This window comes from Roseateles sp. P1_C6 (assembly GCF_056406315.1).
In genome coordinates this window covers 1-54,393 of the sequence record NZ_JBFUAK010000010.1, presented here as the reverse complement: position 1 = coordinate 54,393, position 54,393 = coordinate 1, and the positions used below count along the sequence as shown (strand labels likewise).

The 54,393-nt window shown below is 69.4% G+C and carries 58 protein-coding genes and 1 tRNA gene (1 of these 59 only partly in view); 35 read left to right on the top strand and 24 right to left on the bottom strand.

Features of this window, described 5'->3' with window-relative positions; all coding sequences use genetic code 11:
- The 6 genes in view from rimI to AC1D29_RS21470 are tightly spaced (at most 14 nt apart) and all read left to right on the top strand, a layout consistent with a single transcriptional unit that may run on beyond the window.
- Positions 1-412, top strand: the 3' portion of a protein-coding gene (rimI, locus tag AC1D29_RS21495) for a ribosomal protein S18-alanine N-acetyltransferase (RefSeq protein WP_477901221.1). Its footprint begins 74 nt before the window's first position; the window shows 412 of its 486 coding nt (coding positions 75-486); the start codon falls outside the window, past its left edge; its stop codon occupies positions 410-412.
- Complete coding sequence (locus AC1D29_RS21490; protein WP_477901219.1) at positions 409-1,188, top strand: uracil-DNA glycosylase; 780 nt, start codon at positions 409-411, stop codon at positions 1,186-1,188. Before rimI ends, AC1D29_RS21490 begins: the two co-directional genes overlap by 4 nt.
- On the top strand, positions 1,185-3,260 hold the full coding sequence (locus AC1D29_RS21485; protein WP_477901217.1) for a putative bifunctional diguanylate cyclase/phosphodiesterase: 2,076 nt from the start codon (positions 1,185-1,187) through the stop codon (positions 3,258-3,260). The genes AC1D29_RS21490 and AC1D29_RS21485 overlap by 4 nt, the downstream gene beginning before the upstream one ends.
- On the top strand, positions 3,257-4,336 hold the full coding sequence (locus AC1D29_RS21480) for a class I SAM-dependent methyltransferase (RefSeq protein WP_477901215.1): 1,080 nt from the start codon (positions 3,257-3,259) through the stop codon (positions 4,334-4,336). The genes AC1D29_RS21485 and AC1D29_RS21480 overlap by 4 nt, the downstream gene beginning before the upstream one ends.
- Before the next feature lie 14 nt (positions 4,337-4,350).
- Entirely contained in the window at positions 4,351-4,641 is a 291-nt protein-coding gene (locus AC1D29_RS21475) for a c-type cytochrome (protein ID WP_477901213.1), read from the top strand.
- On the top strand, positions 4,638-5,885 hold the full coding sequence (locus tag AC1D29_RS21470) for an FCSD flavin-binding domain-containing protein (RefSeq protein WP_477901211.1): 1,248 nt from the start codon (positions 4,638-4,640) through the stop codon (positions 5,883-5,885). Before AC1D29_RS21475 ends, AC1D29_RS21470 begins: the two co-directional genes overlap by 4 nt.
- 1 nt (position 5,886) lies before the next feature.
- Here AC1D29_RS21470 and AC1D29_RS21465 read toward each other — a convergent pair whose 3' ends face one another.
- The 3 genes from AC1D29_RS21465 to AC1D29_RS21455 form a co-directional block, all read right to left on the bottom strand.
- Entirely contained in the window at positions 5,887-6,321 is a 435-nt protein-coding gene (locus AC1D29_RS21465) for a VOC family protein (RefSeq protein WP_477901209.1), read from the bottom strand.
- 132 nt (positions 6,322-6,453) lie between these two features.
- Positions 6,454-6,864, bottom strand: coding sequence for an SRPBCC family protein (locus AC1D29_RS21460; RefSeq protein ID WP_477901207.1), 411 nt, complete (start codon positions 6,862-6,864; stop codon positions 6,454-6,456).
- 91 nt (positions 6,865-6,955) lie between these two features.
- Positions 6,956-9,190, bottom strand: a complete 2,235-nt coding sequence (locus tag AC1D29_RS21455; protein WP_477901205.1) for a C1 family peptidase — start codon at positions 9,188-9,190, stop codon at positions 6,956-6,958.
- A gap of 87 nt (positions 9,191-9,277) precedes the next feature.
- On the opposite strand from AC1D29_RS21455, the gene AC1D29_RS21450 reads away from it, so the two are divergent.
- Positions 9,278-10,264: a 2-dehydropantoate 2-reductase gene (locus AC1D29_RS21450; protein ID WP_477901203.1), complete on the top strand. Its 987-nt coding sequence runs from the start codon at positions 9,278-9,280 to the stop codon at positions 10,262-10,264.
- Here the strand turns inward: AC1D29_RS21450 and AC1D29_RS21445 are convergent.
- From AC1D29_RS21445 to AC1D29_RS21430, 4 genes are read right to left on the bottom strand one after another with little or no spacing between them, the layout of a single operon-like run.
- Complete coding sequence (locus AC1D29_RS21445) at positions 10,258-11,055, bottom strand: substrate-binding periplasmic protein (protein ID WP_477901201.1); 798 nt, start codon at positions 11,053-11,055, stop codon at positions 10,258-10,260. The genes AC1D29_RS21450 and AC1D29_RS21445 overlap by 7 nt on opposite strands.
- 32 nt (positions 11,056-11,087) lie before the next feature.
- The gene (locus tag AC1D29_RS21440; RefSeq protein WP_477901199.1) at positions 11,088-11,570 is read right to left on the bottom strand and encodes a GNAT family N-acetyltransferase; all 483 of its coding nucleotides are present in this window, start codon (positions 11,568-11,570) and stop codon (positions 11,088-11,090) included.
- Positions 11,567-12,139: an NnrU family protein gene (locus AC1D29_RS21435; protein WP_477901197.1), complete on the bottom strand. Its 573-nt coding sequence runs from the start codon at positions 12,137-12,139 to the stop codon at positions 11,567-11,569. Before AC1D29_RS21435 ends, AC1D29_RS21440 begins: the two co-directional genes overlap by 4 nt.
- A 13-nt stretch (positions 12,140-12,152) precedes the next feature.
- On the bottom strand, positions 12,153-12,617 hold the full coding sequence (locus tag AC1D29_RS21430; protein WP_477901195.1) for an Lrp/AsnC family transcriptional regulator: 465 nt from the start codon (positions 12,615-12,617) through the stop codon (positions 12,153-12,155).
- Positions 12,618-12,739: 122 nt separating this feature from the next.
- On the opposite strand from AC1D29_RS21430, the gene AC1D29_RS21425 reads away from it, so the two are divergent.
- The 3 genes from AC1D29_RS21425 (at position 12,740) to AC1D29_RS21415 (ending at position 15,499) form a co-directional block, all read left to right on the top strand.
- Positions 12,740-13,834: a saccharopine dehydrogenase family protein gene (locus tag AC1D29_RS21425; RefSeq protein WP_477901193.1), complete on the top strand. Its 1,095-nt coding sequence runs from the start codon at positions 12,740-12,742 to the stop codon at positions 13,832-13,834.
- 14 nt (positions 13,835-13,848) lie between these two features.
- Complete coding sequence (gene amaB, locus AC1D29_RS21420) at positions 13,849-15,360, top strand: L-piperidine-6-carboxylate dehydrogenase (RefSeq protein ID WP_477901191.1); 1,512 nt, start codon at positions 13,849-13,851, stop codon at positions 15,358-15,360.
- A gap of 54 nt (positions 15,361-15,414) precedes the next feature.
- Positions 15,415-15,499: transfer RNA gene (locus AC1D29_RS21415), tRNA-Leu, on the top strand.
- A 162-nt stretch (positions 15,500-15,661) separates the two neighbouring features.
- On the opposite strand, the gene AC1D29_RS21410 is transcribed toward AC1D29_RS21415, so the two are convergent.
- Positions 15,662-17,692, bottom strand: a complete 2,031-nt coding sequence (locus AC1D29_RS21410; RefSeq protein ID WP_477901189.1) for a putative bifunctional diguanylate cyclase/phosphodiesterase — start codon at positions 17,690-17,692, stop codon at positions 15,662-15,664.
- Between the two features lie 17 nt (positions 17,693-17,709).
- Here AC1D29_RS21410 and AC1D29_RS21405 point away from each other — a divergent pair, with 17 nt between their 5' ends.
- The 8 genes from AC1D29_RS21405 (at position 17,710) to AC1D29_RS21370 (ending at position 26,692) form a co-directional block, all read left to right on the top strand.
- Positions 17,710-18,150, top strand: a complete 441-nt coding sequence (locus AC1D29_RS21405; RefSeq protein ID WP_477901187.1) for an HU family DNA-binding protein — start codon at positions 17,710-17,712, stop codon at positions 18,148-18,150.
- Positions 18,151-18,162: 12 nt separating this feature from the next.
- The gene (locus tag AC1D29_RS21400; RefSeq protein ID WP_477901185.1) at positions 18,163-19,197 is read left to right on the top strand and encodes a LacI family DNA-binding transcriptional regulator; all 1,035 of its coding nucleotides are present in this window, start codon (positions 18,163-18,165) and stop codon (positions 19,195-19,197) included.
- 328 nt (positions 19,198-19,525) lie between these two features.
- On the top strand, positions 19,526-20,884 hold the full coding sequence (locus AC1D29_RS21395; RefSeq protein WP_477901183.1) for a GH1 family beta-glucosidase: 1,359 nt from the start codon (positions 19,526-19,528) through the stop codon (positions 20,882-20,884).
- A 298-nt stretch (positions 20,885-21,182) separates the two neighbouring features.
- The gene (locus AC1D29_RS21390; protein WP_477901181.1) at positions 21,183-22,478 is read left to right on the top strand and encodes an HD-GYP domain-containing protein; all 1,296 of its coding nucleotides are present in this window, start codon (positions 21,183-21,185) and stop codon (positions 22,476-22,478) included.
- 65 nt (positions 22,479-22,543) lie between these two features.
- Positions 22,544-24,613, top strand: a complete 2,070-nt coding sequence (locus tag AC1D29_RS21385; protein WP_477901179.1) for a putative bifunctional diguanylate cyclase/phosphodiesterase — start codon at positions 22,544-22,546, stop codon at positions 24,611-24,613.
- A gap of 33 nt (positions 24,614-24,646) precedes the next feature.
- Complete coding sequence (locus AC1D29_RS21380) at positions 24,647-24,970, top strand: DUF1840 domain-containing protein (RefSeq protein WP_477901178.1); 324 nt, start codon at positions 24,647-24,649, stop codon at positions 24,968-24,970.
- A 2-nt stretch (positions 24,971-24,972) separates the two neighbouring features.
- Positions 24,973-25,614: a histidine phosphatase family protein gene (locus tag AC1D29_RS21375; RefSeq protein ID WP_477901700.1), complete on the top strand. Its 642-nt coding sequence runs from the start codon at positions 24,973-24,975 to the stop codon at positions 25,612-25,614.
- A 148-nt stretch (positions 25,615-25,762) separates the two neighbouring features.
- Positions 25,763-26,692 (top strand): porin, encoded by a 930-nt coding sequence (locus AC1D29_RS21370; protein ID WP_477901176.1) that lies wholly within the window; start codon positions 25,763-25,765, stop codon positions 26,690-26,692.
- A 103-nt stretch (positions 26,693-26,795) separates the two neighbouring features.
- Here AC1D29_RS21370 and ruvB read toward each other — a convergent pair whose 3' ends face one another.
- Genes ruvB through AC1D29_RS21350 form a run of 4 tightly spaced genes read right to left on the bottom strand, consistent with a single transcriptional unit; the run spans position 26,796 to position 30,528 of the window.
- Positions 26,796-27,854 (bottom strand): Holliday junction branch migration DNA helicase RuvB, encoded by a 1,059-nt coding sequence (gene ruvB / locus AC1D29_RS21365; protein ID WP_477901174.1) that lies wholly within the window; start codon positions 27,852-27,854, stop codon positions 26,796-26,798.
- Positions 27,851-28,420 (bottom strand): Holliday junction branch migration protein RuvA, encoded by a 570-nt coding sequence (gene ruvA, locus AC1D29_RS21360; protein WP_477901172.1) that lies wholly within the window; start codon positions 28,418-28,420, stop codon positions 27,851-27,853. Before ruvA ends, ruvB begins: the two co-directional genes overlap by 4 nt.
- 27 nt (positions 28,421-28,447) lie before the next feature.
- On the bottom strand, positions 28,448-29,101 hold the full coding sequence (locus tag AC1D29_RS21355) for a response regulator (RefSeq protein ID WP_056876024.1): 654 nt from the start codon (positions 29,099-29,101) through the stop codon (positions 28,448-28,450).
- A 14-nt stretch (positions 29,102-29,115) separates the two neighbouring features.
- Positions 29,116-30,528 (bottom strand): sensor histidine kinase, encoded by a 1,413-nt coding sequence (locus AC1D29_RS21350; RefSeq protein WP_477901169.1) that lies wholly within the window; start codon positions 30,526-30,528, stop codon positions 29,116-29,118.
- A 91-nt stretch (positions 30,529-30,619) separates the two neighbouring features.
- Between AC1D29_RS21350 and AC1D29_RS21345 the strand changes: the two genes are divergently transcribed.
- Together AC1D29_RS21345 and ybeY are read left to right on the top strand one after the other, a co-directional pair.
- Positions 30,620-31,585: a PhoH family protein gene (locus AC1D29_RS21345; protein WP_477901167.1), complete on the top strand. Its 966-nt coding sequence runs from the start codon at positions 30,620-30,622 to the stop codon at positions 31,583-31,585.
- Positions 31,582-32,028 carry an rRNA maturation RNase YbeY gene (gene ybeY / locus AC1D29_RS21340; RefSeq protein WP_477901165.1) on the top strand — a complete coding sequence of 149 codons (447 nt, stop codon included), beginning with the start codon at positions 31,582-31,584 and terminating at the stop codon, positions 32,026-32,028. Before AC1D29_RS21345 ends, ybeY begins: the two co-directional genes overlap by 4 nt.
- On the opposite strand, the gene AC1D29_RS21335 is transcribed toward ybeY, so the two are convergent.
- Both AC1D29_RS21335 and hemB read right to left on the bottom strand, forming a co-directional pair.
- Positions 32,029-33,135, bottom strand: coding sequence for a magnesium transporter CorA family protein (locus AC1D29_RS21335; RefSeq protein WP_477901163.1), 1,107 nt, complete (start codon positions 33,133-33,135; stop codon positions 32,029-32,031).
- Between the two features lie 5 nt (positions 33,136-33,140).
- Positions 33,141-34,157, bottom strand: coding sequence for a porphobilinogen synthase (hemB, locus tag AC1D29_RS21330; RefSeq protein ID WP_477901161.1), 1,017 nt, complete (start codon positions 34,155-34,157; stop codon positions 33,141-33,143).
- Between the two features lie 384 nt (positions 34,158-34,541).
- On the opposite strand from hemB, the gene AC1D29_RS21325 reads away from it, so the two are divergent.
- The 7 genes from AC1D29_RS21325 to AC1D29_RS21295 all read left to right on the top strand — a co-directional run bounded on the left by AC1D29_RS21325 (position 34,542) and on the right by AC1D29_RS21295 (position 39,803).
- Positions 34,542-34,970: a CopD family protein gene (locus AC1D29_RS21325; protein WP_477901159.1), complete on the top strand. Its 429-nt coding sequence runs from the start codon at positions 34,542-34,544 to the stop codon at positions 34,968-34,970.
- Between the two features lie 2 nt (positions 34,971-34,972).
- Complete coding sequence (locus AC1D29_RS21320) at positions 34,973-36,073, top strand: VanZ family protein (RefSeq protein ID WP_477901157.1); 1,101 nt, start codon at positions 34,973-34,975, stop codon at positions 36,071-36,073.
- A 14-nt stretch (positions 36,074-36,087) separates the two neighbouring features.
- Positions 36,088-36,414, top strand: coding sequence for a (2Fe-2S) ferredoxin domain-containing protein (locus tag AC1D29_RS21315; protein ID WP_477901155.1), 327 nt, complete (start codon positions 36,088-36,090; stop codon positions 36,412-36,414).
- On the top strand, positions 36,411-37,034 hold the full coding sequence (locus AC1D29_RS21310; RefSeq protein ID WP_477901153.1) for an alpha/beta hydrolase: 624 nt from the start codon (positions 36,411-36,413) through the stop codon (positions 37,032-37,034). The genes AC1D29_RS21315 and AC1D29_RS21310 overlap by 4 nt, the downstream gene beginning before the upstream one ends.
- Positions 37,035-37,056: 22 nt before the next feature.
- Positions 37,057-38,202: a D-alanyl-D-alanine carboxypeptidase family protein gene (locus AC1D29_RS21305; protein ID WP_477901151.1), complete on the top strand. Its 1,146-nt coding sequence runs from the start codon at positions 37,057-37,059 to the stop codon at positions 38,200-38,202.
- A gap of 17 nt (positions 38,203-38,219) precedes the next feature.
- Positions 38,220-38,504 (top strand): DUF493 family protein, encoded by a 285-nt coding sequence (locus tag AC1D29_RS21300; RefSeq protein ID WP_477901149.1) that lies wholly within the window; start codon positions 38,220-38,222, stop codon positions 38,502-38,504.
- A gap of 171 nt (positions 38,505-38,675) precedes the next feature.
- A complete protein-coding gene (locus AC1D29_RS21295) occupies positions 38,676-39,803 on the top strand; it encodes a GGDEF domain-containing protein (protein WP_477901147.1) in 1,128 nt (375 codons plus the stop codon).
- Here AC1D29_RS21295 and AC1D29_RS21290 read toward each other — a convergent pair.
- Entirely contained in the window at positions 39,783-40,424 is a 642-nt protein-coding gene (locus tag AC1D29_RS21290) for a tetratricopeptide repeat protein (RefSeq protein ID WP_477901145.1), read from the bottom strand. The two genes, AC1D29_RS21295 and AC1D29_RS21290, sit on opposite strands and share 21 nt — an antisense overlap.
- A 55-nt stretch (positions 40,425-40,479) precedes the next feature.
- On the opposite strand from AC1D29_RS21290, the gene lipB reads away from it, so the two are divergent.
- Together lipB and lipA are read left to right on the top strand one after the other, a co-directional pair.
- Positions 40,480-41,157, top strand: a complete 678-nt coding sequence (gene lipB, locus AC1D29_RS21285; RefSeq protein ID WP_477901143.1) for a lipoyl(octanoyl) transferase LipB — start codon at positions 40,480-40,482, stop codon at positions 41,155-41,157.
- A 2-nt stretch (positions 41,158-41,159) separates the two neighbouring features.
- On the top strand, positions 41,160-42,119 hold the full coding sequence (lipA, locus tag AC1D29_RS21280; protein ID WP_477901141.1) for a lipoyl synthase: 960 nt from the start codon (positions 41,160-41,162) through the stop codon (positions 42,117-42,119).
- Here the strand turns inward: lipA and AC1D29_RS21275 are convergent.
- Complete coding sequence (locus AC1D29_RS21275) at positions 42,116-42,532, bottom strand: hypothetical protein (protein WP_477901140.1); 417 nt, start codon at positions 42,530-42,532, stop codon at positions 42,116-42,118. The genes lipA and AC1D29_RS21275 overlap by 4 nt on opposite strands.
- 8 nt (positions 42,533-42,540) lie before the next feature.
- On the bottom strand, positions 42,541-43,086 hold the full coding sequence (locus tag AC1D29_RS21270) for a carboxymuconolactone decarboxylase family protein (protein ID WP_477901138.1): 546 nt from the start codon (positions 43,084-43,086) through the stop codon (positions 42,541-42,543).
- A 94-nt stretch (positions 43,087-43,180) separates the two neighbouring features.
- Here AC1D29_RS21270 and AC1D29_RS21265 point away from each other — a divergent pair, with 94 nt between their 5' ends.
- Positions 43,181-44,080: a LysR family transcriptional regulator gene (locus AC1D29_RS21265; protein WP_477901136.1), complete on the top strand. Its 900-nt coding sequence runs from the start codon at positions 43,181-43,183 to the stop codon at positions 44,078-44,080.
- On the opposite strand, the gene AC1D29_RS21260 is transcribed toward AC1D29_RS21265, so the two are convergent.
- Together AC1D29_RS21260 and AC1D29_RS21255 are read right to left on the bottom strand one after the other, a co-directional pair.
- Positions 44,065-45,072 carry an N-acetylmuramoyl-L-alanine amidase-like domain-containing protein gene (locus AC1D29_RS21260; protein ID WP_477901134.1) on the bottom strand — a complete coding sequence of 336 codons (1,008 nt, stop codon included), beginning with the start codon at positions 45,070-45,072 and terminating at the stop codon, positions 44,065-44,067. The two genes, AC1D29_RS21265 and AC1D29_RS21260, sit on opposite strands and share 16 nt — an antisense overlap.
- Before the next feature lie 72 nt (positions 45,073-45,144).
- Positions 45,145-46,044 (bottom strand): LysR family transcriptional regulator, encoded by a 900-nt coding sequence (locus tag AC1D29_RS21255; RefSeq protein ID WP_477901698.1) that lies wholly within the window; start codon positions 46,042-46,044, stop codon positions 45,145-45,147.
- A 100-nt stretch (positions 46,045-46,144) separates the two neighbouring features.
- Between AC1D29_RS21255 and AC1D29_RS21250 the strand changes: the two genes are divergently transcribed.
- A complete protein-coding gene (locus tag AC1D29_RS21250; RefSeq protein WP_477901132.1) occupies positions 46,145-47,011 on the top strand; it encodes an alpha/beta fold hydrolase in 867 nt (288 codons plus the stop codon).
- On the opposite strand, the gene AC1D29_RS21245 is transcribed toward AC1D29_RS21250, so the two are convergent.
- The 3 genes from AC1D29_RS21245 to AC1D29_RS21235 form a co-directional block, all read right to left on the bottom strand.
- Positions 46,998-47,486, bottom strand: coding sequence for a TlpA family protein disulfide reductase (locus tag AC1D29_RS21245; RefSeq protein ID WP_477901130.1), 489 nt, complete (start codon positions 47,484-47,486; stop codon positions 46,998-47,000). The two genes, AC1D29_RS21250 and AC1D29_RS21245, sit on opposite strands and share 14 nt — an antisense overlap.
- Before the next feature lie 40 nt (positions 47,487-47,526).
- Positions 47,527-48,627 carry a hypothetical protein gene (locus tag AC1D29_RS21240; RefSeq protein ID WP_477901128.1) on the bottom strand — a complete coding sequence of 367 codons (1,101 nt, stop codon included), beginning with the start codon at positions 48,625-48,627 and terminating at the stop codon, positions 47,527-47,529.
- Between the two features lie 188 nt (positions 48,628-48,815).
- Entirely contained in the window at positions 48,816-50,054 is a 1,239-nt protein-coding gene (locus AC1D29_RS21235; RefSeq protein WP_477901126.1) for a CaiB/BaiF CoA transferase family protein, read from the bottom strand.
- Between the two features lie 80 nt (positions 50,055-50,134).
- On the opposite strand from AC1D29_RS21235, the gene AC1D29_RS21230 reads away from it, so the two are divergent.
- The 3 genes from AC1D29_RS21230 to AC1D29_RS21220 are packed head-to-tail and all read left to right on the top strand — an operon-like array spanning position 50,135 to position 51,305.
- A complete protein-coding gene (locus AC1D29_RS21230; RefSeq protein ID WP_477901124.1) occupies positions 50,135-50,629 on the top strand; it encodes a hypothetical protein in 495 nt (164 codons plus the stop codon).
- Between the two features lie 11 nt (positions 50,630-50,640).
- A complete protein-coding gene (locus tag AC1D29_RS21225; protein ID WP_477901122.1) occupies positions 50,641-51,039 on the top strand; it encodes a PTS sugar transporter subunit IIA in 399 nt (132 codons plus the stop codon).
- A complete protein-coding gene (locus AC1D29_RS21220; RefSeq protein ID WP_477901120.1) occupies positions 51,036-51,305 on the top strand; it encodes an HPr family phosphocarrier protein in 270 nt (89 codons plus the stop codon). Before AC1D29_RS21225 ends, AC1D29_RS21220 begins: the two co-directional genes overlap by 4 nt.
- 12 nt (positions 51,306-51,317) lie before the next feature.
- Here the strand turns inward: AC1D29_RS21220 and AC1D29_RS21215 are convergent, their stop codons facing one another.
- The gene (locus AC1D29_RS21215; protein ID WP_477901119.1) at positions 51,318-52,124 is read right to left on the bottom strand and encodes a GNAT family N-acetyltransferase; all 807 of its coding nucleotides are present in this window, start codon (positions 52,122-52,124) and stop codon (positions 51,318-51,320) included.
- A 115-nt stretch (positions 52,125-52,239) separates the two neighbouring features.
- Between AC1D29_RS21215 and ptsP the strand changes: the two genes are divergently transcribed.
- On the top strand, positions 52,240-54,018 hold the full coding sequence (ptsP, locus tag AC1D29_RS21210) for a phosphoenolpyruvate--protein phosphotransferase (RefSeq protein ID WP_477901117.1): 1,779 nt from the start codon (positions 52,240-52,242) through the stop codon (positions 54,016-54,018).
- Between the two features lie 60 nt (positions 54,019-54,078).
- On the opposite strand, the gene AC1D29_RS21205 is transcribed toward ptsP, so the two are convergent.
- The coding region (locus AC1D29_RS21205; protein ID WP_477901115.1) for a hypothetical protein at positions 54,079-54,393 on the bottom strand (315 nt) is incomplete at its 5' end.

Sequence of the window (54,393 nt, the reverse complement as noted above, 5' to 3'; positions counted from 1 at the left end):
CATGGCCGTCGAGCGCCTGGCCTATGCGGTGCCGTGGACGCATGGCAATTTCGTCGACTCGCTGGCCGCGGGCTATCCGGCCGAGGTGCTGCGTGGGCCGCGTGCCGAGCTGCTGGGCTACTGGGCGGCGATGCCCGGCGTGGACGAGCTGCATCTGCTCAACATCACCGTCGTGCCGCACTGGCAGGGGCACGGCCTGGCCGTCGCGATGCTGGAACGCGTCGTCGCCGAATGCCGGCGCCGCGGCCTCACGCAGCTGTGGCTGGAGGTGCGCGTCAGCAACGAGCGCGCCCGCGCGGTCTACGCCCGCTACGGTTTTGCCGAGGTGGGGCGGCGGCGGGCCTACTACCCGGTCAAGCAGGGGCCGCGCGAGGACGCCATCCTGATGAGCTTGATGGTGGACGCGCAATGACCTGGGATGAGCGTCAACGGGCCATGCTGGCGGAGATGGGATATCGGCTGCCTGCAGCGCCTGGTGCCGCCCAGGTGGCCGACGCCGAACCCGAGCCGGAACCCATCGTCGTCGCCGCACCGCCACCCGTCGTCGTGCGCGTGGCTGCGCCGGCAATCGCGCTGGCAGCGGTGCCGCCAGCCGTGCCGGTCGCGCCCTCCAGCTTTGCGGGCCTGGACCTGCCCGCGCTGCGCGAGGCGGTGTCCACCTGCCGCGCCTGCGGCCTGTGCGAGCAACGCCGCCATGCCGTCTTCGGCGCCGGCGCGCTGCAGCAGGCGCAGTGGCTGGTCGTCACCGACCCGCCGGACGAGGCCGACGATGCCGCTGGCGAGCCCTTCGTCGGCGACGCCGGCCGGTTGCTGGACCGCATGCTGCTGGCCGCCGGCCAGCGCCGCACGGGTGATGCGCCGACGGCCTTCGTGACGCCCATCGTCAAGTGCCGGCCGCCGCGCGGGCGCGCGCCGCAACCGGCCGAGCTGGACGCCTGCGAAGCCGTGCTGGCCCGCCAGATCGAGCTGCTGCAACCGCGCCTCATCTTGGCCGTGGGCTTGCAGGCCGCACGCCGGCTGACCGGCCTGGCCGAGCCGCTGGGCCGTTTGCGCGGGCGCGTGCATGCCTGGCGCGGCCTGCCGCTGGTCGTCACCTACCATCCGGCGTATCTATTGCGTTCGCCGGCCGACAAGGCTGGTGCCTGGGACGATCTGTGTCTGGCCCGCCGCACGGCGCAAACCTCGTGACCGCACCTACTGACCTGCATCTCGAACGCCAGGCGCTGGACGCCGCGCGCTTTCGCATGCTCGCGGACCATGTGCCCGCGTGGATCGCGCTGTACGGTGCGGCAGACCACCGCTGCCTCTTCGCCAACCGCGGCTATGCGGAGGCTTTCGGCCTGACGCAGGACGCCATCGTCGGCATGCATTTCAGCGAAATCATCGGCGCCGAGGCCTATGCGCAGGTGCGCGTGTCGGTGGACGAGCTGGTGCGCAAGCTCAAGCCGGTGGTGTACGAGCGCGAGCTGACGCGGCCCGACGGCGAGCAGGCCTGTCTGGAGATCCACCTGATCCCGCAGTTTGACGACCACGGCACGCTGCTGGGCAGCTGGGTGCTGGTCTACGACATCACCCGCCACCGTGTCGCGGAGCGGCTGTTGCGCGAGTCCGAGGCGCGGCTGGACAAGTTCATGCAGGCCTCGGTGGAGGGCATCCTCTTCCACCGCGACGGCATCATGACCGACGTGAACCAGCCGCTGTGCGCGATGACGGGCTGGTCCGCCAAGGAGCTGATCGGCCAGCACGTGCTGTCCTACGTGACCGAGGACGAGTTGCCCAAGGTGCGCGAGGTCATGCAGCAGGCCCAGGAGCTGCGCTACGAGACGGTCATCCAGCACCGCGACGGCGCACGCGTGCCGGTCGAGCTGATCATGCGGACGATGGAGCGCGACGGCGAGAAGCTGCGCATGGCCGTCGTGCGCGACATCCGCGATCGCCTCGCCAGCGAGGCCCGCATCCAGCACCTGGCCCACCACGACGGCCTGACGGGCCTGCTCAACCGATCGGCCTTCATGGATCGCATGAGCCTGCTGATGAAGCGCGCCGAGCGCAAGAGCGAGACGCTGGCGCTGCTGTTCATCGACCTGGACAACTTCAAGCGCGTCAACGACTCCCTGGGTCATCTCGAAGGTGACCAGGTGTTGACGACCGTGTCGGAGCGGCTGGTCGGCGCGCTGCGCGGCAGCGACCTGGTCGGTCGTTTCGGCGGTGACGAGTTCGTCGTGCTGCTGACCGATTTGACGAGCCGCGCCGACATCGTCGTCGTGCTGGAGGCGCTGCTGTCCGTCGTCGAGGTGCCGGTTAAGGCCGACGGCCGCGCGCTGTCGGTCACGCCGTCCATCGGCGTGGCCGTCTACCCCGATGACGGCCAGCAGGCCGACGAGCTCATCCAGCATGCCGACACGGCGATGTACCGCGCCAAGGCACGCGGCCGCGCCACCTACCAGTTCTTCGAGCCCGCGCTGGCCGAGACGGCCTACGCCGACCTGGTGCTGGAGGCCGAGCTGGCGCAGGGGCTGACACGCAACGAGTTCGAGCTGTTCTTCCAGCCCCAGGTCGAAGCCTCGAGCGGCCAGCTGTCAGGCGCCGAGGCGCTGCTGCGCTGGCGCCACCCGCAGCGTGGCCTGCTGAGCCCCGACGCCTTCATCTTCGTTGCCGAGCGCCACCGCCTGATGCTGTCGCTGGGCGAGTGGGTGCTGCGCGAGGCCGCCGCCACCGCGCGGCGCTGGCGCGAGCAGGGGCTGACCAGCGGCCACGGGCCGATGCGCATCGCCGTCAACCTGTCGCGCATGCAGTTCCACCTGGACGGCTTTGCCGAGACGGTGGCGCGCGTGCTGACCGACGCCGCCGCCAAGGGCCAGTGGCTGGAGCTGGAATTGACAGAGCGCATGCTCATCGACGACATCGCCCATGCACCGGCCACGCTGGCGCAGCTGCGCGCATTGGGGCTGACCGTGTCGGTCGACGACTTCGGCACCGGCTACACCTCGCTGGCTCATCTCACGGAGCTGCCACTGGACAAGCTCAAGATCGACCAGAGCTTCGTTGCCCGCCTGCCCGACGACGTCGGCGCCCAGGCGATCACGCGCGCCATCGTGCAGATGGCCGTGGGGCTGGGCCTCACCGTGACGGCCGAGGGCGTGCGCACGGCCGCGCAGTGGCAGCTGCTGGCCAGCTGGGGCTGCCAGCAGCTGCAGGGCGAGCTGGTCGGCTCGCCGATGCCGGCAGCGGAGTTCGAAGCCTGGGTGCGCGCGCGGTGACGCTGCTGCAACGCCTGCATGCCGAGATCGCCGCGGCGGGGGGCTGGCTGCCGTTCGACCGCTTCATGGCGATGGCGCTGTACGAGCCCGGCCTGGGCTACTACGCCGGCGGCCGGCGCAAGTTCGGCCAGATGCCCGGCACCGGTTCGGACTTCGTCACCGCGCCGGAGATGTCGCCGCTGTTCGGCCGGGCACTGGCGCGCCAGCTCAAGCAGGCGATGGACGCCAGCGGCTGCCGCGACCTCGTCGAGTTCGGCGCCGGCTCCGGCGCGCTGGCGGCGCAGCTGATCGCCGAGCTGGACGCGCTGAACGCCGGTCTGGCGCGCTACCGCATCGTCGAGTTGTCGGCCGAACTGCGGGAGCGCCAGCGCGAGCGCCTCAGCCACTGGGGTGACCGCGTCGAATGGCTGGACGCGCTGCCCCCGGCGCTGGAGGCCGTCGTCGTCGGCAACGAGGTGCTGGACGCGATGCCGGTGCAACTGGTCGCTTTCGACGGCCACGTCTGGCGCGAGCGCGGCGTGGTCACGTCGGGCGACGGCTTCGCCTTCGAAGACCGCGACAGCATGCTGCGCCCGCCGCTGGAAGACGGCATCGTGCCGGGCACGGTCACCGAGATCCACCCGCAGGCCGAGGCCTTCATCCGCACGCTGGCCCGCACGCTCAGGCGCGGCGCGGCCTTCTTCATCGACTACGGCTTCCCGGAGGCCGAGTACTACCACCCGCAGCGCCGCGGCGGCACGCTGATGTGCCACCAGGCCCACCTGGCCGACGCCGACCCGCTGGTGGCCGTGGGCGACAAGGACATCACCGCCCACGTCAACTTCACCGGCATTGCGCTGGCCGGCCAGGACGCCGGCCTCGTCGTGCTGGGCTACACCAGCCAGGCCAATTTCCTGCTCAACTGCGGCATCGCCGATCTGCTCAGCGGAGCGTCGCTGGGCGAGCGGGCCATGGCCCACCGCCTGCTGGCCGAGCATGAGATGGGCGAGCTGTTCAAGGTGATCGCCTTCGCGCCGTTGAATGCGCCCTTCGATGCGATGGGGTTCGAACGCGGAGACCGTTCCCACAAACTCTGACACCAGGAGTTGTGATGAAGGCTTGGTTGCTGTTGCTGTGTTGCGCCCCGGCGCTGGCCCAGGATCTCAACGTCGGCCGCAGCCTCGCGGCGACCTGCGCGAACTGCCATGGCACGCAGGGCCGCCCGCGCGGCCAGACCATGCCGCCGCTGGCCGGCATGAAGGCCGACGTGATGCTGGAACTGCTGGCCGACTACCGCCGCGGCGCCCAGCCCGGCACGGTGATGCCGCAGATCGCCAAGGGCTACACCGAGGAGCAGCTGCGCCTCGTGGCGGCCTACTTTGCCGCGCAGGCCAAGCCATGATCGCGCGGCGCCAACTGATTGCCGCCGGTGGCCTGGCGCTGGCGGGCTGTGCGACGCCGACAGCGCCGGGCCTGGGGCGTGTCGTCGTCGTGGGCGGCGGTTTCGGCGGCGCGACGGCGGCGCGCTATCTGAAGCTCTGGGGTGGTGCGGCGGTCGACGTGACGCTGGTGGAGCGCCACGAGGGCTTCATCTCCTGCCCCATGTCCAACCTCGTCGTCGCGGGTGCGCGTGAGCCCATCAGCATTGCCCACGGCTATGGCGGGCTGGAGGCCCAGGGCGTGAAGCGCCTGCGCGGCGAGGTCGTGGCGATCGATCCGGCCGCGAAGACGATTCGCCTGGCCTACGGCGGCACGCTGGCCTGGGATCGCCTCATCCTCGCGCCGGGCATCGATTTCACGCTGGACGGCGTGCCCGGCCTGGCCACCGCGTTCGACAGTGGCCGTGCCGTGCATGCCTGGAAGGCCGGCACGCAGACGCTGGCCTTGCGCCGCCAGCTGGAGGCGCTGCCCGACGGCGGCGTCGTGCTGATGAGCATCCCCAAGGCGCCGTATCGCTGCCCGCCCGGGCCCTATGAGCGCGCCTGCCTGATCGCGTCCTGGCTGCGTCGCGCCAAGCCGCGCGCCAAGCTGCTGGTGCTGGACGCCAACCCCGAGGTGCAGAGCAAGAAGGCGCTGTTCGAACGCGCCTTTGCGCAGCACCACGCCGGCGTGTTGGAGTACCGGCCGAATGCCGAGCTGAAGGCGGTGGCCGGCGGCGTCGCGAAGTTCGAGTTCGAGGACATCAAGGCCGACGTGCTCAACCTGATCCCGCCGCAGCGCGCGGGCGACCTCGCCAGGGACTTCGCCAACGTGAATGGTCGCTGGGTGGGCATTGACTGGTTGACCATGCAGGCCCAGGTGGCGCCCGGTGTGCACGTCATCGGCGACGCCATCCTGTCGGCCTCGGGCATGCCCAAGTCCGGCCATCTGGCCAACCAGCAGGCCAAGCTGGCCGCGGCTGCGGTGCTGCAACTGCTCAAGGGCGAGGCCGTGAACCCGGCGCCGGTGGTGATGAACACCTGCTACAGCTTCGTCACGCCGGACCAGGCCATGCACGTGGCGTCCGTCCACCAGTACGACCTGGCCGAGAAGACGATGAAGACGGTGCCGGGCTCGGGTGGTGTGTCGCCAGCGGCGAGCGCGCAGGAGGCGGCCTACGCGCTGGGCTGGGCCGAGAACATCTGGGCCGACACGCTGGCCCTGTGACTCACCAGCTGCCGGTGTTGGGCATGGACGTCCACGGCTCGGCCGGTGCCAGCGCGGGGCCGGCCTGCAGCAGTTCCACCGAGATGCCGTCCGGCGAGCGCACGAAGGCCATGCGGCCGTCGCGCGGGGGGCGGTTGATGGTCACGCCGTGGTCCATCAGCTTCTGGCAGGCCGCGTAGATGTCGTCCACCGCGTAGGCCAGGTGGCCGAAGTTGCGGCCGCCGCTGTAGGTTTCGGCCTTGCCGTCGGCATCGGGCCAGTTGTAGGTCAGCTCGACCTGAGCATCCTCGTCGCCGGGGGCGGCCAGGTAGATCAGCGTGAAGCGGCCGGCTTCGCTGTCGAAGCGCTTGACCTCGCGCAGGCCGAGGGCGTCGCGGTAGAAGCGCATCGACGCGTCGACGTTCTCGACGCGGACCATGGTGTGCAGGTATTTCATGGCCGTGATTCTCGATGGCCGGCAGGTTTGCAGCACAGGGCGAACCAATAGCCCCGCGGCGGCGAGGTGGGCGCGCGCCGGCGCCGCGGGCGGATGGCGGGCAAAGCGGGCATGGCGCGCCGTATGCGCAGCTCAGCGGTCGCCGGTGGCCGCTTCGGCATGGATCTTCATCGCCTGCATGCCGGCGTCGATCATCGTGGCGATGGCCGGCGCCAGCGCATGCGGCAGCAGGTCGGCAATCCAGACGACGCGGCACCGCGACCCGCCGGCATCGAACACCTGCGTGGACGCGTTGTGGTGTGTCAGCCGGCCGCCCGCGGCCGACCAGACGATGCGGCGGGCCTCGTCGTCGATGTCGATGATGACCTCGCGCGCCGTGAGGCCGTTGCCAAAGCGCAGCTGGCGCGCATCGTCGCCGTCCATCACGCAGTCGGTCACGAAGCCGGGGGCGAGGCGGGTGTGCAGCGCGCCGACGTCGCGCATCGCGTCCCAGAGGGTGGCGGCAGGAACGTCGATGTGGATGTCGCGGCGGATCGAGGCCATGGTGTCTCCTGTGGGCGCCGCCATGGTGGCCCTCGACGGCGGCCTGCGCTGGCCGCAAACGGACATCTCCATCCGTTGTCCCTCGGCCGACTCAATAGTCGAGCCACTCCATGGGCGACACGAGCGCGCCACCGCGGATGCGCTCCAGCGTGCCCGTCAGCACGTCGATGTTGTTGTCGAAGCTGCCGTGGCTGGCGTCGATCTGGTCGCCGCACTTCGTGGTGCGGACCTTGGGCGCGGTGACACGGTTCAGCAGTGCGCCGCCGGGCCAGAGCTTGAGCCAGGCGGCCATGTCGGCGTTGGGCGTGCCCACCCACTGGTCGTCGGCCCAGGCGGGGTCGGGCTTGACGAGGGCGCGCTCCATGCCCAGCAGCGGCTGCTTGCGGATGTCGTCCAGCGCGCGCGAGACGAGGTAGAGCAGGGATTTGCCGTAGATGTCGCGGTCGGCCGAGGGCAGGCCGTCGGCGCGTTCGTTGGTGTCGGTCAGCACGTGCAGGCGCAGCGTCTTCAGCGACAGCACGCCGGCCTGGTCAGCGGCGCCGTAGTGCTGCACGGCAAAGCCGCTGGAACAGGCCGCGGCGTAGAGCTCGCAGCTGGCGGCCGGCACGAGGTTGGCGCCGCCCAGCCGGCCCAGCAGATGGCCCAGCAGGATGGAGCCGGCCGAGTGACCGATGAGGTGGATCTCCAGCGTCTTGCCACTCTTGACCAGCGTGTCGCGCAGTTCGCGCAGCATGCGCGCGGCGAGGTCCAGCGCGTGGTCGGCCGTCGCGCCGCCCTCGGCGTTCTCGCGCATCTCGCTCCAGATGCCGCGGGCGAACTGGCGGCCCACGGCCTCGATGGCGCGGTCCTTGGCCTCGGCGGCGGCCGCGCGTAGGCGGTCCAGCCAGCCCTCGCTGCGGTCGTCGGAATCGATGATGCGGTGCTTCAAGTCCTCCAGCATGTACTTCACGGTTTCGCCGGGGCCGGTCTTCCACGTGAAGAACAGTGGGTAGATGCCGTTGGCGAGGAAATAGGGCGCCATCACGCGGATGCGCTGGATGGAGCCGATCTCCGAGTTCAGGCCGCCGTGGGCGTAGAGCGCCAGCTTCACGGTCTTGTCCTTGCTGCCCTTGAACCAGGCGGTTGGCCGCTCGACGACCAGCTCGCGCGCCAGGCCCTCGCGGTCGTCGCGCGCGCGGGTGAAGTCGGTGGACATCAGCTGGCCGTCGTTGCCCGACACCAGCGTGTGCGTGTAGGCCGCGTCGGTGCGCAGCGGCTGGTAGGGCTTGTGCGCGAAGACATGGTTGAAGGGCCAGGGGTCGTCCGAGGGGTTGTCGTCGACGCGCAGCGTGGCGCCGACATCGCCCAGACCGCGGCCGGCCATGACGCGAAAGCCGCTGGCGGCAGGGGCCGCCTTGGCGCCCTTCGCGCCCTTGGCGGGCGGCGCCGGGCGGGCCTTCACGTCCGACAAGTCCTGCGGCACGCCCAGAGCGACGGCCCAGGCGTCGGTGCCGTTGGTGACCCAGTCTTCATACGACAGCACGGCGAAGCCGCTGGCGCCCCAGCCGGTGCCCCAGCTGTTCTGCACGACGAAGCCGCGCTCATTGAAGCCCACCAGCGCGAAGGCGTGGCCGCCGCTCTTCTGCGTCATGCGTGCGATGCGCGGCAGCTTGTCGTGGCTGGCGGGCATGGCCGATTCGTCCAGGCTCCAGCCGTCGTGCACGTCGGCCGACACGTAGACGGCGCCGATCTCGTAGATGGCCGCCTGCATGTCGACGACGCTCTTCTTGTCGACGCGGTAGTACACGCCCAGCGGCCGCCCGGTCGCGTCCTCGTCCCAGCCGGCAGCCGGCCGCTCGAACACACCCTGGCCGTCCGCGCTCAGCGGGTAGGGCCACAAACTGGACGAGCACACGCCATGCTTGTGCCAGCCCTTCAGCGCACCGCGGCAGGACGAGCCCTCGTAGTCCTGGCCCGGCCATTCGTCGTAGAGCTTGGCCAGCTCGTAGAACATGCGCGGGCTGACGGTCTCGGGCGGCTTGCGGCTGCGCGCGGCCGATTCGAGATGACGCAGCCAGTACAGGTAGTTGGTCACGCAGGCCAGCCCGAAGCCGGTGCAGGCGCCCTCATTGCCCTGGTTGAGGATGCGGCCGGCCTTCACGTAGGCGGGCAGCAGGCGCTTCAGGTCCGCGTCCTGCGGCCAGCGGCCGGGCAGCGAGCGCAGCGGCGAGCGGTAGACCAGGTCGCGCAGGTCCAGCCGGTCGGGGCGGGCGTCGAGCTTGGGGATGGGGACGGCGTTGGCGGCGGCCTTCTTGGCGGTGGCGGGCTTGCGGGTCTTGGTGGCCATGGCGGTCTCCTGAGGGGCTCCTGAGATGACCGCCGATCATGGCTGCGCGCATCGGCGACGACAAGCCGGCGTGCGAGACTGATCCTCATGTTTAAGGTCTGCATCGTCGGCCTCGGGGCCATCGGCGGCTGGTTGGCCGCGCACCTGCAACGCGTCGACGGCGTGAGCGTCAGCGCATTGGCTCGCGGGGCCACGCTGGCGGCCGTGCGCGAGCATGGCTTGCGCCTGGACAGCGGCGGGCAGACGCTGAGCGTGCCGCTGCACGTCAGCGCCGACCCGGCCGAGCTGGGCCGTCAAGACCTGGTCATCCTCGCCGTCAAGGGCCCGGCCGTTGCCGGCGTGGCCGCGCAGGTGGCCGAGCTCTGCGGCCCTGGCACGCGTGTGCTGACGGCGCTGAACGGTCTGCCCTGGTGGTTCACCGCCGGCCTGGTCGTGCCGGGGCTGACGCTGAAGAGCGTGGACCCCGACGGGCGCATCGCCGCGCTGATCCCGCCGGAGCGCGTCATCGGCTGCGTGGTGCATGCCAGCTGCTTCATGAAGGCACCGGGCTGGGTCCAGCATGTGCTGGGCAACGGCTTGCTGATCGGCGAGGCCGCGGGCGGCGCCAGCGAGTCGGTGACCTCACTCGCCGCGCTGCTCGCCAGCGCCGGCTTTGCCGCCAAGGCCGTGGACAGCATCCAGCGCGAGGTCTTCTACAAGCTCTGGGGCAACATGACGACCAACCCGGTCTCGGCGCTGACCCGCGCGACGACCGACCGCGTGCTGGCGGACGACCTGGTGCTTGAATTCACGACGGCCATCATGCGCGAGGCCGCCGTGATCGGCGAGCGCGTCGGCTGCCCCATCGCCCAGACGCCGCAGGACCGGCACGTCATCACGCGCAGCCTGGGGGCCTTCAAGACGTCCATGCTGCAGGACATCGAGGCCGGCCGGCCCATCGAGACCGACGCGCTGCTGAGCGCGCCGCGCGAGCTGGCGCAGCAGCTGGGCGTGGCGACGCCGATGCTGGACGCGCTGCTGGGTTTGACGCGCCTGATGGATGCCTGCCGCGGCGACGCGCGCCAGGCTCAGTAGGGCAGCTTGCCCGCGTGGCGCTTCCACAGCCGCGCCACATCGCCTTTTCGCTGTGCCTCGGCAAAGGCGGCATCCAGCCGCGGCAGCAGGGCGGCCGCCGCACTGCCGCGCGCGGCCACCACGTGGAAGGCCGGGGGCGGCACGTCGGGCAGCGGTGCGTGCGCCAGCCCCGGTGTGGCCAGGTGGTCCGCCTTGCCCAGCTCCAGCTGCGCGATGACCTCCAGCTCTTCGACGAAATAGTCGCAGCGACCCAGCAGCAGTTTTTCGATCAGCTGCTGGTAATTGCGCGCGCCCTGGTCCAGGTCGCCCGCGACCAGCCCGTAGTGCGCATAGCTCGCGCCGTTCTTGCCGCAGCCGCGCCAGCGCTTCAGGTCGGCGCGGCTGGCGATCTTCAGCGGCTGGGCCGCGCGGAAGAAGACCTGCGGCGTGAAGGTCTTGTATGGCGCGGAGTAGGCCAGCGTCTTGGCGCGCTCGTCATCGTGATAGGCCGCCAGCGCGAAGTCGATCTCGCCGGCCGCTACCGCGCGCAGGCAGCGCTTGAAGGGCAGATCGCCGATCAACCGCAGCTCGACACCCAGCGTGGCGAACAGCGGCGGCCACAAGTCGACCAGGAAGCCGCTCAGCGGCTGCGGCTGGTCCGGCGTGCGGTACAGCCAGGGCGGCCCGATGCCGGGCTCGCCACAGGCGGTGAGTGGCTTGGCCTGCGCACCCGCGGCCATGGCCACGAGGCCCAGTAACCAAGCCAGTGAGCGCAGCAACGAGCGACGCAGCAGGCGAGGGCAGAGAGTCATCTAACGGCGAGTCTAGGCCTACCGCGCCTGGCTCAAGGCCTCACGCGGGCCCAGCGTTCATGGTCGCGCCAACGTCCGGCGATCTTGAGGTACTTTGGCGAGTAGCCTTCGAGCTGAAAGCCGCAGCGCCTCGCGAGCGCGATCGACGCCTGGTTGCCGGGCTGAATGTTGGCCTCGACGCGGTGCAGGCCCAGCACCTTGAACGCATGGCGCACCACGGCGTCTAGCCCCTGCGTCATCAGGCCTCGGCCCTCGAAGCCGCTGAAGGCGTAGTAGCCGAGGTAGCCACTGCACAGCGCGCCCAGGATGACGTGGGTCAGGTTGATGGCGCCCGCCAGCTGGCCGTCGACCTCGACGACGAAGCCGTGATGGGCCACGCCATCGAAGCGGGCGAGGTGGCGCGCGAACGCCTCGGCGTCGTCGGGCGGTTGCACCCATGGGCGATGCAGCTTGCGGCTGTGTCGGACTGCGGCGATGAAGGCGGCCGCATCGGCCGCCACCAACGGTCGGATCACCGGCCCAGCGGCGCGATGCCCAGCCAGGCCGCGTGCGCCCAGAACGCGAAGAAGGCCCACAGCGCGAAGCCGACGACCACGGTCGCCGCCGTGCCGGCCAGCGCGCCGGGTGCCGGCGGCGGCCCGGGGCGGCGGCGTGCCGCGCGGAACACGAGGATGGACCAGACCAGGAAGCTGCCGAACAGCATCACGTCGGCCAGCGTGTTGTTGGCGATCAGGTGGGCAAAGGCCCAGACCTTGACCGACAGCGTCATCGGGTGCTGGACCTTGGCCTTGATGTGATTGCGCGGCACATAGGCCGCGGCCATCAGCACCATCGCGACCAGCACGAGCGCGGCCGCCGCGTGGTTCATGCCGCGGATGGGCGCCCACAGTACGACGGGGTCGAGCCTGGCGCGCGAGAAGCCCCACAGGATCAGCCCGAAGCCGACGATGGACACGAGGGTGTAGAGGCCCTTCCAGGCCTTGTCACCCAGCCTCGCGATCTGCGCGTCGCGCCATTGCGGCGCGAGCGCGCGCGTCAGGTGGATGCCGAGAAAGAGCGCCAGGCCGAGGGCAAGCCAGATCATCGAAGTCTCCGGTTCAGGTTTGTCTGTCCACGCGCAAGGCCAGCACGACCGAGCTGTTGGTGCGCAACACGCCGTCGATCTCGCCGATCCCGTCGAGCAGCGCGTCCAGGCGAGCCGTAGTGTCGGCGCGCAGCAGCGCCATGTAATCGAACTCACCACTGACGGACGCGAGCTGGCGCAGCTCCGGCAGTTCTGATAGGCGCCTGACCACCTCGCGCCCGGCTTTTGGGCTGACGGTGATGCCGACGAACGCCTGCACGCTGCGCCCCGCCTCGTCACCACCCAGCCGCGCCGTGTAGCCGACGATGCGACCGCTGGCCTCCAGCCGCGCCAGCCGCGCGACCACCGTGGTGCGCGCCACGCCCAGTTTGCGCGCCAGCGTGGCTGTGCTCTCCCGTGCGTTGGCCTGCAGCAGCAGGATCAGGCGGCGGTCGAGGTCGTCCGGCGGAGCGATCGGGTTTACCCGTAATTCATCCATAACGGCGAATCATCGCGACGAATCGTCGAATCTGCAATTGCTTTCGTCGGACTAGTGCTTTCTTTCGTCATTGCCCCTGCCTAGAGTTCGGCCCAACGCAAACACCAGCCTGGAGCCCCCTCATGAAGATCGCCCTGCTCGGCGCCGGCCACATCGGCCAGACCATCGCCCGCCTGCTGCACGCCACCGGCGACTACCAGGTCACCGTGCTCGACAAGAACCCCGGCTACCTGAAGGTGCTGGCCGCCGAGGGCATCGCCACGGCCGAGGTCGACAGCGACAACCGCGTCGCGCTGGCCGCCCAGCTGCGCGGCAAGGACGCCGTCGTCAACGCATTGCCCTACCACCTGGCCATCACCGCCGCCGAGCTGGCGCTGGAATGCGGCTGCCACTACTTCGACCTGACCGAGGACGTGGCCGCCACCAAGGCCATCAAGGACATGGCCAAGGGCGCCAAGACCGCCTTCATGCCGCAGTGCGGCCTGGCGCCGGGCTTCATCGGCATCGTGGCCCACCACCTGGCCAGCGGCTTCGACTCCGTGCGCGACGTGCAGATGCGCGTGGGCGCGCTGCCGGCTTTCCCGACCAACGCGCTGAAATACAACCTGACCTGGTCGGTCGACGGCCTCATCAACGAGTACTGCCACCCCTGCGAGGCCATCCACGAGGGTGACACCATCGCCGCGCTGCCGCTGGAAGGCCTGGAGCACTTCAGCCTGGACGGCACCGAGTACGAGGCCTTCAACACGTCCGGCGGCCTGGGCACGCTGTGCGAGACGTGGGCCGGCAAGGTGCGCAACCTCGACTACAAGACCGTGCGCTACCCCGGCCACCGCGACCTGATGCAGTTCCTGCTGGGCGACCTGGGTCTGAAGAGCGACCAGGGCAACCTGAAGGACATCATGCGCAAGAGCATGCCCGCGACGATGCAGGACGTCGTCCTCGTCTTTGTGACCGTGTCCGGCCAGAAGAACGGCGTGCTGCTGCAGGAAGTCTTCGCCCGCAAGATCTTCGCGACGCGTGATGGCGCCCAGCCCCTGAGCGCGATCCAGATCACGACCGCCGCCGGCATCTGCGCCGCGGTGGACCTGTTCCGCGAAGGCAAGCTGCCGCAGAGCGGCTTTGTCCGCCAGGAAGAGGTCAGCCTGCCCGACTTCCTTGCCAACCGCTTCGGCTCGGCGTATCAACAGTCCCGCCAGGTGGAATCCATCTCCTGAGGACAATGTTCGTCATGAAGCAACAGACTCTCTCCCTCCTCGACGCCCTCGGCGTCCATCTGCCCGGCTCGGGCGACCTCACCGTGCGCTCGCCCATCGATGGCAGCGTGCTGACCCAGCTGGCGACCGCCAGCGCCGCCGACATGAAGGCCGCCGTGGGCCGCGCGCATGAGGCCTTCAAGGCCTGGCGCGTGGTGCCCGCCCCCAAGCGCGGCGAGCTGATCCGTCTGTTCGGCGAAGAGCTGCGGGCCCACAAGGCGCAGCTGGCGCAGCTGGTCTCCATCGAAGCCGGCAAGGTGACCAGCGAAGGCCTGGGCGAAGTCCAGGAGATGATCGACATCTGCGAGTTCGCCGTCGGTTTGAGCCGCCAGCTGCACGGCCTGACCATCGCCAGCGAGCGCCCCGGCCATCGCATGATGGAACAGTGGCTGCCGCTGGGTGTCGTGGGCATCATCTCGGCGTTCAACTTCCCCGTCGCCGTCTGGGCCTGGAACGCCGCGCTGGCCCTGGTCGCCGGTGACGCCTGCGTGTGGAAGCCGTCCGAGAAGACGCCGCTGACGGCGCTGGCCACGCAGGCCCTGTTCGAACGCGCGCTGAAGGCCTACCGCGCCGCCGGCCACGCCGCGCCTGACGGCCTGTCTGAGCTGATCATCGGCCGCGCCGATGTCGGCGAAGCGATGGTCGACGACGCCCGCGTGGCGCTGGTCTCGGCCACCGGCTCGACCCGGATGGGCCGCGCCGTCGGCCCGCGCGTCGCGGCGCGCTTCGGCCGCTCGCTGCTGGAGCTGGGCGGGAACAACGCCATCATCGTCACGCCCAGCGCGGACCTGGACCTGGCCGTGCGCGGCATCCTGTTCGGCGCCTACGGCACGGCCGGCCAGCGCTGCACGACGACGCGCCGCGTCATCGTCCACGAGAGCATCCACGACGCGCTGGTCGACCGGCTGGATCGCGCCCGCGCGCAGCTGCCCATCGGCTCGCCGGTGGAGCAGGGCACGCTGATCGGCCCGCTGATCGACGCGCAGGCTTTCGACGCGATGCAGTTCGCGCTGAGCGCGGCCCGCGAGCAGGGCGGCCAGGTCAGCGGTGGCGAGCGCGCGCTGGCCGACCGTTTCCCCGAGGCCTACTACGCCGTGCCGGCGCTGGTGCGCATGCCGTCGCAGACCGAGGTCGTCTGCCACGAGACCTTCGCGCCCATCCTCTATACGCTGAAGTACAAGACGCTGGAAGAGGCGATCGAGCTGCAGAACGGCGTGCCGCAAGGCCTGTCGAGCGCGATCTTCACGACGGACATCCGCGAAGCCGAGCGCTTCATGAGCGCGGCCGGCAGCGACTGCGGCATCGCCAACGTCAACATCGGCACGTCCGGTGCGGAGATTGGCGGCGCGTTCGGCGGCGAGAAGGAAACCGGCGGCGGCCGCGAGAGCGGTTCGGACGCCTGGAAGGCCTACATGCGCCGCACGACGAACACCGTGAACTACTCGAGCGAGTTGCCTCTTGCTCAGGGCGTGAAGTTCGACACCTGAGTCGACTTTGCCGGGGAGGGCTGAGAACTGGGCTATAGTCCGGCCTCCCTGAAAGCCCAGGTGGCGGAATTGGTAGACGCACTAGTTTCAGGTACTAGCGGGTAACTCCGTGGAGGTTCGAGTCCTCTCCTGGGCACCAAACAAGAAAGGCCAGCACGAAAGTGCTGGCCTTTTGCGTTTGGGGCCGAGGAAGCGATGTCCAGTGGACATCGCGTGAGGACGAGACGGGCTTGAAGCTGTGCTTCAGGCCGGGGTCACGGGACGTGACCGAGTCCCCGCTGAATGGCCCTCGATGGGCCGTTCAGCGAGTGGTGGAAGAGAACCAGCGCTCCTCGAACTCACCCGCCGGCACACCCTTCCCAAACCACCACCCCTGCCCCCAGTCGCAACCCATCGCCTTCAAGGCGAGCATCTGCGCCTCGGTCTCCACGCCTTCGGCCACGACCTCCATGCCCAGCTCATGCGCCATCGTCACGATGGCCCGGCACAGCGCCAGCGCCTTGCCGCCGCTTTCCAGCCCGGCGACGAAGCTGCGGTCGATCTTGACGGTGTCGATGTCGTGATGCTGCAGATAGCTCAGCGATGAATAGCCGGTGCCGAAGTCGTCCAGCGAGACCGTCAGCCCCGCCTCGCGCAGCGCGCGCAGCCGCGCCGCCACCGCCTCGTCGCGCTCCAGCAGCAGCCCTTCGGTGATCTCCACCGCCAGCGCATCGCCCGGCAGCCCCAGGCCGCGCAGATGCGTGACCCAGTCCGGCTGCAGCCGGTGGCTGCGTTCGCTGAGGAACTGCACCGGCGACTTGTTGATGCTGATCTGAAATGCCGCATGCCCCGCAGCGCGCCAGGCCAACACCTGGGCCGCCGCCTCGCGGAAGACCCAGTCGCCGATGTCGACGATGAGACCGCTGGTCTCGGCCAGCGGGATGAACTGCGCGGGGCTGACGTCCCCCAGCTGCGGGTGCGTCCAGCGCAGCAGCGCCTCGGCCTTGCGCGGCGGCGCGTCCGGCTCGCGCAGCGACAGGATGGGCTGGTAGACCAGGCTGAACTGCGCGAGCCGCAACGCCTCGCGCAGTTCGCCGGCCAGCCGCGTGCGGCGCTGGGCAGCCTCATGGAGGGCCGGCGTGAACAGGCTCATGCGGTTGCGGCCGGCGCCCTTGGCTTCATACAAGGCCAGGTCGGCATGCTTGAACAGCGCCTCGATCTCGACGCCGTCGCGTGGCGCGAGGCTGACGCCGATGCTGGCCGACACATAGACGCGTTCGCCCGCCACCTCGAAGGCTTCGGACAACGCTTCCAGCAACGCGTGGCCGACGCGCTGCGCGGCGGCGGCGGCATCCGTCGTGGCCAGCAGCACCGTGAACTCGTCCCCACCCATGCGCGCCACGACGCCGCCGGCCGGCATGCCGTCCTGCAGCCGCCCGGCCACCTGCACCAGCAGCGCGTCACCGACGTCGTGGCCGAGCGAGTCGTTGACCTCCTTGAAATGGTCCAGGTCCACGAACATGACGGCCAGCTCGTCGCCGCGCAGCGCGCGCTGCGCCAGTGCCCGCTCGATGCGCTCGCGCAGCGACCGCCGGTTGGGCAGGCCCGTCAGCGTGTCGACGCGCGCCTGTTGCCAGACCAGCGCCTCCTGGCGCTTGCGGTCGGTGATGTCGGTGTGCGTGCCCACCATGCGCAGCGGCCGCCCGTTGGCGTCGCGGGCGATGACCATGCCGCGGCTCAAGATCCATTTCCAGCTGCCGTCCTTGGCCAGCACCCGGTGCTCGTTGCGGTACAGCGGCGTGCGGCCGCTGAAATGGTCCTCGCGGTCCTTGGCCATCTGCGCGATGTCATCGGGGTGGGTGCGCGCATCGAAAGCCTCGGGCGTCGCGTCGACGTCGCCAGGCTCGAAGCCGTACAGGCGCAGATAGCGGTCGGAGAACAGCTCCGTGCCCTGTTGCACATGCCAATCCCAGACGCCGTCGCCGCTGCATTCCAACGCCAGCTTCCAGACCGCGTCCGATTCATGCAGCCGGTTCTCGGCTGCGCGCCGGGCGGCGATGTCGGTGTGCGTGCCCAGCCACAGCGGCGAGTCGGGCAGGCGCTGGGCCTGCGCCATCACCCAGCTTGAACCAAGGCGGTACTCCATCTCGAAGCGCCCCGTCGCCTGGGCCGCGGCCCAGCGCGAACTGAAGGCCGCGCGGTCATCCTCGTGCAGGCAATTGGCCAACGGCGTCGGCAGCGCGGGGCGGTTCAACGCCTCGGCCAGGCGCGCATTCATCCACAGCAGGCGGCCCTGGGCGTCGGCCTTCCACACCTGCTGCGGCAGGGCGTCGAGCAAGGAGACAAATTGCACGGGCGGGGACATCGGCGATGGATACGGGACTCTGCCGAGACAGTATGCCCGTCGGCATGGGCCACAATCGCGCCCGCCCGAGCCGTTCGGGCGCGTTTTTGGACGAGACCCCCCGCATGAACAAGACCGATCTGATCGAACACCTGGCCGCCAAGCACGAGCTGAGCAAGGCCGAAGCTGGCCGTGTCCTCGAGACCCTGCTGGACGCCATCGTCACCACCGTCAAAAAGGGTGGTGCGGTGTCGATCCCCGGCTTCGGCTCCTTCAAGCAGCACGCACGTGCCGCTCGCAATGGCGTGAACCCCAGCACCGGCGCAAAGATCAAGATTGCCGCCGCCAAGCTGCCCAAGTTCACCGCAGGCGCTGGCTTCAAGGCTGCTGTCGATCCCAAGGCCGCTGCCAAGAAGGCGGCTGCCAAGCCCGCCGCCAAGCCGGCCGCCAAGGCCAAGAAGAAGTAATTCTTCGTCGCTGTGAGCGCACGCGGCGGAAGCCCCACCATCGTCGACGTCGCCCGTGAAGCGGGCGTGTCGATCAAGACCGTGTCGCGTGTGCTCAACCATGAGCCCGGTGTGCATGAAAGCACCCGGGATCAGGTGCTCAAGGTGGTGGAGGCCCTGCGCTACCGGCCCAAGCAGTCGGCGCGCAGCCTCGCAGGCGGTCGCTCCTTCCTGATCGGCCTGCTCTATTACGACCCCAGCGCGATCTTCGTCGGCAGCGTGCAGCAAGGCGCCACGCTGCGATGCCGAGAGCTGGGTTATCACCTGGTCGTCGAGTCGCTGCACAACGACGCGCCCGACCTGCGCCAGCAGATCGACCGCATGGTGCTGGCGCTGCGGCCCGACGGCATGATCCTGACGCCGCCGCTTTGCGACAACCCCGAGGTGCTCGCGGCGCTGCGCGACAGTGGCACGCCTTGCGTCTTGATGTCACCCGAGCGCGACCTGCCCGGCGTGCCCTCGGTGCGCATGGACGACGTGCACGCCGCCGAAGAGATCACCAACCTGCTGCTCAGCCTGGGTCACCAGCGCATCGCCTTCATCAAGGGCCCGCCGGACCAGTCGGCCAGTGCGCTGCGCTACCAGGGCTTCGTCAATGCGCTGCGCGCGCACGGCCTGGAGCCCGACCCCGAGCTGATCCAGCCCGGCGCGTTCACATTCGCCAGCGGCCGCGATGCCGCCCACCAGTTGCTCAGCCGCCGCCAGCGTCCCACGGCGGTGTTCGCCAGCAACGACGACATGGCCCTGGGCGTGCTTGCCGCGGCGCAGCGGCTGGGCCTGCCGGTGCCGGGCGAGCTGTCGGTCACCGGCTTCGACGATTCGCCGACCGCCGCGCTGGTCTGGCCGCCGCTGACGACCGTGCGCCAGCCCGTCGCCGAGATGGCGCGCACGGCCGTGGAGATGCTGGTGTCCGTGCAGCGGCCCGACATGCCGTCGCAGGTCGAAGCCAACCTGCACAAGGTGCTGGCGCACGAGCTGGTCGTGCGCGATTCGACCCGCGCCCGCTGACCGCGGCCGCCCCAGGGCGCGCGATGCGGCCCTGGGATTGACCGGGCGGCGCCTCCCGCTGACGGGCGCAGGCGCCCGCGCTCTGCTTATCTAATCAGTCACTGCCCGCGAGCGCTGCTCCGACGCAAGTGGCGAAGAAGCCCGAGGCATGGCCGTCATCCTGTATTGACAGCGTTGTCATCATCGGGGACGATGAAGGTTCTGGATCCCTCGATCCAGCACATCGGACCGGCGCGGGCACTGCTGTTCAGGAGGTTCCTGCGGCCGGCTCCGGTCCGCCAGCCTTCACCCTGTCTGTTGCCGGTGCCGCCCGGCTCGTCCTACCGCCATGCCTCTCCTCGATCCCGCCCGCATCGACCCCGCCACCCTCGCCCAGGCCTTCCCCGCCGACTTCCTCTGGGGTGCCGCCACCAGCGCCGCGCAGATCGAGGGCGCGGCTTTCGCAGACGGCAAGGGCGCGTCCATCTGGGACGCCTTCTGCCGCGAGCCCGGGCGCATCCTCGACGAGTCCAACATCGACGTCGCCTGCGACCACTACCACCGCTTCCGCGACGACGTGGCGCTGATGAAGGGGCTGGGCCTGGATTGCTACCGCTTCAGCTTTGCCTGGCCGCGCGTGCAGCCGCTGGGGCAGGGCGCGTGGAACGAAGCCGGCTTCGCGTTCTATGACCGCCTCATCGATGCGCTGCTGGACGCCGGCATTCAGCCCCATGCCACCCTCTATCACTGGGACTTGCCGCAGGCCCTGCACGAGGGCATGGGCGGATGGCTGTCGCGCGACATCGTGGGCCGCTTCGCCGACTACGCCGCCGAGATCGCGCGCCGCTTCGGCGACCGCCTGGCCAGCATCGCCACGCACAACGAGCCCTGGTGCACGGCCACGCTGGGCTATGAAACCGCCCAGTTCGCGCCCGGCCACACCAGCCGCGCCGAAAGTCTGCAGGTGTCCCACCACCTGATGCTGTCCCATGGCGACGCCATCGCCGCGATGCGCGCGGTCACCAAGACCCAGCTGGGCATCGTGCTGAACCACACGCCGTCCTTCCCGGCCGAACCGACCGAGGCCGACCGGCGTGCGGCCCGCATCGACGACGGGCTCAACGTGCGCTGGTACATGGACCCGATCTTCCGCGGCGCCTACCCGGCCGATGCGCTGGAGCACGTCGGCGACGACGCCCCCCGCATCGAGGCAGGTGACCTGGAGCGCATCCGCCAGCCGCTGGACTTCCTCGGCATCAACTTCTACACGCGCAGCCTGTTCGGCGCCGACGGCAAGGCCATCAAGGGCCCGGGCCGGCGCGGCTTCACCGACATGGGCTGGGAGATCGTGCCCGAGGTCTTTGCCCAGCATCTCGTGCGCCTGGCCCGCGAGTACTCGCCGCCGCCGATGTTCATCACCGAGAACGGCATGGCCAATGCCGACCGCGTCGTCGACGGCCGCGTGCCCGACGTCGAGCGCATCGCCTACCTGTCCAGTCACTTGCAGGCGCTGGCGATGGCGCGCAGCCTGGGCGCTGATGTGCGCGGCTATTTCTACTGGAGCCTGCTCGACAACTTCGAGTGGAACTCCGGCTATCTGAAGCGCTTTGGCCTCTTCCACGTCGACTACGCGACGCAAGCCCGGCTGGCCAAGGATAGCGCCCACTGGTATCGCGACTTCATCGCCCACCACCACGCGCGGCGCTGAAGCGTCGCACGCCGCCGGCGGCCGGGAGGCCGTGCGGGCGGCGCCAGCACACTCGGTGCCGACGCGCCCAGCGTCACAAGGTCGGCATTCATCAGCGTTTGCCCGGACAAAGCCGAGTCATTTCAGTCACGATCAGGCGCTAAGCTCCTACATGCGCCAATCTAGGGATTTTTCCCCGCCTGATTCGGGCGCAGTTGGCCGATTTGACGTATAGCTGGAGGCCGGTCCCAGTGTTTTGGCAGAGGTGCCGAAGCTGGAGCCGAGTCGAGGGGTGCCCGGGCGCACGGGTTTTGAGCGAATGCAGGATAGAACAAACGATCCGCTGATAGATATCAGCCAGTTGACCGTGGGGATGTTCATTCATCTCGATCTGGGCTGGATGTCGCACCCGTTTCCGCTTTCAAGTTTCAAGATCGCGTCCAGCGACCAGTTGCTGATCTTGCGCCGCCTGGGGTTGACCCAGGTGCGCTGGAGCCCCGCCAAGAGCGATCTGGCGCTTCAAGCCGCCTCGGACGATGCCGCCGCCGCGGCGGCCACCGAGTCTGCCGACGCCGAGACGCCCGCCGGGCCCAGCCCGGAAGACCTGGCTCGCGAGGCCCACCGCCGCGCACTTGCCGCCCAGCGCGAGGCGCTGCGCCTGTGCGAGGAGCAGTACAGCGAGGCCTCGGAGGGCTTTCGCGGCGTCATGGACCTGGTCCAGACCGATCCGCACCAGGCCCGCACGGAGGCCGAGAGCCTGACCGCCGCGCTGCTCGACAAGATGCTCGTCGAGGGTGATCTCAATATGCGGCTGCTGAACGAGGCCGCCGGCGACCGCAGCACCGCGCACGCGCTGAACGTCTGCATCATCGCGTTGCTGCTGGGCCGGGCCTTCGGCCTGGGTCGCGACGAGATGATGGACCTTGGCGTCGGCTCGCTGCTGCACGATGTCGGCAAGCTCGAAGTGGCCGCGCGCCTGCGCCACCGCGACGAGAGCTTCACCGCCGCCGAGACGCAGGCCTACCAGCAGCACGTCGTCAAGGGCGTCGCCATTGCGCAGGCCATGGGCCTGGCGCCCGGCCCGTTGCTGATCGTCGCCCAGCACCACGAGCATGCCGACGGCAGCGGCTTCCCGCAGCGCATCAACATGGACCGCATGAGCACTGGCGCGCGCATCGTCGCGCTGGTCAACCGCTTCGACGGCCTGTGCAACCCGCTGATCACGTCCAAGGCGATGACCCCGCACGAGGCGCTGTCGCTGATGTTCGCGCAAGGGCGCAATCGCTTCGACGCCACCATGTTGAACGCCTTCATCCGCATGATGGGCGTCTACCCGCCGGGCTCCACCGTGCAGCTGACCGACGACCGCTACGCGCTGGTCGTGTCGGTCAATTCGGCCCGCCCGCTCAAGCCCCGCGTCATGGTCCACGACCCCAAGGTGGCCAAGGAAGAGGCCCTGATCCTCAATCTCGAGGAGATGCCCGACCTCGGCATCCGCCGCAGCTTGAAGCCTCAGTTCCTGCCGCGGGCGTCGCTGGACTACCTGAGCCCGAGGGCGCGCATCGCCTATTTCTTCGATGCGGCCAGCACAGGCCCAGGGGAGCTGGCCACGTGAACGCCAGCCGCGAGGCGAACGTGTCCCTGCCTCGCGTTCCCGAGGCGCCGTCCGTGATCGGCGCTGTGCTCGAAGGTCTTCCGGAGCCGGCCTGGCTGGTGGATGGCGAAAGCCTCACCGTCAGCGCCGTCAACCGTGCGGCCTTGCGTCTGCTGGGCCTCAAGCCCGAGCGCGCGCTGGGCCAGCCGCCGGCCACGCTGTGCGGGTCACTTGAAGACGAAGCCTTCTGGCAGGGGGCCGCGCGCGACCCCTTCGCGCGCATCCGTTCCGACACCGTGCTGACCCACAGCGACGGTCAGCCGCGCTGGGTCAGTCGCTCCATCAGCCCCGTGCACACGCCCGACGGCGGCCGCTACTGGCTGGTGCTGCTGCACGACCAGACGCGCCGCCGCCGCGCCGAGGCCGAGCGGGAGACGCTGCTGGCCGAGCTGCGCGCGACGCTGGAGTCCACCGCCGACGGCATCCTCGTCGTCGACCTGTCCGGCCGCGTGCGCAGCTTCAACCGGCGCTTTGCCAAGCTGTGGGGGTTGCCCGGCGGCCTGCTGCACGAACCTGGCGACGCCGGCCTGTGGCTGAGCCTGCAGCGCGTCATGCGCGACGGCGAGCAGTACCGGCTGCGCATCGAGGCCCTGCTGGACGCGCCGCTGATGCGCTCCAGCGACATGCTGCGCCTGGGCGACGGCCGCGTGCTGGAGCAGGTCTCGCTGCCGCAGATGAGCCGCGGCGAGCCCATCGGGCGGGTCTTTTCATTCCGCGACCTCAGCGAAAAACTCGCTGCCCATCAGCGCATCGAGGAGCTCGGCCGCTCCGACGTGCTGACCGGCGCGCCCAACCGCCGCGCGCTGGCCGACCGCATCGTGCAGCAGATGTCCGCCGTCGCCACCGGCGACCCGCAGCCGTCCTTCGCGCTGCTGCACCTGGACCTGGACCGCTTCAAGCAGATCAACGACACGCTGGGCCACACCTATGGGGATCGCGTGCTGCGCGAGATCGTCGAGCGGCTGCGCGGCGCCGTCGGCGCCAACGACACGCTGGCTCGCCTGGGTGGTGACGAGTTCGCGCTGCTCATCGACGGCGCCCAAGGGCCCGAGGCCGAGGCGGCCGCGCGCCTGGTGCAGCAGTTGCTGGCCCAGCCGTTCAGCTTCGACACGCTGAGCTTCACCGTCACCGCCAGTTGCGGCATTGCGCTGTACCCCGGCGACGGCAGCACGCCCGACGAGCTGATGGCCAGCGCCGAGCGCGCGATGCACTGGGTCAAGGAAAGCGGCCGCGCGGGGTTCCGCTTCCACGTGCCGCGCAAGGAGGTCGACCTCTTGTCGCGCATGCGGCTGGACCACGACATGCGCCAGGCCCTCGCTGAAGGGCGTTTCCGGCTGCACTACCAGCCCCAGGTCGAGCTGGGCAGCGACCGCGTCATCGGCGCCGAGGCGCTGATCCGCTGGCGCGACCCGCAGCGCGGCGACATCTCGCCGGCCGAATTCATCCCGCTGGCCGAAGAGAGCGGCTTCGTCGTCGCCATCGGCGACTGGGTGCTGCGCGAGGCTGTCGACCAGGCCGCCTACTGGCTGGGCAAGGGCCTGCGCATGCCGGTGGCGGTCAACGTGTCGGCGCTGCAGTTCCAACAGGCCAACTTTGTCGAAAACGTCGCCGCAGCCCTGCGCGATGCCGCGCTGCCGGCCAGCATGCTGGAGCTGGAGCTGACCGAGGGCGTGCTGCTGGGCGACGCCGACGACGGCCTCAAGCGCATGCGGGCGCTCGCCGCCTTGGGGGTCACGCTGTCCATCGACGATTTCGGCACCGGGTATTCATCGCTGGCCTATCTGAAGCGCTTCCCCATCCAGCGCCTGAAGATCGATCGCAGCTTCGTGCAGGGGCTGCCGGGCGATGCCAGCGACGTCGGCATTGCCAACGCCATCGTGCAGATGGGCCGGGCGTTGGGCCTGCAAGTCATCGCCGAAGGCGTCGAGACCGAGGCCCAGCGCGATTTCCTGGCCCAGGCCGGCTGCCATGAATTCCAGGGCTATCTGTATGCGCCGGCGCTGCGGCCCGAGGAGTTCGAGCAGCGCGTGCGCCCGCGCCGCCACGTCGTCGATGCGGCGGTGTCCGGCTGGCTGGGCCTGGCCGGTAACGGCTGAGTTTTTTCACCCACGCGGGCCGACAATGCGGCCATGCTCTACCGCTTCAAATCCAAGGCCGGTGCCGATGTCGTCATGCTGGCCGACTCGGGTGACGCCGTGCTGCGCCTGCTGGGCCGCGAGCCCGCGCCCCAGGGCATCCTCGAAGCCGCCGCGCTGCCCGGCCTGATCCAGGCGCTGGAGGCCGGCGTTGCGGCCGACGACGCACAGTTCCAGCGCAGCGTCGACGAAGCCAAGGCCGCTGCCCAGCCTGCGCCGCGCCGCCAAGGCGTCAGCCTGCGACAGCGCGCCTGGCCGCTGCACGAGTTGATGCAGCGCAGTCAGCGCGAGGACGCCGACGTCGTCTGGGGCGTCTAGTGCTGGACGAAGCGACCCGGCTGATCCTGATCCGTCACGGCGAGACCGCCTGGAACCGCGCAGCGCGCATCCAGGGTCACACCGACATCCCGCTGAGCCCGCTGGGTCTGGCCCAGGCCGAGCGCGTCGCCGAAGCCCTGGTCGACGAACCGCTGGCGGCCATCTATACCAGCGACCTCAGCCGCGCCCGCCAGACCGCCGAGGCGCTGGCCCGTGTGCACGGCCTGCCGCTGCAACTGGACGCCGGGCTGCGCGAGCGCGCCTTTGGTCGCTTCGAGGGGTTGAGCTGGGAGGAGATTGCTCAGGGTTACCCCGAGGATGCCGCCCGCTGGCGGCGCCGCGAGCCCGACTTTGCCGTTGGCGGCGGCGAGAGCCTGACCGTCTTCAGCGCCCGCTGCCTGGCCGCCGCCCACCGCGCCGCGGCCGCGCACCCCGGCCAGAGCATCGCCCTCGTCGCCCACGGTGGCGTGCTGGACTGCCTCTATCGAGCGGCCACGCGTGCTGCCCTGGATGCGACACGCAGCTGGCAGCTCGGCAATGCCGCCATCAACCGTCTGCTGGCGACGGCCGAGGGTTTCACGTTGATCGGCTGGAACGATGACCGCCATCTGGCTGGCCTGAGCGCGGATGACGTCGCCGCCTGAGGCGGCCGCTCTTTCAGGCCCCTAGGCCCACTGTTGCATCCACGCGTCGCTTCAGGCGGCTGCGGCGACTGGCGCTCCTATACTGGCCGCCACTTGTCCTTCAAGGCCGGGCCGTCAACCCGCCGTCACCTCTCTGTAAAGGCAAACGATGAAGAAAATTGCACTCGTCGCCGCTCTGGCCGCTGTCGCGGCTCCGGCTTTCGCTCAAAGCTCCGTCACTCTGTGGGGCCGTCTGAACACCACCGTCGAAAGCCAGAAGGTCGGCTCCGCTGACCGCAAGGTCGTGGTGCAGAACAACTCGTCGCGTCTGGGCTTCAAGGGTAGCGAAGAACTCGGCGGCGGCCTGAAGGCATCGTTCTCGCTGGAACACGGCCTGAACAGCGACACCGGCGCCGCGACCGGCGGCACGACCTTCTGGAACCGCGCTTCGTGGGTTCAGCTGGAAGGCGCTTTCGGTGGCGTGCGTCTGGGCAAGTGGTTCCCGGGTTCGTACTTCGCGACGGCCGACTACGTGAGCATGCACAACCATGACACGGGCACGTCCGCCGACAACCTGTACGGCACGCGCTTCACGACCAACAACAAGGTCTCCTACTTCACGCCCAATGTCTCCGGCTTCTCTTCGGAAGTGGGCGTGGCCGCCGGTGAAGGCTCTGTCCCGCGCGCCTGGGACGTGGCTGTGAACTACGACATGGGCCCGCTGCACGCCGGTTTCGGCTACGAGAAGGTTGGCATCTACAAGCAGTACGCCGTCCGCGGCCTGTATGAGCTGGGTGCCTTCACCTTCGGTGGCTACTACCAGCGTGAAGAAGTCTCCGGCTTCAAGAACCGCGACGTGGGTCGTCTGGCTGCCATGTACACCCTGGGCCAGTCCGAGTTTCATCTGAACGTCGGCGGCAGCAAGGCCGGCGGCGATGGCGCCTTCAAGACCGGTGGTGCCAAGCAGCTGACCGCTGGCTACAACTACAACCTGAGCAAGCGCACCAAGGTCTACGGTTTCTGGACCAAGACCGATTACAACGGCGCAGGTCAAGCCGACTTCTCGTCGCTGGCTGCTGGTATCCGCCACAACTTCTGATCCTGGGATCGGAAACAGAAAAGCGCCCCACGGGGCGCTTTTTTCATTGAGACGGCGCCTGAGGGCGCCGTTTTTGCCGAAGCAGTGCCATGCGGCACCAGGTTCACTCCCCGAACAGGTCGGGCGCACCTTTGCCGCTGGGAAGCGCGAGGCCGAGATGGCGGTAGGCTGCCTGCGTGGCGATGCGGCCGCGCGGCGTGCGCTGAAGAAAGCCCTGCTGGATCAAATAGGGTTCGATGACGTCTTCGATGGTGCCGGCCTCCTCGCCGATCGCCGCGGCGACATTCTCCAGGCCGACCGGGCCGCCGTCGAAGCGGTGCACGACGGCTTCCAGTAGCTTGCGGTCCATCAGGTCGAAGCCTTGCGGGTCCACGTCCAGCATGGCCAGCGCCTTGTCGGCGATGCCGGCGACGATGCGGCCGTCGGCCTTGACCTCGGCGTAGTCTCGAACGCGGCGCAGCAGACGGTTGGCGATGCGCGGCGTGCCACGCGAGCGGCGGGCAATCTCCAGCGCACCGTCGGCGTCGATGGGCGCGCCCAGCAGGCCGGCCGAGCGCGTGACGATGCGCTGCAACTCGGCTGGCGTGTAGAACTCCAGCCGCGCGACGATGCCGAAACGGTCGCGCAGCGGATTGGTCAGCATGCCAGCGCGCGTTGTGGCGCCAACCAGCGTGAAGGGTTGCAAGTCCAGCTTGATGGAGCGGGCCGCGGGGCCTTCGCCGATCATGATGTCGATCTGGTAGTCCTCCAGCGCCGGATAGAGGATTTCCTCGACGACCGGACTGAGACGGTGGATCTCGTCGATGAAGAGGACGTCGTTCCGTTCCAGGTTCGTCAGGATCGCCGCCAGGTCCTTGGGCTTTTCCAGCACCGGGCCCGAGGTCTGGCGCAGATTGACGCCCAATTCGGCCGCGATGATGTGGGACAGCGTTGTCTTGCCCAGGCCCGGCGGGCCGAACAGCAGCACATGGTCCAGCGCCTCGCGGCGCTTGCGGGCCGCGCCGATGAAGATCTCCAACTGCTCGCGCGCCTTGACCTGGCCGACGTAGTCATCGAGATGCTTGGGCCGCAGCGCCCGCTCCATCGCCTCCTCGCGGCTGGACTCGGGCGCCGCACTGACGATGCGCGGCGCGGGTGCGAAGTCGTCGGTTTGGATGCTCATGACAGCTTCTTCAGCGCAAGCTTGATGCCGTCACTGACACCCACGTCGGGCGGCAAGACCTTCAGCGCTGCAGCGGCATCCTTCTCGCTGTAGCCCAGCGCGACCAGTGCCTGCAGGATGTCCGCTTGCGCATCATTGGTGACGGCGGCGGGCAGGGCGAGGTCGGCGCCAAGCTTGCCTTTGAGTTCCAGCAGCAGCCGCTCGGCGGTCTTCTTGCCGATGCCCGGCACCTTGGTCAGTCGCCCGGCGTCCTGGCGCGACACGGCCTGTGCGAGTTCCGACACCGACAGGCCAGACAGCAACCCCAGCGCCATCTTGGGTCCGACGCCGCTGATCTTGATCAGCTGACGGAAGGTGGCGCGCTCTTCGTGCGTCAGGAAGCCGAACAGCTGGTGCGCGTCCTCGCGCACGGTCAGATGGGTCAGCAGCACGGCCCGCTCGCCAAGGCTGCCGAGGTTGTAGAACGTGCTCATCGGCACGTCGACTTCGTAGCCCACCCCCGCCACGTCGATGACGACTTGTGGGGGCGATTTCTCGGCGATGACGCCGCTGAGTCTTCCAATCATCGGCCCATTATCCGGGCCGCTTCAGGCTCAGTTGCGGCCGAACAAACCCAGCCGCTGCGCTTCCAGAGCAGCTTCCGCGCGCGAGCTCACATTGAGCTTGCGGTAGATCTGCTTCACGTAGTCCGCGATCGTGTGGCGGGACAGGCCCAGCTGCACGCCGATCTCCGGCAGCGTGTAGCCCTTGGCGACGCGCAGCAGCACTTCAGTCTCGCGATCGGTCAGCGACACCTCGTGCAGCAGCGGCGAGGTCGGCTTCTTGACCTGCGCGGCGAAGTAGGCGATGACCTTGCGGGCGATGGACGGCGACAGCGGCGGTTCGCCCTGGCTCATGCGCTGCAGCTGCTCGACCAGCAGTTCGCGCGACTGCTCCTTGAGCAGATAGCCGAAGGCGCCGGCCTGCAGCGCCGGGAACAGGTGCTCGTCGTCGTCGTGGATGGTGACGATGACGGACTGCACCTCGGGTTGCTTCTCGCGCAGCGCGGCGATGACTTCGACGCCCGAACCGTCCGGCAGGCCCAGGTCCAGCAGCGCCAGCGTGAAGCGCTGGCCGTTGACCAGGGACAGTGCGTCCTGCACCCGTGAGCACTCGGTGATCTGGGCGTTGGCGAACACCTGCTTGACCAGCGCCTTCAGCCAGGCGCGGATCTCGGGGATGTCTTCGAGCAGCAGGATGTGGTTCATGGGGGCCTCGATATCTACAGCGGAATCGTCAGACGGATGACAGTACCCCAACCCGGGCCGGATTCAACCAGGCACTGGCCATGCATCTGCTTGGCGCGTGATTTCATGCTCGCCATGCCGTGGCCTCTGTCAAGCCTGCCGTCCAGTTCAGTCGGAATGCCCTGGCCGTTGTCCTGGATGGAGAGGATGAAGTCGCCATCCTGAACGGCGCTGGAAATGGTCGCATGCGTGGCGCCGCTGTGCTTGATGATGTTGGACACCGACTCGCGCAGGATGCGGGTCGTCTGCACGTAGGAGCGGGCCTGGAAGGTGTGCTCGATGTCCTCGGCCGGGGACTTCCACTCGGCCAGGATATTGGCCTGGCCCAGGCGCGACACGACTTCGGCGCGCCAGTCGCCCAACGCGTCGATCAGGTGCACCGGCTTGCCAGTCAGGCCACGCACGGACAGGCGCATCTCCTCCAGCGCCTCGCGCGCCAGCGTCGAGATGCGGTCGGACTCGCTGGTGTGCACGATGGTCAGCAGCTTGGCGCCCAGGTCGTCATGCAGGTCGGCGGCGATGCGCTTGCGCTCGCGCTCGGTGACTTGTTCGAGCTTCTGCTCGGCCAACTGGCTGTGGCTGCGCTCGACCTCGGCGATGCGTTCTGCCATTCGCTGCTCGATGGCGCCGATGCGCTTCTCGGCGTCGACGCGCGCATGGGCGACGTGGTTCACGAGTTGCAGCCCCAGGGCCAGCATCAGCAACGGCAGCATCAGCCCCAGCCAGGGCGAGGCCGTCCACCACAGCGACTCGTTCACGGCCGCCAGCAGCATCTCGGCCACCAGCGCCAGCATGGTCGGCAGCAGCAGGAAGGCCATCAGATGGAATTCGCGCGCCTGGGCGCTGTCGGGTGTGGCTTGCAGGCGCAGGCGGCGCAGCCACAGCGCCCAGCCCATCGCGGCGACGAGTTCCAGGCTCAGCACCGCGTGCCACAGCACGCCCAGGAAGCCGACCTGGCCGCCCGTCAGCAGCAGGCTGGCCGGCACGACGAGGCACTGGATCAGCAGCGCATGGTCTATCCAGCTGCGCTTCCAGTTCATCTGGCGCAGCAGGTATTGCACGCCGCACAGCACCAGCAGCGTCATCAGCAGTGGCCGCAGGCCCGCGGCACCGGGCGCGGTGGCGGCGCGCAGCACCACCCAGCTCAACATCATGCCGACCAGGAAGCTCGCCGGCCGCTCGCGGTGGTGCAGGCCCGAGACGAGGCCGACGACCGTGGCCATCAACGCCAGCATCGCGGCAACCCAGCCGTGCAGCGTGGCGGCCCAGTACAGCCCGGACTGGGTCTGGGCATGGGCGGCGGCCGGGCAGAGCAAGGCCACGGAAATCAACAGCGAAAGGGGCAGGCGCCGAGCCATCACGGCCATCGGCGCAGTCGGGGAGGTCATGGGGCGGCATTGTGAGGGAGGGCGCATGCCCAGCGCGCCGGGGAATGCACCACCAGCGACAATCCATCCTTCAACTTCTGCGGCGCCCCACGTGATCCTGCGCTTTGAGCTAGCCCCTGCCGACAACACCCGCCTGGCCCGCGTCTGCGGCAGCCTGGACGCCCATCTGCGCGAGATCGAGGCCGCCCTTGGTGTGAAGCTGAGCCGGCGTGACGCCGAGTTTCGCGTCGATGGCCCCAAGGCCGCGGCCGAGCGCGCCAAGTCGCTGCTGGAGGCGCTGTACGAACGCGCCCGCCGACCGCTGCCGGCCGAGACGCTGCAATTGGCGCTCGTCGAAGCCCGAACGCCGGCGCCCACCGATGCGGCACCGGGTGATGAAGACCCGCTCGTGCTGCGCACGCGCCGCACCGACCTGTCGGCGCGCACGCCGCGCCAGCACCAGTACCTGCAGCAGATCCTGTCGCACGACATCACGCTGGGCCTGGGCCCGGCCGGCACGGGCAAGACCTTCCTGGCTGTCGCCTGCGCGGTGGACGCGCTGGAACGCTCCACCGTGCAGCGCATCATCCTGACCCGCCCGGCGGTGGAGGCTGGCGAGCGCCTGGGCTTCCTGCCCGGCGACCTGACGCAGAAGGTCGACCCCTATCTGCGCCCGCTGTACGACGCGCTGTACGACCTGCTCGGCTTCGACCGCGTCACCAAGGCCTTCGAGAAGGGCCAGCTGGAGGTGGCGCCGCTGGCCTTCATGCGCGGCCGTACGCTGAACCACGCCTTTGTCATCCTCGACGAGGCGCAGAACACCACGCCCGAGCAGATGAAGATGTTCCTGACCCGCCTGGGCTTCGGCAGCCGCTGCGTCGTCACTGGCGACACCAGCCAGATCGACCTGCCGCGCGGCGTGCAGTCCGGCCTCATCGACGCCGAGCATGTGCTCGCCAAGGTCAAGGGCATCGCCGTGACGCGCTTCACCAGTGCCGACGTCGTGCGTCATCCGCTGGTGGCCCGCATCGTCGAGGCCTACGAAGCGCGCGCCAAGCGGGAGGCCCGCGAGATATGAAACCCGAGCTGAGCCTGTCCCTGCAGTTCGCCGACCCGCGCCACCGCGCGCTGCTGCCGCGCCACAAGGTGCAGCGCTTCATCCGCGCGGCGCTGGAGCTGCCGGGCGAGATCGCCGTGCGCATCGTCGACGCCGAGGAAGGCCGCGCGCTGAACCGGGAGTACCGCGGCAAGGACTACGCGACCAATGTGCTGACCTTCGACTACGCCCACGAGCCGGTCGTCGGCGCCGACCTGGTTATCTGCGCCGAGGTCGTCGAGCAGGAGGCCGCCGAGATGGGCATCCCGGTGCTGGACCACTACGCCCACATGCTGGTGCATGGCACGCTGCATGCGCAGGGCTATGACCACGAAGCCGATGACGAGGCCGAGTGCATGGAAGCGCGCGAGACGGAGATCCTCACAGCGCTGGGCTTTGCAGACCCCTATCGACGCAACGGCTAGCTACTTGCCGGACGTCAGATAGCGCTTGCCGCGGAAGAACAGCCACAGCGCCAGTGCCACGGCCACGATCAGCAGCGACGCTTCCCAGAAGCCGTTGGGGTTCTTGATCAGCGGCATCCACTCAAAGTTCATGCCGAAGATGCCGGTGATCAGGTTCAGCGGCAGGAAGATGGCCGTCAGCACCGTCAGGGTGCGCATGATGCTGTTGGTGCGGTGGCCCAGCGCGCTGAAGTGCATCTGCACGGCGGACTCGGCCGACGACTCCAGCCGGCGCACATGCGTCAGCACGCGCTCCACATGCTCCAGCACGTCGCGCGAGCGCACGCGCAGCAGCTCGCGCTCGCGGGTCACCGTCGGGTCGCCGTCGGCCGGCCATTCATCCAGCGCGTCTATCCATTCCTGGATGGCGGCGCGCTGGTCCTCGCAGGTGTCCTCCAGCCGGTGCAGCGCGTCGCGGCTTTCCAGCAGCAGTGGCCAGTCGTTGAACTCGCTGTTCTGGTCCAGCAGCACGCGCTGCAGCGTCGCCAGCTGGCGGGTCAGCAGCCGGCGCAGCTCCAGGTAGCTGTCCACCATGTGGTTGACCATGCGCAGCATCAGGTCGGCCGGGCTGGCCGGCATGCGCGCGGCGCCGCGGGCCTCGCGCTTGTCGCGGCCCTCGCTGAGGCGCTCCAGCTTCTGTGCGAAGAACTCGCGCACCTGGCAGTCCGTCGGGTGCACGGTGACCAGCACACGGTCGAACACCGCAAAGCCCACGGGGCTGGTGTCGATGGCGCGCATGGCCCGCTGCGCCGACGCCAAGGTGCCGTGTTCGTCGTCGACGAACAACTCGGCGCTGCCCGGCGCCGCGGCCAGGCGGCGGAACACCAGCATGTCGTACCAGGACGTGTAGTCGAAGTGCGAGGGCAGCTGGTTGTTGATCAGGTCGGCCACATGCAGGTCGACGATGTTGCCGCAGCCCCAGCGCACCAGCGCCTGCTGCGCGGCGGCCTCGCCCACCTCGAACTCGCGCCGGCCATAGCCCAACCACAGGAAGCCACGCGCGGGCAGGGCGTCGGGCAGGGCTGTCAGCTCCGTGAAGCTGTCCGGTTCGATGTGGAAGACCCGCACCGGACTCAGCCCTTCTTCAGCAGCCGCGCGGCGTCCAGCGCGAAATAACTCAGCACGCCGTCCGCGCCCGCGCGCTTGAAGGCCAGCAGGGACTCCATCATGACGGCGTCGTGGTCCAGCCAGCCGTTGGCCGCGGCGGCCTTGACCATCGCGTACTCGCCGCTGACTTGGTAGGCGAAGGTCGGCACGCGGAACTCGTCCTTCACGCGACGCACGATGTCCAGATACGGCAGGCCGGGCTTGACCATGACCATGTCGGCGCCCTCGGCCAGATCCAGCGCCACTTCGCGCAGCGCTTCGTCGCTGTTGCCGGGGTCCATCTGGTAGGTCTTCTTGTCAGCCTTGCCCAGGTTGCCGGCCGAGCCGACTGCGTCGCGGAAAGGGCCGTAAAAGGCGCTTGCGTACTTGGCGCTGTAGGCCATGACGCGCGTGTGGATGTGGCCGGCGGCTTCAAGCGCCTGGCGGATGGCACCGATCCTGCCGTCCATCATGTCGCTCGGCGCGACGATGTCGACGCCTGCGTCCGCCTGCACGAGGGCCTGCTTGGCGAGGATCTCGACGGTCGGGTCGTTCAGGATGTAGCCGCTCTCGTCGATGACGCCGTCCTGGCCATGGCTGGTGAACGGATCCAGCGCCACGTCGGTCAGCACGCCCAGCTGCGGGAAGTGCTTTTTCAGCGCCCGCACCGCGCGCGGCACCAGGCCGTCGGGGTTCAGCGCCTCGGCGCCGTCGGGCGTTTTCAGCGCCGCGTCGATGACGGGGAACAGGGCGATGACCGGCACGCCCAGTTCGACGCACTCTTCGGCCGTGCGCAGCAGGTGATCCAGGCTCTGGCGCGACACGCCCGGCATGGAGGCGACGGCATCCAGGCGGTTCTCGCCTTCGTGGATGAAGACCGGCAGGATCAGGTCGCTGGCCAGCAGCGAATGCTCGCGCACCAGCGCGCGCGTGAAGGCATCGCGGCGCAACCGGCGCGGGCGCGCGGCGGGGTAGGCGGGGGCGGTCAGAAGTGAGCGGGTCAAGGCGAATCCTCGGGCGGATGCAGGTCGTGGGAGGGCTGCGGCCCGGCGCGTGATGGACGACACATCCAGACGTCATTTATTCGTGACGCCACCGCTCAAGCGCGCTAAACTTGTCCGCGAATGATAGCCGCAAGGTGGTCGTTCCCTGCTTTTCCTCCCTGAGCAGGAGCCTTAGCGTGATGACAGCGATAAGGCTTTCTCGGCCCCGGTCCTGACCGGGGCTTTTTTTTGCCAGTCACACGGCATGCGCCTCGACTAACGAGCCGCTCGGCGCTATCGCGCCGAGGCCCTTCGGCCCCATGCCGTGAGGCCTGTCCGCGCACCTGCGGCACGCGAGGTCGTGGCTGACAACGCAGGATCTTGGCGGCTTTCATAATGCCCGCCATGCTCTGGGTCAAAGCCTTCCACATCGTCTTCGTCGCCGCCTGGTTCGCCGGCCTCTTCTATCTGCCGCGCATCTTCGTCAACCTGGCCATGGTGCAGCCCGACAGCCATGCCGAGCGCGAGCGCCTGCTGTTGATGGCGCACAAGCTGCATCGCTTCAGCAGCATCTTGATGGGCGTCGCGCTGCTGCTGGGCCTGTGGGTCTGGCTGGGCTTCGGCGTGGGCCGGTTCAGCGGCAGCTACTGGCTGCATGCGAAGTTGCTGCTGGTGGTGGGCGCCGTCGGCCTGCACCACATGAACCGCCGCCTGCTGCGCGGCTTCGAGGAACTGTCCAACCGCCGCAGCCATCGCTGGTTTCGCGTCTACAACGAGAGCGCCGTCGTGCTGTTCGCCGCCATCGTCGTGCTGGTGACGGTCAAGCCCTTCTGAGCATGCGCCGTCGGCAAAGTTCTGCCACCTGGCTGCTGCTGGCCCACATCGGGCTGGTCGCCTATGCCAGCCTCTACCCCTTCTGGCCCTGGCGCTGGCCGCCTGGCATGGGGCTGCCCTGGCTGTTCAGCCTGCCGTGGCCACCGCGCTTCTGGGCCTTCGACGTCGAGGCCAACCTGATCGGCTACATCCCGCTGGGCCTGCTCGGCTTCGCGGCTGCCGTGCGCTCGGGCTGGGGGCTGCGGGCCGCCTGGCTGATCGGCCTGCTGCCCGGGCCGGCCCTGTCCCTGCTGATGGAGACGCTGCAGTTTTTCGTGCCCGGGCGCGTGCCCTCGCTGTCCGACTGGGCGCTGAACAGCGCCGGCAGCACGCTGGGTGCGATGCTGGGCATGGTGCTCAGCGGTCTCGGTGGCCTGCAGCGCTGGGAGGACGTGCGCGACCACTGGTTCGGCAGCAGCAGCGCGCCCGCCCTGGCCCTGCTGGCGCTGTGGCCGCTGGCGCTGCTGTACCCGACGCCCTTGCCCTTCGGCCTGGGCCAATGGCTGCCCTGGTGGCGCGAGACGCTGCTGGACGCCCTCTCCGGCACGCCCTGGGCGCTGAACTGGGGCGACTCCGTCACCGTCGAACATGAACTGCCGCCGGGCCTGGAGGCGCTGGCCATCGGGCTGGGCCTAGTCGCGCCGGTGCTGCTGATGATCACCGTCGCGCGCCCCGGCCTGCGCCGCCTCGTGCTGGCCGGCGGGGCCGTGTTGCTGGGGCTGCTGGGCACGGCCACGGCCACCGCCATGGCCTTCGGGCCCGACCACGCCTGGGCCTGGCTCAGCGACGCCACCCGACCCGGCGTGGGCCTGGGGGTCGCGCTGTCGCTGCTGGCCTGCCTGCTGCCGTCGCGCGTGGCGGCGGCCCTGGGCCTGTTCACGCTGTGCACGCTGGTGGGTCTCATCAGCGTCGCGCCCAGCGACCCCTATCTGACGCTGAACATGCAGGCGTGGGAGCATGGCCGCTTCGTCAATCTCTACGGGCTGACGCGCTGGGTGGCCTGGACCTGGCCCTTCATCGCCCTCGTCTGGCTGGCCGCCCGCCTGGTGCAGAAACCCCGATGAGACAATCATCGGCGATGAGTTACTACCAGCGCCACCTCTTCGTCTGCCTGAACCAGCGCGCCAATGGCGAGGCCAGTTGTGCCGACCACGACGCCCAGGGCGCGTTCGACCACTGCAAGTCACGCGTCAAGCAGCTGGGCCTGGCCGGCAAGGGCGGTGTGCGCGTCAACAAGGCTGGCTGCCTGGACCGCTGCGCCGGCGGGCCGGTGGCGGTGGTCTACCCCGAGGCGGTCTGGTATTCCTGGGTCGACAAGAGCGACCTGGACGAGATCGTCGAAAGCCATCTGCGCGACGGCCAGGTCGTCGAGCGTCTCGTGCTGCCCGACAGCGTCGGCCGATGAACTCGCAGACCGAGAAGCGTCTCGTCCCCGGGCCGGCCGGGCAGATCGAGATCGCGATCGACCTGCCACCGGACGGCGGCACCATCGCCGGCACCGCGCTGATCTGCCACCCCAACCCCACCCAGGGCGGGACGATGGACAACAAGGTCGTGCAGACGCTGGCGCGCGCCTTCATCCAGCTCGGTTGGCGCGCCGTGCGCTTCAACTTCCGCGGCATCGGCAAATCCGAAGGCGGCTGGGACGAGGGGCGCGGCGAGGTCGATGACGCGCTGGCCGTGCTGGCCGCCGTGCGCGCGCCCGGCGAGGCGCTGATCCTTTCGGGCTTTTCCTTTGGCGGCTACGTCGCCTCGCGCGCTGCGCAGCAACTCGCCGAAGCGGCGCAGCGCCTGGTCCTCGTCGGCCCGGCCACCAGCCGCTTCGACACCGCCCCCGTGCCGGCCGACACCGTGGTCATCCATGGCGAGGTCGACGACGTGGTGCCGCTCACGGCAGTGCTCGACTGGGCGCGGCCGCAAAGCCTGCCCGTCACGGTCGTGCCCGGCGTGGGCCATTTCTTCCATGGGCAGCTGCCGCTGCTCAAGTCCCTGGTCGTGCGTGCCTTCGATCCCACGAAGCTCTGAGGCCCGCGCCTGCACTGAACCGATGAAACGACTGCTTGCTTCCTTCCTCGCGGCGTTCGCGCTGACCACCCAGGCCCAGGCGCCACAACCCCCCGAGATCGCCGCGCGCAACTACGTGCTGATCGACCTGACGACGCACAAGACCCTGGCCGAGCGTGATGCCGACACGGTCAACGACCCCGCGTCGCTGACCAAGCTGATGACGGCCTACGTCGTCTTCGGCGCGCTGCGCGACAAGAAGCTGACGCTGGAGCAGACGCTGACGGTGTCCAAGCGCGCCTGGGACGAGCGCAAGGGCGACCCCTCGCTGATGTTCATCGACACGACGATGACGCCCAAGGTGGACGAGCTGCTGCGCGGCCTCGTCATCCAGAGCGGCAACGACGCCGCGGTGGCGCTGGCCGAGGGCGTGGGCGGCTCCGTCGAGAACTTCGTGCAGCTGATGAACCGCCAGGCCCAGGCCTGGGGCCTGAAGAACACCGAGTTCAAGAACGTGACCGGCACGACCGAGCCCGGCCACAAGAGCAGCGCGCGCGACATCGCCGTCGTGGCGTCCCACATCATCACGGACTACCCCGAGTACTACGCCTACTACGCGCAGCGCGACTACACCTTCAACAAGATCCGCCAGGACAACCGCAACCTGCTGCTGCGCCGCGACCCGACGGTGGACGGCATGAAGACCGGTTTCACCGACGCCGCCGGCTACTGCCTGGTGGCCAGCGCCAACCGCGACTTCCCCAACGGCAAGCGCCGCCTGCTCAGCGTGGTCATGGGCACCTCGTCCAAGGAGGCGCGCGCCAGCGAAAGCCAGAAGCTGCTGAACTGGGGCTACACGGCCTTCGACGCGGTCAAGGTCTTCGACGCCGGCAAGGCCATCGCGACCGTGCCGGTCTGGAAGGGCGAGGCCAAGGAGGTCAAGCTCGGCGCTGCGGACGCGATCTACGTCGCCGTGCCGCATGGCGACGCCACCAAGCTGCAGACCCAGGTCGAGCGCACCGACCCGCTGGTCGCGCCGCTGAACAAGGGCCAGCGCGTCGGCACGCTGCGCGTGACGACGACGGCCGGCGCGCCGGTGGCCGAGGTGCCGCTGATCGTGCAGGAAGCCGTGCCGGTCGCCGGCCTGGTCGGCCGCGCCTTCGACTCCATCCGCCTCTGGATCAAGTAAACCGCGAGGTCGCTGCCATGAACCTGCCGCCCGACATCCCGCCCGAGCAGTCGCTCATCGAATACCCGTCGCAGTTCCCGATCAAGGTCATGGGCGCCCAGGTTGACGGCTTCGTCGAGGCCATCGCCCACGTGGCGCGCCAGTTCGACCCGGGCTTTGACGCCAGCACCATCGAGCAGCGTCCCAGCAAGGGCGGCAATTACCTGGGCCTGACCATCACGATCACGGCGACCAGCCGTGAGCAGCTCGACGAGATCTACCGCACGCTGACCACGCACCCCATGGTCAAGGTTGTGCTGTAAGCACGCTTTTCACCGGCGCCTGAGCTGGCGCGCAAGCCTGATCTCCTAGAGTCCCCAGCGCCCCAAAGGGAGGGGCACAGCCGCAACAAGCAAAAAGCGCGCGGCGAGCATTTGGGGAGCGTCATGGATATCCGGACCTTGGGGATCGTGACCTGCGTGTGCGCAGCCACGATGGCGACCACGTTGGGCGTCATGAGCCGGCTCAGCCCGGCGGATGGCTGCCTGAAGGACTGGACGCTGGCCGCCTTGCTGTTCCTGGCCAACAGCCTCTTCGGCGTCGTGGTCTTGTCGTACGGCCTGCACCCGCATCCCGTCGCCGTGGCCATGGCCAATGCCTGCACGATTGCGGGCTACGTCCTCATGCTGTCGGGTGTGCGGCTCTATCTGGGGCGTCCGCCGGCGCGGCATCAGGCGCTGCTGCTTGGCCTGCTGACGCTGGGCCTGGGCCTGCTGCCCGGTGTGCGCGACCATCTTGAATGGCGGCTGCTGCTCGGCTGGCCGATCATCGTCGTCACCCATTTCGCGGTCGCCGCCGAGCTCTGCCAGGAGCCCCGGCAGTTGGCCAAGCCGGCGATGAAACTGCTGCTGGCTCTGACGCTGGCCTACGCCGTGCAGCAACTGGTGAGGTTGCTGGTGCTTGCCCAGGCGATGTTCCAGGGCGACCCGATCAGCCTCAACGACAGTGTGTTCACCGCGGGCCGCCTGCTGATGTTCGTCTACCTGCTGCTCAGCACGATGACCTGCGCGCTGCTGGTGTTGCAGGACAAGGCCGAGGAGCTGAAGCGCCATGCCGACGTCGATCCCATGACGGGCTGGCACAACCGCCGCACCTGGGACGGCGTGATGGCTGCCGAGTTCCAGCGCGGCCGCCGCACCGGCGCCGGCTTTCATGTGGTCATGTTCGACATCGACCACTTCAAGAACGTCAACGACCGCCACGGGCATGACATCGGCGACCAGGCCATCCGGCACGTGGCCGCGCTGGTCGCGCAGGAACTGCGGGGCTACGACCGGCGCTTTCGCATCGGCGGCGAGGAATTCGTCGTCTGCGCGCCGGGGCTGCAGGCGGCCGTGCTGGCGGAGCGCATTCGCGCGCGGATCGCCTCGCATCCCTTGCAGACGACCAAGGGCGAGGTGGCGCTCACCGTCAGCGTCGGCTATGGCGACGTCCAGCCCGATGACGCGGACTGGCGAGCGGTGGCGCTGCGCGCCGATCAGGCGCTCTACCAGGCCAAGCGAAGCGGGCGCAACCGCGTCGAAGGCTTTTGCGCCCCCGCCTCAGACCTTGCCTGGGCCTGAGGCGTCGCGCGCGTCCATCGCCTTGACCTTGGCCTGGGCCGCGTCGTCGCCGTTCTTCGCGGCCACGTCGTACCAGTAGCGCGCCAGCCGCTCGTCGGCCTCTACGCCCAGCCCGGTCTCGAACATCGACGCGACCAGGTATTGCGCGCCGACGTCGCCTGACTTGGCGGCTTCCAGATACCAGCGGTGGGCCTGTGCCATGTCCTGCGCCCGGCCGCGACCCAGGTAATAGCAGGTGGCGGCGGCCAGCGCGCCGTCACCGTTGCCGTGCTCGGCCGCGCGCTCGAACCAGCCGCAGGCCGCCTTTGCGTCGGGCTTGCCGTGGCGGCCTTGCTCGATCATTTCGCCCAGCGCGTTCTCGGCCAGCGCGTGCTGCTGCGCGGCGGCGCGTTGCAGCCATTGCCAGGCCTTGGCGTCGCTGGCGCCGGGCAGCTCGCGGCGCAGGTTCATCATGGCCAGGTTGAACTGGCCCAGCGCCTCGCCGCGCCGCGCCGATTCGGCAAAGCCCTGGGCCGCAGCCTTCAGATGGCCCTCGTCGTAGGCGGTCAGCGCGTCGGACAGCGAGGCCGCCTGCGTGAGCGAGGCGGTGAGCAGCAGGGTGGCAATCAGTGGCGTCTTCATCGGATGCAGTCGGCTTGGAGAGGCGGGGGCTTACAGCGCTCCCTATGATGCCCGCATGATCGTCAAGACTCTGGGGCGGGTGGAATACCTGCCCACGCTGGAGGCCATGCGCGCCTTCACGGCGGCGCGGCATCCCGACACGCCGGACGAGCTCTGGCTCTGCGAGCACCCGCCCACGTTCACGCAAGGCCTGGCCGGCAAGCCCGAGCACCTGCTGCTGCCCGGCGACATCCCCGTCGTCGCCACCGAACGCGGCGGCCAGGTCACGTACCACGGCCCCGGCCAGATCACGGCCTATCCGCTGGTCGACCTGCGCCGGCTGAGCATCTTCGTCAAGGAATACGTGTTCCGCCTGGAGACGGCCATCATCCAGACGCTGGACAGCTATGGCGTGACCGGCCTGCGCGTGGCCGGCGCGCCTGGCATCTACGTGCGCCCGGCCGATCCCGGCAGCCATGCCGCGCTGGCTGGCCCGAACGGCCCTGACGATGCCTTCAAGGGCCTGGCCAAGATCGCCGCTTTGGGCATCAAGGTCAGCCGCCACTGCACTTATCACGGCCTCGCGCTGAACGTCGCGATGGACCTGGAACCCTTCCAGCGCATCAACCCATGCGGATACGAAGGGCTGGAAACCACATCCCTCGATAAAATCGGGGTTTTCACCGACTGGCCGACCGCGGCCGGCCGGCTCGCCGAGCGACTCTCGGCCCAATTTGAAGTCTCGACGTCCTGACCATGTCCGACACCACCTACGACCCGACGATCAAGCAAAAGGCCGAGGCCAAGACCTCCCGCATCCCGATCAAGATCGTGCCGGCCGAGGTGCTGAAGAAGCCCGACTGGATCCGCGTCAAGGCCGGCTCGCCGTCGACCCGCTTCTACGAGATCAAGCAGATCCTGCGCGAGCACAAGCTGCACACGGTCTGCGAGGAAGCCAGCTGCCCCAACATCGGCGAATGCTTCGGCAAGGGCACGGCCACCTTCATGATCATGGGCGACAAGTGCACGCGCCGCTGCCCGTTCTGCGACGTGGGCCACGGCCGGCCCGACCCGCTGGATGTGGACGAGCCGCTGAACCTGGCCAAGACCATCGCCGCGCTGAAGCTCAAGTACGTGGTCATCACCAGCGTGGACCGCGACGACCTCAAGGATGGCGGCGCGGGGCACTTTGCCGAGTGCATCACCAAGGTCCGTGAGCTGAGCCCGGCGACGCAGATCGAGGTGCTGGTGCCCGATTTCCGCGGCCGCGCCGACCGCGCGCTGGACATCCTGAAGGCCGCGCCGCCCGACGTGATGAACCACAACCTCGAGACCGCGCCGCGCCTTTACAAGGAAGCGCGCCCGGGCTCGGACTACCAGTTCAGCCTGGACCTGCTCAAGCGCTTCAAGGCCGCCGTGCCGGGCGTGCCGACCAAGAGCGGCATCATGGTCGGGCTGGGCGAGACGGACGACGAGATCCGCCAGGTCATGCGCGACATGCGCGCGCACGACATCGACATGATCACCATCGGCCAGTACCTCGCGCCGTCGGGCCACCACCTGCCGGTGCGCCGCTACGTGACGCCGGACACCTTCAAGCAGTTCGAGAAGGAAGCCTACGAGCTGGGCTTCACGCACGCGGCCGTGGGTGCGATGGTGCGCTCCAGCTACCACGCGGACGAGCAGGCCCACGCGGCGCTGAACCCCCAGGCCTAAGCCTGGGCGGCTTCGAACGGGTTCCAGCAGCCCGCGCCAAGCCAGAGCGCGCCCGCCATGACGGCCGTGCCGGCCAGTTCGGCCGCCGACGCGCCGCCCAGGGCCAGCACGGTCAGCAGCGCGAGCGCCGGCGCGTGCGCCCGGCCCAGCGCACGCAGCAGCATGAAGCCCGCCAGCGCGGCCAGCACTGCCATCGCCGGCCACGCCGGCAGCAACACGTGTGCCACCATGCCCAGCGCTGCGCACAGACCATGGGCCAGCAAGCTCGCGACGCCGGCCTGGCGGCGCAGGGCCGGCGTTGGCGCCGAGCAGATCACACCGATGCTGGCGACGAAAGGCCCCAGCAGCCGCACCGAGCCGGCCAGCGCGCACGCTGCAACGCAGGCCGCCGCCATCGCGATGAAGCCGAGCACGGCCGCTCTCATGCCGCGGCCCCCGGCAGCGCGGGCGCGACGGGGAAGTCCAGCGGCGGCTCGGCAATCTGCTTGAAGACGTTCGAGAACACGTTCAGCGCCACATGCGCCACGATCTCGCCCACCTCTTCTTCCGTCCAGCCGGCCTGCCAGACCTCGGTCAGCGCGGTCTCGGCGCTCGCGGTGTCGCGCAGCACCAGTGCCTTCACGAGGCGCAGCGCGGCGGCCGTCTTCGCGTCGTCGCTGTGGGCGCGTCGCGTGGCCAGCAGGTCGTCGGCGCTCATGCCTATCTTGCCGCCGCGAAAGGTGTGCGCGGCGACACAGTAGTCGCAGTCGTTGAGCTGCGCCGTCAACAGCGCGACGCGCTCGCGCATCCGCGGCGCCAGCACGCCCTGCTGCAGCGCGCCGCGGAAGTCCAGGTAACCCTGCAACGCGATCGGGCTGTGCGCCATCGCGGCGTAGAGGTTGGGCACGCGGCCGAGCTGGCGGCGCGTGGCGTCCAGCAACTCGCGGGCGATGCCGGTCGTGGCTTCGGGGATCAGTGGGGCAAACATGGCGGCTCCTGGTGGTCGATGAGGTCAATGTAGGAACCGCGGCCTGACGCAACAATGCGCGGCCCGGCATCACAGCCATACCGAGGGAGCATTGATGAAAGCCGGTCTGCTGGAGCACTACCGCGTCTTCGTCGCCATCGCGCGCAGCGGCAGCCTGACCGCCGCCGCCGACCAGCTCGACGCCAACCAGCCCACCATCAGCCGCCAGCTCGCCGCGCTGGAGCGCGAGCTGGGCGTGGCCTTGTTCCAGCGCTCCAGCCGCTCGCTGAGCTTGAGCGATGCGGGCCGCACGCTGTTGCCGCATGCCGAGACCTTGATCGCCGCGGCCGACGCTGCGGCGCAGGCGCTGCGCGACCCCGGCCAGGCCTTGAGCGGGCGGCTGCGTGTGGCCTGCTCCATCGCCTTCGCGCGCCGCGTGCTGCTGCCCGCGCTGCCGGCCTGGGCCGCACGCCACCCGCAGCTGAAGCTCGAGCTGCTGGCGGGCGACGCGCTGTTGCCCGTCATCAAGTCCGGCGTCGACGTCGCGCTGCGCCTGGGCGAGCCGACCGACTCCAATCTCGTGCAGACGCCGCTGGGCCTTTCGCGCTCGGCCGTGTTCGGCGCGACGCGCTATGTCGATGTGCGCGGCCGCCCGCTCGATCCCGCCGATCTGGCCGGCCATGCCTGCCTGCTTGCGCCGGCCACCGCGTCGCCCTGGCGTTTGGCGGCCGAGGGCCGCGAAGAAGCCATCGTCGTGCGCGGCGGCTTGACGCTGTCGTCCGTGGACTTGCTGCGCGACGCGGTTCAGCAAGGCCTGGGCCTGGCCTTGCTGCCGACCTGGTTCTGGCGCGACGACGAACTGGCGCTGGCGGGCGTCGAGCGCGTGTTGCCGGCCTGGCAGGCGCCGCCGCGGCCACTGCTGGCGCTGACGGCCACCCGCCCCGGCCCGCGCAGCCGGGCCGCGGCCTTCATCGCCTTCGTGCGTGAGGCCTGGCGGCGTTACGAGCCGGCCTGACCGAGGGCGGCGGGCCGCGCCGGTCGGGGTTGAGGCGCCATCGGCGGCACCTGCGGCGCGTCGTTCAGGCGCAGGAACTTGAAGCCGGCCAGTTGCGCCTTGTTCTGACCCGCTTGGCGCGCGTCGCGCTCCGCCATGCGGGCGATGAAGCCCTGCAGCGTCTCCTCGCGCACCTGCGGCTCGGCGGAATGCAGCAGGCGGCGCGAACCGTCCGCACCGGTGACGATGAGGCCCACGTGCGAAGCCCAGGAGTCCGCGCCCTTGCTGGAAATCACGTTGACGAAGTCGCCGTCCTGCAGCTGCGCCTCAATGGCGGCCACGTCCTGCTTGGCGACGTAGACGTCGTCGAAGGGCTGGACCGGGATGTCGCGCTGGATCTTGAACTGCTTGAGCAGGAAGGCCTGGCGGTCGATGCGCTGGTGATAGGCCTGCGTCGGCGCGCCCAGCGTGCGGGTCACGTCGGTCACCAGCCAGCCGTTGGCGACGTTCCAGTCGGCCTCGGTGTAGTGGTTGCGCGTGGCCGTGCCGATGACGCCGTCGCGATAGCGGATGCGCTGCAGCATCCAGAAGAACTCCTCCCACGACGCGCTCAGCGCCATCGCGTAGACATGCTCGGCGAACACGACGCAGTCGCTCTTGGCGAGGTTGAACAACGGCTGGCTGTCGTAGGTCTCATACGGGAACTCGCCCAGCAGGAACAGCTCGTAGGGCTGGCCGATGTTCTTGCGCGCCAAGGCTGCGATGCGCTGGCGCAGCGCCGGCTGATCCAGCTGCTGCCAGGCCAGGAAGCGGCCCAGCTCGGCGGGCTGCATCTGGTACAGCGGCTTGTTCAGCAGGCCGCCCAGTTCGGCCGCGCCCAGGCCGACGCGGCGGGCCGCGTCCAGCTGCGCGGTGGTCGGCTGGACCGCGGGTGGGGGTTCGGGCGGCCGGGGCTGGTGGGCGCAGGCCGACAGCAGCAGCGTGACGGCCAGGGCCGCGAGGGTCTTTTGCATCGCCGCAGTGTCAGCCAAGCCGCGCCGGCGCGGCCATGAGACATCGTGCAGCACCCATAACGGCGCGGTGCGTCAGCCGGCCAGGGCTTGCAGCGCCTCGATGAGCACGCGTGTCTTGCGCGGCGGCTGGCGCGCGGCCGGGTAGAGGGCGTGGATGCCACCTTCGGGCAGGCGCCAGTCGGGCAGGGGCTCAACCAGCCGGCCGGCGGCGAGATCGTCGGCGACCAGATAGTCCGGCAGCACGCACAGGCCGCCGCCGGCCAGCGCGGCGCTGCGCACGGCCGAGGCCGTGTTCATGGCCAGCGCGGCCTGGAAGCGCACGGGCTGCTCCGCCTCGCCGTCGGCACTGAAGCGGAACTGCAGCGGCTGGGCCAGCACCGACAGCGCGATGAAGGGCAGGGCAGCGAGGTCCTCGGGCCGCGCCGGTTTCGGTTGGCCCTGCAACAGCGCCGGGCTGGCAACCGCGCATTTGCCGAAGGTGCCGACGCGAATGCCGCGCAGCTCCGAGTCGACCAGCTCGCCGATGCGTATGGCCACGTCGATCTGCTCGGCCACCAGGTCCAGCGGCCGGTCCACGGCCAGCACCTCGATCTGCAGTTCGGCATGCTGGCGGCGCAGCGCGACGGCCACCGGCGCCAGCACGCGCTCGGCATAGTCCACCGGCGCCGTGACGCGCAGGCGGCCGCGCGGTGCGCTCGTGTCCGATGCAGCCGCGGCAATGGCCGCCTCGGCGTCGGCGACGATCTGGCGCGCCGCCTCGAAGAAGCCCTCGCCGGCCCCGGTCAGGCGCAGGCTGCGCGTCGTGCGCAGCAGCAGGCTGGCGCCCACCTCGCGCTCCAGGCGCTGCATGTGGGCGCTGACCATGGTCGTCGCGATGCCCAGCCGCCGCGCCGCGGCGCTCAGCGACCCTGCCTCGACGATGGCGACGAAGACGGCCAGGCGGTTCAGGTTGACGTCGGCAAGGGTGCTGATGATGGATCTTCCATTGAAAGTGGAGAGTGCTTGCAGGATACCGTGGCTACCCCGCTGGCTCCGGCGTCCTTACGCTGTAGGTACTGCACAGGAGATCACCATGAGCCACCCCATCTTCCATCGCCAGATCAAGGTCAACGGCCTGAATTTGTTCTACCGCGAGGCCGGCCCGGCGGACGCGCCGACGCTGCTGCTGCTGCACGGCTTCCCGTCGTCGTCGCGCCAGTACGTCAAGCTGATGGAGGCGCTGGCCGACCGCTACCACCTGGTGGCGCCCGACTACCCCGGCTTCGGCCTCAGCGACGCGCCGGCGGCGGCCGAGTTCGGCTACAGCTTCGACCGGCTGGCCGACGTCGTCGAAGGCTTTTGCGAAGCCTTGGGCCTCACCCGCTTCGTCGCCTACCTGTTCGACTTCGGCGCGCCGGTGGGCCTGCGCCTGGCCGAGCGCCACCCCGAATGGATCGCCGGCCTGGTCATCCAGAACGGCAACGCGTACGAAGAGGGCCTGAGCCCGATGGCGCGCGACATGGTGGCGTTGACGCCCGGCCGCCCCGGCGCCGTGGAGGCCGTCATGGGCATCCTGACCGCGGAGGTCACGCGCATGCAGTACGAGGGTGGCACCCGCGAGCCGGCGCGCATCGCGCCCGAGGGCTGGCTGCTGGACCAGCATTTCCTGGATCTGCCCGGCCGCAAGGCCATCCAGGTCGACATCGCGCTGGACTACCACCGCAACGTCGAGCGCTACCCGGTCTGGCAGGCCTGGCTGCGCGAGCACCGCCCGCCGGCGCTGATCGTCTGGGGCCGCAACGACGCCTTCTTCCCCGAGGCCGGCGCGCAGGCCTATCTGCGCGACCTGCCCGACGCCGAGCTGCATGTGCTGGACACGGGGCACTTCGCGCTGGAGGAGGACGTGGACTTCATCGCGGCGCGCATGGCCGCGTTCGTCGACGGGCTCAGGCTTCGTTGAGCAGTTGCTCGATGAGGCCGTGCAGCGCGGCGAAGTCGGGTTCGCCGACATAGCGCTTGACGATCTCGCCGCGCTTGTTGATCAGGAAGGTCGTCGGCGTCATCTGCACCGGGCCGAAGGCCTGGGCGACGCTGCCGGTGTTGTCGATGGCCACGCCGAACGGCAGCTGGCGCGTCTCGGCGAACTTGGACACGAAGGCCGGCGGGTCGTAGCTCATCGCCACGGCCAGCGTGTCCAGGCCGCGGGCCTTGAACTTGTCGTGCGTGGCGATGATCTGCGGCATCTCCTTCACGCAGGTCGCGCAGCTGGTGGCCCAGAAGTTCACCAGCATGACCTTGCCCGCCCATTGCTGGGAGCTGGCCTTCTGGCCGTTCAGCAGCACGTAGTCGACGGTGGGCGCCTGTTCGCGGGCGCAGCCTGAAAGCGCGGCGGCGCAGGCCAGCAGGGCGGCAGGGATCAGGCGGCGGAACAGCATGGACGCGGATTTTAGGCGCCGGCCTGATGCCCCTGGGCTGTCAAGGCCGCTTGGCCAGCTCGAACATCAGCAGCGACGGCAGTGCGTCCGGCAGGTGGCGGCGCGAGATGCGGGCCACGCCGTCGTTGGTGGCGGTGGACAGCTGCGTGCGGTGCTCGCCGTCGAACATCTCCACGAAGGTGAAGTCCGGCGCGTCGCGCATGACCTCGGCGATCAGCTGCAGCAGGGCCTCGTTCATCTGCCCTGCGTCGAACAGCAGCGCATGCGGCAGGCCTTCGGCGCAGAACTGCTCGGCCTCGGCCACGCTGCCGACCACGTCGATCAGCATGCCCATGTGGCGCACGGCCGCCTGGGCCTCGGCGCGCAGGTCGCGGTTGGCGGACAGGATCAGCAGCTGGCAGCCGGCCAGCGGGCGGGAGTTGCCACCCATGCGCTCGGCCTCGGCCTCCAGCCGGCTCAGCGTGCTGTCAGGCGGTGGCGCCTCGTCGGGCGCGAGCTGGTTGAACTCCAGCGTCAACAGCGTGATGCCGGCCTCCTGCTCGCGCAGCGGCAGCACACCCAAGGTGATGGCTGTCTGCTCCAGCAGACGCCAGGCCAGCGAGTCCAGCCCCGGCGTCGGCGCATGGGGCTCGGCGTCGTCTGCCAGCAGTTCCAGCGAGCGGTGCGCGAAGCGGCAGCTCAGCCTTGCCTTCACGGGCCAGGGCGTCAGGTCCAGGCGCAGGTCGACCGAGGAATGCGTGTTGGCCAGCGCCCAGTCCATCAGCGCGTTCAGCAGCGCAAACAGCAGCGCGCCGTCGGCCCAGATCTCGACCGGCTTGAGCGACTGGCGCACCTGCACGCCGCGCGCCTGCGTCTCGCGGCTGCGCTGGGCCAGCACGCTGCGCAGCATCTGCGTGAGGTGCTGGCGCTCGCGGTTCAGGCGCAGCCGGCCAGACGCCAGGCGGGACAGCTGCTGACCCAGCATGCCTGCGGTGCGGGCGTCGTCGACGCTGCGGCGCAGCAGGCGCAGGCCGCGGCGGTCGATCTGGCCGGTGCTGGCAAGGTTCTGGATCTGTTCCAGCGCCGCGCTCAGCGGCCCGGCGATCTCGGCGCCCAGTTGCTGGACGATGTCCGCCCACTGCACCGGGCTCGGCTCAGGCATGACATCGTTGGCGGCACTTGCAGGCGCGGAAGAAGGCGGTGTGGACATGACCCCGGGTGACGGAAACCGCGGCGGATGGTTCTAGGTTGTTGGCCCGCCGCGGTATGAAAGCGCATGCTGAGGACAGGACGGCTCCGCCTCCATCCCCTGGCCGGGGGGAAACCCTTGGTTCAGGGGTGGGTTAGCCCTCAGGCAATAACACCAGCCGCGCGCCATTTCGTGATTTCCTCCACGCTACAGCCGGCTTCACGCAGCAACTCGTCGCTGTGCTGGCCCAGCAGCGGCGGCGCGTGCCGGTAGCTGACGGGGGTCGCCGACAGCTTCATCGGGCTGGCGACCAGGCGCAGGTCGGGCGTCAGCGGGTGGTCCATCGCGACGACGGCGCCGCGCGCCTGGGCCTGCGGGTCGGCAAAGGCCTCGGCGATGGAGTTGATCGAGCCGCAGGGCACCTTGGCTGCCTCCAGCGCAGCCAGCCAGGTGTTGCGCGGGCGCTGGCGGATGGCGTCTTCCAGCATCGGCACCAGCAGCGCACGGTGGCGCACACGCTCGGCGTTGGTCGCGAAGCGGGCGTCCGCCGCCCAGTCCGGCCGGCCGGCGATCTCACAGAACTTGGCGAACTGGCGGTCGTTGCCCACGGCCAGGATCAGGTGCCCGTCACTGGTCTCGAACACCTGGTAGGGCACGATGTTCTGGTGCGCATTGCCCATGCGGCCCGGCACCTTGCCGCTGCACAGGTAGTTGCTGCCCAGGTTGGCCAGCATGGCGAGCTGGGTGTCCAGCAGCGCCATGTCGATCACCTGGCCCTGACCGGTCGCGTCGCGGTGGCGCAGCGCGGCCAGGATGGCGACGGTGGCGTACAAACCCGTGAACAGGTCCGACACCGCCACGCCCACCTTCTGCGGCCCGCCGCCAGGCAGGTCGTCGCGCTCACCGGTCACGCTCATCAGCCCGCCCATGCCTTGCACGGCGTAGTCGTAGCCGGCGCGCTCGGCGTAGGGGCCGGTCTGGCCGAAGCCGGTGATGGAGCAGATGACCAGGCCCGGGTGCTCGGCCAGCAGGCTTTGAGCGTCCAGCCCGTAGCGGGCCAGGTCACCGACCTTGAAGTTCTCGACCAGCACGTCGACCTGGGCCGCCAGCTTCCTGACGATGGCCTGGCCCTCCGCGGTGGCCAGGTCGACGGCCAGCGAGCGCTTGTTGCGATTGGCGCCAAGGAAGTAGGCCGCCTCGCTCGTGTCTTGGCCGTTGGCGTCCTTCAGATAGGGCGGGCCCCAGGCGCGCGTGTCGTCACCGCTGCCGGGCCGTTCGATCTTGATGACGTCGGCGCCCAGGTCGGCCAGCGTCTGCGTGCACCAGGGGCCGGCCAGCACGCGGGACAGGTCCAGCACGCGCACGCCGGACAGCGCCTGGGGGGCTTGGGGAGAGGGCATATCTTGCATTGCGGAATTGTCGTGGGGTGGCTGCCGATAATTCGGCCATGCGCGCCTGCCCCACTGCCGGATTTGCCCTAATGCTGGCCCTGCTGGCGGCCTGTCAGCCGGCGTTGAACTGGCGCGAGGCCATGCCGATCGGCTCGGGTGCCGTGGCGCTGTTTCCTTGCAAGCCCGACGTCGAACAGCGACCGGCCCGCGCCGGGGAGGGTGGAGGCGCCATGGGCCTGGCCCAGTGCGAGGCGGCGGGGCGGGGCTTCGCGCTGTCCTGGGCGGACACGCCCGATCCGACCCGGGCCGGTGCCGCGCTGAAGGCCATGCCCGCAGCGCTGGCCGCCAAGCTGAACCGGCCACTGTCGCCCGCGCAAGTGCTGCAGGTGCCGGGCATGACGCCCTTGCCCGAGGCCGTTCAACACCGGCTGGCGGGTGCCGGCGGCATCACGCGCGTGGCCGTGTTTGCCCATGGCGGGCGGGTCTACCAGGCGCTGATGACGGCGGCGAAGGATGACGCGGCGGCCTGGGATATCTTCGTCGGCGGGCTGCGCGTCGGTGGGGCCATTGAGCCCGCCCGCTAACATCCCGTCCCATGCCCAACCTGCTCGTGATCGCCCACGCGCCGCTCGCCTCCGCGCTGCGGCAGGTGGCCGAGCACATCTTTCCGGACTGCGCGCCGACACTGCTCGTGCTGGACGTCAACCCGGGGCTGTGCCCCGAGGACGTCGAGGCAGCCGCCCGTGCGCTGATGGCCGGGTCCAGCCAGCCCGAGTGGCTGGTGCTGACCGATGTGTTCGGCGCGACCCCCAGCAACGGCGCCCAGCGCCTGGCGGGGGAGCAGGTGCAGGTGCTCAGCGGTGTCAGCGTGCCAATGCTGTGGCGCACGCTCTGCTACGCCAGCCAGAAGCCCTTGACCGATCTGGCCCGGCGCGCCGTGCAAGGCGCGGTCAGCGGCATCGTCGCCACGCCTCCCTTGCCCCCCGACGAATGATCAAGTCCACCCTCACCATCAGCAACAAGCTGGGTCTTCACGCACGCGCCTCGGCCAAGCTGACCAAGCTGGCCGGCAGCTTCAAGTGCGAGGTGCACATGAGCCGCAATGGCCGGCGCGTGAATGCCAAGAGCATCATGGGTGTCATGATGCTGGCCGCAGGCCTGGGTGCCAGCGTCGAGCTGGAGACCGACGGCGAAGACGAGCAGGCCGCGCAGGACCAGATCACCGCCCTGGTCAACGACAAGTTCGGCGAGGGCCAGTAAGGCCGCCAGCGCTCAGCCCAGGATGCGGCGAAAGCGTGCCGGCAGGTCGGCCGTGCGCAACAGCAGCGGCAGGTCGGCGGTGTTGAAGTCCGGGTCCCAGGCGGGCTCGCCCATCAGCTTGGCACCGCAGCGCAGATAGCCGCGGATCAGTGCAGGCGCCTCGACGACGAGATCCTGGCGCAGGTGCTCGATGGGCAGCGGCAGGCGCGGGCGCACCTGGCAGTCGATGGGCGCGAGGTGCTGGCCGGCGATCTGCCGCCACAGGCTGGCCGCGAAATGGCCGCCGTCGCGCATGCTGACGCTGGCGCAGCCGATGACGGTGTCCAGACCGTTGCGGGCCATGAACTCCGCCAGCGCGCCCCACAGCGCAATGATGGCGCCGCCGCTGCGGTGGTCGGCGTGCACGCAGGAGCGGCCGATCTCGGCCACGCGGTGGCGCAGCGCGCGCAGGCGGGTCAGGTCGAACTCGGTGTCGCTGTAAAGGCCGCCGGCGCGCTTGGCGGCGGCCGGCGTCAGCACGCGGTAGGTGCCGATGACGGGGCCGGGCTCGCCGTCCTCGCCGTCGGCGCGCACGAGCAGGTGCTCGCAGTAGGCGTCGAAGAGATCGATGTCCAGGCCGGCCGGCGTGCCCTTGGGCCGCGCCAGGCGCGCGCCCATCTCGACGGCGAAGACCTGATGGCGCAGCGCCTGGGCTTCGCGCACCTCGGCCTCGCTGCTGGCCCAGCTGACGCTCAGGCGGGTGGAAGAATGCGTGCGCTCCGGGCGCTGCAGGGCGGGGGCATGCGACAGCGCATGCGTGACGATGTGACTGCGGTTCATGCCCGGCATGCTGGGGCGATGGTTTGACGCCGCGGTGAAGCCTCTATGAAAAAACCATGACGCGAAAGGTCCGCGCGAGGCGCTACATTGGCCCTTCGATTTGCGGGGTGCGCTGATGAGTTTTCAGGTGTTCGGCATCGCGGTGTCGCGTGGCGTGGCGATAGGCCGGGCCGTGCTGGTGGCGTCCAGCCGGGTCGACGTGGCCCACTATTTCCTCGCGCCGGACCAGATTCAGGCCGATATCCAGCGCCTGCTGCGCGCGCGAGACGCCGTCGTGCAGGAGTTGGCCACGCTCAAGGACGAGCTGCCCGACGACGCCCCTCACGAGCTCGCCGCGCTGCTGGACGTGCACCTGATGCTGTTGCACGACGAAGCCTTCACCGGCGGCGCCAGCCACTGGATCGTCGAGCGCCACTACAACGCCGAGTGGGCGCTGTCCGCCCAGCTCGAAGTGCTGGCGCGCCAGTTCGACGAGATGGAGGATGACTACCTGCGCGAGCGCAAGGCCGACCTGGAGCAGGTCGTCGAGCGCGTGCTGCGCGCGCTGGCGCATGAGCAAGGCGACACCCCGACGCCCGTGACGCCGCGTGACTTCGGCGGCGAGGACCCGCTGCTGCTGGTTGCCGCCGACATCGCGCCGGCCGACATGATGCAGTTCAAGCGCAGCGTCTTCCGCGGCTTCATCACCGACATCGGCGGCAAGACCTCGCACACGGCCATCGTCGCCCGCAGCCTGGACATCCCCGCCGTGGTCGGCACCCGGGAGGCCTCGCGCCTCATCATGCAGGACGACTGGGTCATCATCGACGGCGACGCCGGCACGGTCATCGTCAACCCATCGCCCATCGTGCTGGAGGAGTACCGCTTCCGGCAACGCCAGAGCGAGCTGGAGCGTGCCCGGCTGGGCCGGCTGCGGCACACCCCCGCCGTCACGCTGGACGGCGAGCACATCGAGCTGCACGCCAACATCGAGCTGCCGGCCGACGCCCACGCCGCCGTGGAAGCCGGCGCGACCGGTGTGGGCTTGTTCCGCAGCGAGTTCCTGTTCATGAACCGCGACGGCGAACTGCCCAGCGAGGAGGAACAGTTCGTTGCCTACAAGGCCGCCGTCGAGGCGATGAGAGGCATGCCGGTGACGATACGCACGGTCGACATCGGCGCCGACAAGCCGCTGGACCGTCTCAGCGTGTCCGAGCTGCGCCACGAGCATGTGCTCAACCCGGCCATGGGCCTGCGCGCCATCCGCTGGAGCCTGGCCGAGCCCAGCATGTTCCGCCAGCAGCTGCGCGCCATCTACCGGGCCAGCGCCTTCGGCAAGGTGAGGCTGCTGGTTCCCATGGTGGCGCACCTGGGCGAGGTCCGGCAGATCGTCGAGACCGTCAAGAAGGTGCAGCAGCAGCTCACCGACGCCGGCCACGCCTTCACGCGCGTGGAACTGGGCGTCATGATCGAGATCCCGGCGGCGGCCGTCATGCTGCCGCTGCTGCTGCGGCACGTGGACTTCGTCTCCATCGGTACCAATGACTTGATCCAGTACACGCTGGCCATCGACCGCGCCGACGAAGCGGTGGCGCATCTGTACGACCCCTGGCATCCGGCGGTGCTGCAGTTGATCAGCCAGGCCATCGCCCAGTCGCGTGCCGGCAGCAAGGGTGTCAGCGTCTGTGGTGAGATGGCGGGCGACCCCGATTTCACCGACCTGCTGCTGGCCATGGGGCTGCGCAGCTTCTCCATGCATCCTTCACAGATCCCCGCCGTGAAGCAACGCGTGCTGCGTGCCGACACGCAGCGCCTGGCGGCCGCGCTCCCGCGCGTGCTTGAAAGCGAAGACCCGCAAGGCGCAGCCGCCAGGGAACTCGCCATCGGCAAAGGTGGCGTGATCGCGGTGCATTGAGCGGGGTCGGCCTCCGCTGCTGCGCGCTGAGATCTTCTATCTATATGTAGTGGGTGGGCGTCAGACGGTAGCGAACAGCACCTTCTCCAGCCCTCTCTTCAAAATCTTCCTGATCTCTTGCGCGGTCTGAAATTCCTGTGCTACAGTCGTGGGCTTCGCTGATGACAAAGCGCAACGCAAACCGGCAACGGCAAGCGGGGTGTTGAGGAGTTGGTGAGGCTGAGCTGAAGAGCTCGGGGCGAGCTGGAGAGTTCGTTGGGTGCTGAGGGGTTCGAAAGAATTTTTCAAAAGTACTTGACGACACTGCGAAAGCAGATCAAAATCTCGCCTCTTTGCTGCTGACGACTGAACGCGAAGCGAACAGTATGTGGGTAG

Bases quoted from the DNA above. Each gene is read 5' to 3' on its own strand.
- ruvB (WP_477901174.1), bottom strand. From the start codon at position 27,854: ATGAGCATCCAAACCGACGACTTCGCACCCGCGCCGCGCATCGTCAGT.
- AC1D29_RS21465 (WP_477901209.1), bottom strand. From the start codon at position 6,321: ATGAAATACCTGCACACCATGGTCCGCGTCGAGAACGTCGACGCGTCG.
- AC1D29_RS21230 (WP_477901124.1), top strand. From the start codon at position 50,135: ATGCTGGCCCTGCTGGCGGCCTGTCAGCCGGCGTTGAACTGGCGCGAG.
- AC1D29_RS21380 (WP_477901178.1), top strand. From the start codon at position 24,647: ATGCTCTACCGCTTCAAATCCAAGGCCGGTGCCGATGTCGTCATGCTG.
- AC1D29_RS21395 (WP_477901183.1), top strand. From the start codon at position 19,526: ATGCCTCTCCTCGATCCCGCCCGCATCGACCCCGCCACCCTCGCCCAG.
- AC1D29_RS21270 (WP_477901138.1), bottom strand. From the start codon at position 43,086: ATGTTTGCCCCACTGATCCCCGAAGCCACGACCGGCATCGCCCGCGAG.
- AC1D29_RS21405 (WP_477901187.1), top strand. From the start codon at position 17,710: ATGGATACGGGACTCTGCCGAGACAGTATGCCCGTCGGCATGGGCCAC.
- AC1D29_RS21295 (WP_477901147.1), top strand. From the start codon at position 38,676: ATGGCGACCACGTTGGGCGTCATGAGCCGGCTCAGCCCGGCGGATGGC.
- AC1D29_RS21475 (WP_477901213.1), top strand. From the start codon at position 4,351: ATGAAGGCTTGGTTGCTGTTGCTGTGTTGCGCCCCGGCGCTGGCCCAG.
- AC1D29_RS21430 (WP_477901195.1), bottom strand. From the start codon at position 12,617: ATGGATGAATTACGGGTAAACCCGATCGCTCCGCCGGACGACCTCGAC.
- AC1D29_RS21435 (WP_477901197.1), bottom strand. From the start codon at position 12,139: ATGATCTGGCTTGCCCTCGGCCTGGCGCTCTTTCTCGGCATCCACCTG.
- AC1D29_RS21265 (WP_477901136.1), top strand. From the start codon at position 43,181: ATGAAAGCCGGTCTGCTGGAGCACTACCGCGTCTTCGTCGCCATCGCG.
- AC1D29_RS21460 (WP_477901207.1), bottom strand. From the start codon at position 6,864: ATGGCCTCGATCCGCCGCGACATCCACATCGACGTTCCTGCCGCCACC.
- AC1D29_RS21350 (WP_477901169.1), bottom strand. From the start codon at position 30,528: ATGACCTCCCCGACTGCGCCGATGGCCGTGATGGCTCGGCGCCTGCCC.
- AC1D29_RS21235 (WP_477901126.1), bottom strand. From the start codon at position 50,054: ATGCCCTCTCCCCAAGCCCCCCAGGCGCTGTCCGGCGTGCGCGTGCTG.
- ptsP (WP_477901117.1), top strand. From the start codon at position 52,240: ATGAGTTTTCAGGTGTTCGGCATCGCGGTGTCGCGTGGCGTGGCGATA.
- lipA (WP_477901141.1), top strand. From the start codon at position 41,160: ATGTCCGACACCACCTACGACCCGACGATCAAGCAAAAGGCCGAGGCC.
- AC1D29_RS21290 (WP_477901145.1), bottom strand. From the start codon at position 40,424: ATGAAGACGCCACTGATTGCCACCCTGCTGCTCACCGCCTCGCTCACG.
- AC1D29_RS21260 (WP_477901134.1), bottom strand. From the start codon at position 45,072: ATGCAAAAGACCCTCGCGGCCCTGGCCGTCACGCTGCTGCTGTCGGCC.
- AC1D29_RS21370 (WP_477901176.1), top strand. From the start codon at position 25,763: ATGAAGAAAATTGCACTCGTCGCCGCTCTGGCCGCTGTCGCGGCTCCG.
- AC1D29_RS21320 (WP_477901157.1), top strand. From the start codon at position 34,973: ATGCGCCGTCGGCAAAGTTCTGCCACCTGGCTGCTGCTGGCCCACATC.
- AC1D29_RS21220 (WP_477901120.1), top strand. From the start codon at position 51,036: ATGATCAAGTCCACCCTCACCATCAGCAACAAGCTGGGTCTTCACGCA.
- AC1D29_RS21315 (WP_477901155.1), top strand. From the start codon at position 36,088: ATGAGTTACTACCAGCGCCACCTCTTCGTCTGCCTGAACCAGCGCGCC.
- AC1D29_RS21450 (WP_477901203.1), top strand. From the start codon at position 9,278: ATGTTTAAGGTCTGCATCGTCGGCCTCGGGGCCATCGGCGGCTGGTTG.
- ruvA (WP_477901172.1), bottom strand. From the start codon at position 28,420: ATGATTGGAAGACTCAGCGGCGTCATCGCCGAGAAATCGCCCCCACAA.
- AC1D29_RS21305 (WP_477901151.1), top strand. From the start codon at position 37,057: ATGAAACGACTGCTTGCTTCCTTCCTCGCGGCGTTCGCGCTGACCACC.
- lipB (WP_477901143.1), top strand. From the start codon at position 40,480: ATGATCGTCAAGACTCTGGGGCGGGTGGAATACCTGCCCACGCTGGAG.
- AC1D29_RS21245 (WP_477901130.1), bottom strand. From the start codon at position 47,486: ATGCTGTTCCGCCGCCTGATCCCTGCCGCCCTGCTGGCCTGCGCCGCC.
- AC1D29_RS21225 (WP_477901122.1), top strand. From the start codon at position 50,641: ATGCCCAACCTGCTCGTGATCGCCCACGCGCCGCTCGCCTCCGCGCTG.
- AC1D29_RS21300 (WP_477901149.1), top strand. From the start codon at position 38,220: ATGAACCTGCCGCCCGACATCCCGCCCGAGCAGTCGCTCATCGAATAC.
- ybeY (WP_477901165.1), top strand. From the start codon at position 31,582: ATGAAACCCGAGCTGAGCCTGTCCCTGCAGTTCGCCGACCCGCGCCAC.
- AC1D29_RS21470 (WP_477901211.1), top strand. From the start codon at position 4,638: ATGATCGCGCGGCGCCAACTGATTGCCGCCGGTGGCCTGGCGCTGGCG.
- AC1D29_RS21455 (WP_477901205.1), bottom strand. From the start codon at position 9,190: ATGGCCACCAAGACCCGCAAGCCCGCCACCGCCAAGAAGGCCGCCGCC.
- AC1D29_RS21325 (WP_477901159.1), top strand. From the start codon at position 34,542: ATGCTCTGGGTCAAAGCCTTCCACATCGTCTTCGTCGCCGCCTGGTTC.
- AC1D29_RS21250 (WP_477901132.1), top strand. From the start codon at position 46,145: ATGAGCCACCCCATCTTCCATCGCCAGATCAAGGTCAACGGCCTGAAT.
- AC1D29_RS21490 (WP_477901219.1), top strand. From the start codon at position 409: ATGACCTGGGATGAGCGTCAACGGGCCATGCTGGCGGAGATGGGATAT.
- AC1D29_RS21215 (WP_477901119.1), bottom strand. From the start codon at position 52,124: ATGAACCGCAGTCACATCGTCACGCATGCGCTGTCGCATGCCCCCGCC.
- amaB (WP_477901191.1), top strand. From the start codon at position 13,849: ATGAAGCAACAGACTCTCTCCCTCCTCGACGCCCTCGGCGTCCATCTG.
- AC1D29_RS21240 (WP_477901128.1), bottom strand. From the start codon at position 48,627: ATGCCTGAGCCGAGCCCGGTGCAGTGGGCGGACATCGTCCAGCAACTG.
- AC1D29_RS21310 (WP_477901153.1), top strand. From the start codon at position 36,411: ATGAACTCGCAGACCGAGAAGCGTCTCGTCCCCGGGCCGGCCGGGCAG.
- AC1D29_RS21390 (WP_477901181.1), top strand. From the start codon at position 21,183: ATGCAGGATAGAACAAACGATCCGCTGATAGATATCAGCCAGTTGACC.
- AC1D29_RS21425 (WP_477901193.1), top strand. From the start codon at position 12,740: ATGAAGATCGCCCTGCTCGGCGCCGGCCACATCGGCCAGACCATCGCC.
- AC1D29_RS21445 (WP_477901201.1), bottom strand. From the start codon at position 11,055: ATGACTCTCTGCCCTCGCCTGCTGCGTCGCTCGTTGCTGCGCTCACTG.
- AC1D29_RS21355 (WP_056876024.1), bottom strand. From the start codon at position 29,101: ATGAACCACATCCTGCTGCTCGAAGACATCCCCGAGATCCGCGCCTGG.